We start from the raw sequence: 57671 nt of genomic DNA, 5'->3' as shown, positions 1-57671 counted from the left end.
ATCCTTCCTTAACTCAGAAACGTAATAAGCATTACTACCCAAACCATCTAAAAAATAACACTGTATCACCTGCTTCTCCTTTCCAAAATAAGAGAAAAGCCAAACCTAATTGGTCTGGCTTTAAGGTTTTAGGATTTCTTATTTTCTTCATCCATAGATAAAACACTTAAGAAAGCTTCTTGTGGTACTTCTACTGATCCAATGGATTTCATCCGTTTTTTACCAGCTTTTTGTTTTTCAAGCAATTTACGTTTACGTGAAACGTCTCCTCCATAACATTTAGCCAAAACGTTTTTACGAAGGGCCTTAATATCTGAACGAGCCACAATTTTTTGACCAATCGCAGCCTGAATCGGCACTTCAAATTGCTGACGAGGAATAATCTTCTTAAGCTTATCTACGATAATTTTACCACGTTCATAGGCAAATTCTTTATGGACGATAAAGCTTAGTGCATCAACCTTATCACCATTTAATAGGATATCCATTTTCACCAATTGAGACTTACGGTACTCTGAAATTTCGTAGTCGAAGCTAGCATAACCACGCGTAGAAGATTTCAACTTATCAAAGAAATCAAAAACAATTTCAGCTAGTGGAATCTGGTAAATCACATTAACACGATTATCATCAATGTAATCCATGGTGACAAAATCACCACGCTTACGCTGGGACAGTTCCATAACAGCTCCTACAAATTCTTGAGGGACCATAATTTGAGCTTTGACGTAAGGCTCCTCAATAGTATCCACTCTAGTAGGATCAGGGAACTCTGACGGATTTGATACTTCTATCATCTGACCATCTGTTGTATGGACGTGATAAACTACCGACGGTGCCGTCATAATCAAATCAATATTAAACTCACGCTCCAAACGCTCTTGGATAACATCCATATGGAGTAGGCCTAAAAAACCACAACGAAAACCAAAACCAAGGGCTTGAGAGGTCTCAGGTTCAAACTGAAGACTGGCATCATTCAACTGTAATTTCTCAAGTGCTTCACGCAAATCGTTATATTTATTTGACTCAATCGGATAAAGACCTGCAAAGACCATTGGGTTCATTTGCTTGTAACCGTCTAAAGCTTCTGTTGCAGGATTTGTGGCTAAAGTAATGGTATCACCAACACGTGTATCTGCGACGGTCTTGATAGAAGCCGCAATGTATCCAACATCTCCTGTTGCTAAAAAGTCACGGCCAACAGCTTTGGGAGTGAAAATCCCTACTTCTGTAACATCAAAGGTCTTGCCATTTGACATCATCTGAATCGTATCACCGGGTTTAACAATCCCATTGACCACACGAACTTGCAAAATAACACCACGGTAGGCATCGTAGACTGAGTCAAAAATCAAGGCTTGCAGAGGCTGATCAACATCTCCAGACGGTGCTGGTACTTTCTCAACAATTTGCTCAAGGATTTCTTCAATACCAATCCCTGCTTTGGCAGAAGCTAAAACAGCTTCAGAAGCATCTAATCCAATAACATCTTCTACTTCTTGACGCACACGCTCAGGATCCGCTGCTGGCAAATCAATTTTATTAATAACAGGTAAGATCTCCAAATCATTATCTAATGCCAAATAAACATTAGCTAGAGTTTGTGCTTCAATCCCTTGCGCGGCATCTACAACTAAAATCGCACCTTCACAGGCTGCTAAAGAGCGAGATACTTCATAAGTGAAATCCACGTGTCCTGGGGTATCAATCAAATGCAGAATATAAGTCTCACCATCTTTAGCCGTATAATTAAGCTCGATAGCATTTAACTTAATGGTAATACCACGCTCACGCTCTAGGTCCATGGAATCAAGCATTTGGGCTTGCATTTCACGACTAGAAACGGTCTCTGTTTTTTCCAAAATACGGTCTGCCAAGGTAGACTTACCGTGATCAATATGGGCAATAATAGAGAAATTACGAATTTTCTCTTGACGATTTCTTAATTCTTGACTGTTCATTACTTATTCCTATACATTTTAGTCTTTAAGCTTAATTATACCAAAAAAGACAGGACTTTGCCTATCTTTTCTTATCTTTCCAAAACTAATTTCTCTTGCTTTCATTAGTCATAGAAAGCCTTTATTGGCCAAACCATAGGGCAATTTCTCTTCTAGCTGAGTCCCTCGAATCTGAACCGTGAACAACATTTAAAATGCCTCCATCGTCTCCGGGAGCCTGAGCAAAATCACCTCGTATAGTACCTGGTAAAGCATCCTTGGGATTAGTCACTCCCATCATCCTACGCCAAGAAGAGACCACACAATTGCCAGAAAGAACTCCGATAAGCACTGGTCCACTAGTCATGTAACTTTCCAATTCTGGATAAAAAGGTTTATCCACTAGAGCCTCATAATGCTTTGCTAGTAGCTCCGGACTAGCCTGCCGTAATTCTAACTTATCAAAAACAAAACCACGACGCTCAATACGACGAAGAACCTCGCCTACCAAACCACGCTTAACCCCATCAGGTTTAATCATAAAAAAGGTCTGTTCCATAAGATACCTCACTGCTTTTCTTTTATTATAACACGAATAAAAGATTCATTAGCTGATCTTGATTAGAAAGATTTTTGTGGTCTTTTTATACCATTGGTAACAATAATCCCACACATGAAAACTTCGTAAATGATGAAAAAAGCAATGAAACAATACATAAAGAAGGTTTCTGGCAATATCCAAATAACAGGATCTCTTAAAGGATCAAAAGTCCAATTCGTCTTGCCTGCAAAAAGAATGTGATGAAAGAGAATAAAAAACTGGTCGAATCCAATAAAAAGAGCCATAAAAGCGATGAGTATTGGCAAAAGAGCTGCTTTCAAAAAAAAGCTTCTCAGGGTAAAAGAGTCTGCTTGTCCCCTTTGTCTCCTAAGAAAACGAACTGAAGGCACACTTAAACTTAAAAAGACCAATTGGCAAAAACGAAAGAGCCATTTGACATCTTTGAAGTGACTAAGTCCTTCAAATGACGATGAGAAGCTAGCCAAATGTAACTTTGAAACAGAAGGATTCGTTAAATAAACCATTAAGGTATTAAAATTAAACCATATTGATTTTGGTGTCATCAAAACCACTTGATCAATCTTAAGATGGTCTATCACTAAAGGATAGGCTAGCCAAGCTAAATAAATAGTTGCTAGAACAGCTCCCGATAGGAGCCATAACCAAGTCATGAAAAGAAGAACTTTTTCTTTCATCATAACGCCCACTCATCAAGGCTTGCTAAAACATGACCCGGCTGCATTGGTAAGTTGGGAACTTCTTCTGGACTGGTAAATCCAGTGGTTACCAAGATTGTAGCAATATCATTTTGAATGCCTGCCATAATATCTGTTAGGTAATTATCTCCTACCATAGCTGTTTGCGAACGCTCCACTCCTAAGACTTCCAAAGCTTTGTTCATAATAATAGCGTTTGGTTTCCCAATAAAGACCGGTTTGACACGAGTAGCTGCTTCTAGCAGGGCATTTAAAGAACCTGCCCCAGGCATTAAGCCACGTTCAGTAGGAATATTTAAATCGGGATTAGTGCCAATAAAAAGAGCTCCCTTTTGAATAGCTAGAGTGGCAATAGCTAGCATCTCATAGGTTACCTGACTATCTAAGCCAACTACCACGTAAGCTGGATTTTGCTTATCTTCTACATATCCTGCTTCTGCTATTGCTGTCTTTAGTCCCAATTCACCGATAACGTAGATGCTCTTGCCACGGTTCATGTCATTCATATAATCAACCGTTGCCATTGTAGCTGTATAAATACTTTCAAGAGAAGTCTGAACATTAAACTGGCTAGCAAGCATGTCTTGGATCATTTCAGGCGTTCTTGTGGTATTATTAGTCACCAACAAATAAGGGATATGTTGTTTCTGTAATCGTTCAATAAAGCGCTCACCGGCTGGGATACGGTTTTTCCCTTGGTAAATAGTTCCATCTAAATCAATTAAATAACCTTTATAGGGCAATGGTTAATCTCACTTTCTTTTTCTATTTTTTGCCATTTAATCATGGCTTGGGCATGGTATTGACCCTCAGACAATATGTCATGATATGAGGTCATGCCATCTAGGTGATAGGCTGAGCTAATTTGACCTCCAGCAGAGACTTCTTTGAGGTATTTCAAGGTTAGATGGATTGGTCTGTGGTTTTGAAGAAAGTCATCACCTAGAGCATCATACATCCAATCCAAATACTTACTATTATTGACATGTCCATTCATATCAATATCAAAATAACGTACCTTATAAAGCTGAATAACAGATTTTTCAAGCTTCTTCATTTTTGGAGAGCGAGGCATTTTTTTGATTAATGGTGCCTGATAAGGACTCACTAAGTCATCTGGTATTTGAGCAACTCTTCGAGTGATTGGATTCATGAGGGCAAAATATGCCAAAATATCCATCAAAACGTTTCCTGACTGATCATAGATATGAAATTTACGGTAACAAAATAATCGGTTGTAAGCAATAGCTTGCGTTTCAATACGAATGGTTTCATTAAAATGAGGCAAGCGATTAATACTGATGTCATAATCAGTCACTATCCAACTCAAGACCCAGTGCTTATGAAGATAATCATCGCTACGATTTAAACTAAGAGACTGTCTTCTTGAGACTGAAAGACAATAGGACAAGAAAAGTGGTAACTTGATATCCTCTTTAAGATCGCAAAAATCAAAGTCAACTTTGAAATCCTCACTATAAGTTAAGCCCATAATCATCTCCTATTTTAAAATAAATTTCTCCGCCACTGAGTCACCTAAGAAGAGTCCTCTTTTTGTCATTCTGATAAAGGCATCATCTTTAGCTAGCAATCCTTGATCTTGTAAATCCTTGACGATACTTCCGTATCGTTCTTGGAAAGAAATGTCGAAACGTTCTTGAAATTTTTGAACAGAAACACCCGTTTTTTTACGAAGTCCTAGAAATAGCTCTTCTTCCATCATCTCTTCTGTTGTCAGAAATTCTTCACTGAGTCTTGCATTTCCTTCTGAAACAGTTTTAAGATAATGTTGTATCGGAACTCGGTTACGATAGCGTACGCCATTTAAATAACCAGAAGCACCCGCCCCACATCCAAAATACTCGTCATTATTCCAGTACATGAGATTGTGGCGACTTTCAAACCCTTTTTTAGTGAAATTTGAAATTTCATAGTGTTCAAAGCCATGAGCTTCCATCTCAGCAATAATATAGTCAAACATCTCAGCTTCTAAGTCTTCGGTTGGCAGATTTAATTTACCGCGACGCATTTTATTCATGAAGACCGTGTGGTGCTCTAGAATCAAACTATAGAGACTAAGGTGAGGGATATCCAAGGCAATAGCTTTAGAGACATTTTCTTTGACCTCTTCTAAGGTTTGACCTGGCAAGGCATAAATCAAATCAATTGATATATTGTGGAATCCAGCAGCCTTGAGTTTATGAATAGTATCGTAAATCTGAGCTTCATTATGACTGCGCCCAATTTGCTTTAAGTGCTTGTCATTAAAGGTCTGAACACCCAAGGAAATGCGATTGACAGCTGACTTTTTTAACACCTCAATCTTATCATCACTTAAATCACCAGGATTAGCTTCAATAGTAAACTCTTCTAGCATGTCCAGATTAAGATTTTTTTGAAGGTTAGAAAGAAGGTAATCCAGTTGTTCAGCAGTTATAGAGGTTGGTGTTCCCCCACCAATATAGAGCGTTTTTAAATCCCTAATGTGATAGGAGTCGAATTCTTTAATCAAGGCCTCGAGATAGGCATCGACAGGTTGATTTTTGATAAAGACTTTTGAAAAATCACAGTAATAACAAATTTGAGTACAAAATGGAATATGCACATAGGCTGATGTAGGTTTCTTTGACATGACCTTATTATACCATTTTCCCTTTAAAATACCTTGTCCCTAATTTCAATTTTCTCAGTCCTATTTGGTAGTGATTTCTTTTGTCATTGTAACAATCTCACCGCTAGTTTTACTATCTTGTATCAGAGTAAATCCTAATGCTGTGAGGAGGTCTTTAAATGCTGCCTCTTTTTTCAAAAGCTGGATGACTACTTGTGTTTGGCTGCTTACTTCTTTAAGGAATCTTTCCAATACTTGTCTACATACGTTAGCTTCTTCATTATTAACATTAAAAGATGACAAGGCCAACTCACACTGTAAACTTGAATGATTTTCTTTGAAGTAAAAGAGCGCTATCCTAACACCATTACGTAACATCTGATAAGTGATATCAGAAGCAGTTTCTGAGTAATCAAAGCCATAGCTGTGTATAGGAAAATTTGCTCGTAAAGATGAGGTTTTTATTTCTTTTGCTAAAGGCATGATGTAGTAAGAAGGCTTCTTTTCTAATCTAAGGAAGCTTGAAAAGGCAACACTTTTCTGTACAACATTTATAAAGTGCTTTTTTCTTTAAGCAATTAATCTCCATGTCATGGGTGTCTGGTAGTTGAGACTGCCATGAATGCGATGGTAATTCCACCAGTGCACATAATCTTTCGTTTTAAGGATTAATTCTTCCAGTGACTGAAAGGTTTCTTGATGAATAAATTCAATTTTGAAAGCGCGATAGGTGCTCTCAGCTACCGCATTGTCATAGGGACAGCCTGCTTGGCTTAGAGAACGATTGATTCCAAAAGCTTCCAACATGTCATCAATCAGCTGATTATCAAACTCCTTCCCACGATCAGAATGGAAGATCTTGACCTTGGTCAGAGCGTAAGGGATGCTCTGAATCGCTTGTTTAACCAATTCGGCGGTCTTATGCCAACCAACTGACAAACCGATGATTTCACGATTGAAGAGATCAATAATCAAGCAAACATAAGCCCAGCTATTACCGACACGAACGTAGGTTAAGTCTGTTACTAAAGCATTTAGAGGCTTTTCTTGATGAAATTGTCTGGCTAAGTGATTAGGAATAGCTGCCACATTCTCCCTTTTGAATGTGGCTTGAAGGCTGCTTTCTGATAAACGGATACTAAGTTGAGTTTGTGCATGATGCGACGAATCCGACGACGAGACAGCTGGATGCCTTCATTTTCCAAACATTTCTTGATTTTCCTAGCCCCGTATCTGGCCTTACTTTCGAGAAAAATAGCTTTGATATTTTCTTCAAGTTCCGCTTCAGAGACTGGTTTAACAGCCTTGTAGTAATAGCTAGAACGAGGAATGTTCAACCAACGACACATGGCTGAAATGCTATATTTGTCTTTATTAGCAGTGATTACTTCTCTTTTCGTGCCATAATCACCGCCGCTTGCTTTAGGATATCTAACTGCATTTCGAGTTCTTTATTACGCTTTCGGAGTTCAATCAGTTCACGCTGCTCATCTGTAAGATTATCAATAGTTTTAAAGGAACCAGTTGTTTTAGCCTGACGTACCCACTTATCGAAGGTTGATGGGGTTAACTCATATTCTTTGATAAGCTCACTTCGTTTCATCCCTGCATTGTGAAGGTCAACGATTTGTTGCTTAAAGTCATCGGTGAAGTGGCGACGTATTTTTCTAGACATAATATTCTCCTATTTTCTTTAGTGTAGAACACTTTATAAATTCTGTCTAGTTTAGTGTAACCTATTCAGCTTTTGCCCAAGTGCTTAAGCCGTCTAGCTTGAGTTTCTATTTTATCAGTTTGAAAAACATAATCGGCATAGCCTTTTTGGAAGTCCTCAATCATGTTTTGATAAAAACGACCTGCCTCAGGACCCAACTCTTTTGCCACCTTTTGGATGCTATCTTTTTTGTCCATGATTTTTTCCCATTTCTTTTAAAGCCTTAAACGAGTTAAAAGTGCCGTTTGCACGACACTTTTTTAAATTAATCAATTCCTATTTCAGCACGAACGACATCAGCGATAGTATCGACATAATAATCGACTGCTTCATCCGTTGGTGCTTCAGCCATCACCCGTAACAATGGTTCTGTTCCGCTTGGACGAACTAAGATACGACCATTTCCGTCCATCTCTGCTTCCATTTTAGCAATAACTTCTGCAATAGCTGGGACTTCAGTTGCCTTGTCCTTCATACTATTTTCCACACGAATATTAACTAATTTTTGGGGATAAATGGTTACTTGAGCCGCTAGCTCTGACAGTTTTTTTCCAGTTTCTTTCATGACTTTTGTCAACTGAATAGCTGTTAGTTGTCCATCACCCGTTGTGTTATAATCCATGATAATAACATGGCCAGATTGCTCACCACCCAGATTATAACCTGAGCGACGCATTTCTTCGACTACGTAACGGTCACCAACTGCAGTAATCTCTTTATTGATGCCAGATGCATCTAGTGCTTTATGAAAACCTAAGTTTGACATAACAGTTGTAACAATGGTGTTTTTTACCAAGAGTCCCTTTTCAGAAAGGTACTTCCCAAGAATAAACATGATTCGATCACCATCAACAATGTCACCATTCTCATCAACCGCAATTAATCGGTCACTATCACCATCAAAGGCAAGTCCGATATCAGAACCAGACTCTTTAACCAATTCTTGCAATTGTTCTGGATGGGTTGATCCGACACCGTCATTGATATTTAAACCATTTGGCTTTTCTCCGATAACTGAGATATCAGCATTTAAATCCAAAAAGATGTCTCGAGCAGATACAGAAGCTGCTCCATTTGCTGTATCAAGAGCAACCTTCATTCCTTCTAAATCAATTCCAGTTGCGACTAAGAATTTTTCGTATTTACGAAGTCCTTCTGGGTAATCAACCAAAGTCCCTAAGCCTTCTGCACTAGGACGCGGCAGGTTATCTTCTTGAGCATCTAAGAGAGCTTCAATCTCCAGTTCTTGTTCATCTGCCAATTTAAAGCCGTCATTACCAAAGAATTTGATGCCATTATCTAAGGCTGGATTGTGACTAGCAGAAATCATTACTCCAGCGCTTGCTTTTTCAGTTCGTACCAAATATGAAACACCTGGAGTGGCAAGAACATCTAATTTATAAACTTCAATACCAACAGACAATAAACCAGCAATAAGAGCTGATTCTAATAACTCTCCTGAGATACGCGTATCACGCGCAACAAAAACCTTTGGTCTTTCTGTTTCATGTTGGCTCAAAACGTAGCCACCAAATCGGCCTAGTTTAAATGCCAACTCTGGCGTCAGCTCAACGTTTGCTTCACCCCGAACGCCGTCTGTTCCAAAATATTTTCCCATAATTTATATAAGCCCTTAGGCTTCCTCCATTCAATTTTCCTAGTTATTATCCATTATTTTTTTGTGGTTGTCAACTGAACAGTCACTACCGAAGGTTCTATTGATACCTGACTTGAGGAGAGACTAACTGTTTTACTAGTGTTCTTAGTGACATCCGAAATATTAACTTCTGCAACAATTTCATCTATACTATCAAGAACTTCCCGACTTCCTGAAATAATAGCCGTTTGCTTAGACAATTTATATTGGATATCTGATAGACTATCATCCATGACCCCAACAGCTTCGACACGTATTGGGAAGGATTTGGTAATTTTCTTGACCGTAACTGCCAAATTAGCCTTAGCAGGGTCAATTGCACTTGCCAAGATGGTACCATCTGCTGAAACAGCTTGCAAAGTCACCCGACTACTGTAATTGGCAGACAAAACTTCATCATCAGGCAATTTAGCAACAACATGATCTATTAACGCAATAGTGGACTCATCACTGGTTACTTCAGCTTTATCAATTCCCGTTTCAATTTTATTGATGTCATAACCATTTGCAATCTGCTTATTGTCAACTCTACCTCTCACCGGAAATTCTTTAGTCACTTTCTTACCAATAGTCACAGATACCTTGTCAGGGGAAATAGTGGCCGTTACTCCAGAAGGTAAATTTTCAACCTTTAGATTAACCATAGCTGTTCCAGGCTTGCTTTTGGTCAAATCAGCAACAATTTTAAAGCTACGCGTATCACTATTAACTTCAGAATCCAACTTAATTCGATTGGTTGAGGTTAAATAGACTCCTGCTCCATAGGAATAGCCACTAATAAAATACTTATGACTATCATATTTCATTTCAATTGGAACATCTTTTAAACTATGAGTATACGTTTCAATCGGACTATAAATTTGAGAGCCTGAATTTTTATGGTTACTTGAAGCTGCTGTCAAAAACAAAAGGATAGCAAAGAAAACAGAGACTAAGCCTAGCCATAGACGGCTATTTAAAAAACGTTTCATTTAGCTTTTCCTCCTAACAATTTTTGATACCAAGTTAATGAGCTATTGATATCAGTGACTAGATGTGTTCGTAAAACAGTCTCAAATTCTTCCATTGATAAATCATGTAAAAACTGACCTTTGCGAGCAACAGAAATAGCTCCTGTTTCTTCAGAAACAATTATGGTCAAAGCATCTGAGTGCTCTGAAAGTCCAATGGCAGCACGATGTCGTGTCCCGAATTCTTTTGAAATATTCATTGATTCTGATAGAGGTAAGTAAGCACTAGCAGCCACAATCTTCTTTTGAGATATAACGACGGCCCCATCATGCAATGGAGTGTTTGGGATAAAAATATTAATTAGTAATTGATTGGAAATCTCCGCATTTAAAGGAATTCCTGTCGCAATATATTCTTGAAGGGTTTGGGTCTGCTCTATGGCAATCAAAGCCCCAATTTTACGCGGACTCATATAGGCTACGGATTTAATTAAGGCTTCTACAAGTATTTCCTCACTGCTAAGTGTTTGTTTCTGAAGAAAGACCTGAGTAGAGCGTCCAAACTTTTCTAACCCGGCACGAATTTCTGGAGCAAAGATAACCACACCAGCAATGACTCCATAGGTAATGACCTGATTCATTAAATAGGTGATGGTCGTAAAGCCAATCCATTCAGCCACAAAACGAATAATAATAAAGAAAATAACTCCTTGAACCAAAGACATAATCTTAGTTCCAGCCAGAGCTCTGATAAAGCGATAGATTAAGTAAGCCACAATGAGAATGTCAAAGAGATGAACTGCTAGCAACCAGGGATCGTCAAAGAGGCTTAGTAAAAATTCTGCGTCTATATTTGATAAATTACTCATACAACTCTCATTTCTATGTAAAATAGATACCAATATCATTATATCATGTTTAGTGATGTTTTTCTCTATCTAAAATTTAGTAACTTGTGATAAAATAAAAACATGAAACTGAAGACACTATTAGGCGTAACCGCCGGAAAAACAGCTCAAGCTCTTCTTAATAAAATGGGACGAGGATCTACCTATCCGGGTCGACTTGCCCTCTCATTTGATCAAGACATTCTTGATAGCTTAGCTAAAGATTATGAAATTGTTGTTATTACTGGAACCAACGGTAAAACCCTAACTACTGCTCTAACGGTTGGTATCTTAAAAGAAGCCTATGGGCAAGTCTTAACAAATCCAAGTGGAGCCAATATGATTACTGGTATTGCCTCTACTTTTTTAACGGCTAAAAAAGCTCCTTCTGGTAAAAAAATTGCTGTTTTAGAGATTGATGAAGCTAGTTTGCCAAAAGTCACCAAATACCTGAAACCAAGTCTCTTTGTTTATACTAATATTTTCCGAGACCAAATGGATCGTTATGGTGAAATATATACCACTTATCAAATGATTGTTGACGGAGCAAGCCAAGTACCTGAGGCTACCATTTTAGCTAATGGAGATAGTCCTATTTTTTCTTCTAAAGAATTGGTCAATCCTATTAAATATTATGGCTTTGATACGTCTAAGCATGACCCAAAACTCGCTCACTACAATACAGAAGGCATTTTATGTCCAAAATGCGAGTATATCCTAAACTACCGATTGAACACCTATGCTAACTTAGGAGACTTCACCTGTCCAAATTGTGACTTTCAAAGACCTGACCTTGACTATCGATTAACGCAGTTAAGTCAAATCACTCATCAAAGCTCTTCCTTTGTTATTGATGGTCAAGAATACACCATTAATGTTGGTGGACTTTATAATATCTACAATGCCTTAGCAGCTGTTGCGGTGGCTGAGCATTTTGGTATTTCACCTGAAACCATCAAAGCAGGTTTTAATAAAAGTAAAGCTGTTTTTGGTCGTCAAGAAACCTTCAAAATAGGTCACAAAAGTTGTACTCTCGTTTTAATTAAGAATCCTGTTGGTGCTAGTCAGGCCTTAGAAATGATTCGTCTAGCTAACTTTCCATTCTCCCTCTCAGTATTGCTCAATGCCAATTATGCCGATGGCATTGATACTAGCTGGATTTGGGACGCTGACTTTGAACTCATTAATCAAATGCCTATTACAGAAATAAATGCTGGTGGGGTAAGACATTCTGAAATCGCTAGGCGACTGCGTGTCACAGGATTTGATGACAGTAAGATTGCTCAAGCAGAATCCCTAGAGACAATTTTCGAAAAAATTCAAGCGCAAGAGACTGAGCATGCTTATATTTTAGCAACTTACACTGCTATGCTTGCCTTTCGTGAGCTACTGGCTCAGCACCATTTAGTTGAAAAGGAGATGCATTAATGACTTATACTTCACTAGAATCTCCCAAATCTGAAAAATCACTTTTTCAGATTAACATTGCTCACTTCTATGGTAATTTAATGAACACCTATGGGGACAACGGGAATGTCCTCATGCTCAAATACGTGGCTGAAAAACTTGGGGCTGCTGTTAGGGTTGATATTGTTTCTATAGATGATCCCTTTGATCAACACGAATATGATATTGTCTTCTTTGGAGGTGGTCAAGACTATGAACAGACCATTGTGGCCAAGGATTTACCTTCTAAAAAAGAAGCTATTGCTGATTACATTCAAAAAAACAAAGTGATTTTAGCGATTTGTGGTGGATTTCAACTCTTAGGACAATATTATGTTCAAGCTAACGGTGTCAAAATTGATGGTATTGGTGTCATGGGGCACTATACCCTAAATCAAAATCAGAACCGTTTTATTGGAGATATCAAAATCTATAATCAAGAATTCGATGAAACTTATTTTGGTTTTGAAAACCACCAAGGTCGAACCTTCTTAGCAGAAGATGAAAAACCACTTGGTCAAGTTGTTTATGGAAATGGTAATAATAAAGAAGATGGAACTGAAGGCGTCCACTATAAAAATGTCTATGGTAGCTACTTCCACGGGCCAATTCTATCTCGTAATGTCAATTTAGCTTACCGTCTAGTAACCACTGCACTCAAAAATAAATATGGACAAGACATCATTCTTCCATCTTATCAGGACATTCTTGCTCAAGAAGTTGCAGAAGAATACGCTGATATCAAAAGCAAGGCAGAATTTGATCGTTAAAAGCAACCATCAAAAAAAGCTGAATCTTTAAAGATTCAGCTTTTTAGTTAGTCTTCTTTCAAAAGATAGTTAAGCATTCGCTCAGGATCTTCCATAAATTGTTTGGTTAATTGAAAATGTTCTGTTTGGTCATAAGAACTAAGCCTTATATGATCTTTTGTGAATAAAAAGATCTCGGAATTAGGTAAGGTCATGAGCATTGGTGAATGGGTCGCAATAATAAACTGAGCTCCTTGTTTCGCTAAATCATTTATCAAAACCATCAATGCTAGTAAGCGAGACGGTGACAAAGCCGCTTCAGGCTCATCCAAAAGATAGAAACCTTCTGACTGAAAACGGTACTTAACTAAATTAAGAAATGCTTCACCATGAGATTGTTTGTGAAGAGATTTACCGCCATAGTAAGAAAAAGAATTTGGACTGTTCACTGCTTCTAGATAGGTTGAGACATTATAAAAACTTTCTGCTCTTAAAAAGAAATAATCTTTGGGATAATCGACGCGAAGGGAGATCAAATAATCTCCAAAGCTTGAATGCGTTTCATGACTCTTAAATTGAAAATCTTTTGAACCACCTTCGACATTAATCCCTAACATCAGAGCAATCGCTTCTAAAAGACTGGATTTCCCTGTGCCATTTTCACCAACCAAAAAAGTAATCGGAGCATTCAATTCAAGCTGCCCCTTTTCTTGTAGGAATCTGACAAAGGCTAAGTCTTGAATATAAGTTTCACAGTCAAGCTTATCAGAAAGTCGAAAACCTTTTAAAAACATCACAATCCCCCGCTACTTACTCTTTTGAAATAAGTGCCTAAGCCACAATAGCTTTAGCGACTTCTTCAACAGTCATACGTAAAAAATATTGCGTCGTATCAATGGTTTTTAAGCGTTCAAGAACATGAGCATAATCATATTTAGCACCAACAAGTAAATTTTCAATATCTTGAACATCTTTGATTCCAAAGAAATCACCATAGATTTTAAGGTTTTTAATGATAGAATTGTCCACGTTAGCGAAGGTAGAAACTTTACCAGCCGCATAGCGCACGTTGCGTTCAATGGTATATTCTGGCGCTTTACCATATGTCCAATCCCAGTTACCAAATTGTTGGTCAGCAGATTCTTGAATTTTCGCCAATTCATCCTCAGACAAGACATACTCTGTCATTTCAGGATAAGTTTCTTTCATTTTAGCTAAAATCTTATCTGAAAACTCTTCAACTGTAATTTTTTCAGGGAGTTCATCAAGGATATTAGTCACACGTGCTCGAACAGATTTAACACCCTTAGACTCAATTTTGTCTTTACTTACTTTTAAGGCGTCGCCAAGAACAGTCATATCGACATCAAAAAGCAGGCAACCATGGTGCATCATTCGTCCTTTATAGTAGGCTTGAGCATTACCACAGATTTTCTTGCCATTGATCTCCAAATCATTTCGACCAGTAAAGTCAGCCTTCACCCCTAAATCAGCCAGGGTTTCAATCACTGGTTGTGAAAAGGTCTTAAAGTCAAAAGCCCCTTCTGTTGTTTTGTTTGAAATAATCGTATAGTTAAGGTTATTTAAATCATGGTAAACCGCACCACCACCTGAAAGACGACGTACCACGTGAATACCGTGTTGATCAATATATTCTTTATTGATTTCTTGAATAGTATTTTGATGCTTTCCAATAATAATGGCTGGTTCATTAATCCAAAGAATAAATAGTTCATCCTCGTCCACAAGTTCTCTAAAAGCATAAGCTTCTAAAGCAATATTAAAAGCTGGATGATGACTTTTGTTAACGATGTATTTCATTTCTATCTCCTTTAAGAAAATCATTTCACTTTATCATAACAAATTATGTCATTTCTGGCGATTATTTTATTTAATTTGAAACCTGCATGAGACAGTTAAACCTGTTAAAACACTAAAAAGTTGTCTTCTAAAAAGAAAGGCAACTTTTCAATAAGTCATTACTTATAAGTAATGCTACCGTATGGACTTAAAGTTGAACCACCAATCTCTACATTAATCTCTTTGGCTAATTTGACATCGCGTTCATCCAAAACTTTACGCCACCATTCCCAGGCTAATCCTGTACATTCCCTTGCCATGATACGAATATTTCGTGTATTGGCTCCCAGTGGGATAACCGTATTAAACGGAGAAGTTTTACTGTACCAGTTATCTCCCCAGTATCTTGGAGTAATAATTTCTTTTCCTTTATCATCATAGTTGACTTCATCCCATAGAATTTCGTATTGGGCAACGTAGCCACCACGGTGAGAGAGATTAATTTTCCCACTTGTATATTCAGTTGAGGTAGTTTCTACATATTCACTTCTATTATTGACACCAGCAATTTTATTATTTTTTAAGAAAACACTGGTGTAAGAAATTGGATAAGCAGGATTTTTTCTACCAAAAGCAGCATTGTCTTTAATGACATTTCGAATGACATCAAAGTCCTTAGTCACCACTTTATTATGTTCAGAAGCGTCTCCTCCTAAGAACAACAGCTGTGAATGAACTGTTATCTAAGATGTCAGAATATTTCCCCTTGCTCTTAACATCAGTTCCTTTTAATGCAGCACTGAATGCTGCTTCAACATCATCGCTTTTAGAATTAGTTTCTAACTTAACGAAAACGGTACGACCATAGGCGACATTACTTACAAACAATGGTGGGGCTTCGTTGCTAACCCCTTTTCGTTTCAATTCGTTAAAGGTAACTGATTTGTCAAAAACATCTGATGGATCATTAGGGAGATTAGCTGATACGGTATAAAAAATTTGTTTATATGCCGCAATCATCACTTTTTTCTCACCTTTTGAAATGGAATTAAAGTCAATTCCAAGAGTTCCGTCTAAGATTTTACTATTCACGTTCAAGGCAGCCTCAATTTGAGATTTTGAATAAACCATTGATTCTGTATACTGCGTTCTTGCAGGAAGGGTATTTCCTCCTGAAAAATTATCATGCCATTGGTTGACAAGCTCATCAATAGCAGATGAAACATTAGCATATGTGGGATTTTCTACCTCAATAGTTGCTTCTTCTCCCATACCCGGTAAATCAATATGAATTTTTTGAGGTTGACGCTTGGCCACAATAGTGTCCGGTTTATTTTCTGTAAAGTTTTTATTTGCCAATTGAAGAGCAGCTGGATAGGTTCTATCCGTTACAGAGTCAATAATTGAGATATCTACAGGTGTAGTATTGATATTCTTTTTCTTTCTTTCAATAACAATAAATTTATCTGCCTTTTTGACACCCTCTTTAGGAATAAAGTTTTCAATGGTCTCACCATTTTTAGCAAGAACTTCAATTTCATTATAGTTTAATCCGTAAATGCCCTCACTGAGCTCTTTTGAATGATCAACTTCACTTGATTTTTTCTGATCTTCTTGCTCAACTCCTTCTAAAGGTACTTCTTTTGGAGTAATCTTAATCATCTTATCAGAGTTAAGCATTTTCTCCATTTTGTCATCATCACCAGCTGTATTGATGGTAGTATCATTAATAGTGATGTCACCTGTATTTGTATTTTCAGTATTATTACTTGGGCTAGCTGGCTTGTTTGATTCAGCATTAGCAGTTGCTATACTACAAGCAATAAGAGCAGCTGACAAGAGAGCAGCAATGCGACTATATTTTTTAAATGTATTTTTAGACATATTTTTTATACCTTTTTATTATCCTAAAATGTATCCATGATTCTTTCAACCATATCCAGCATAGTATCTTTATAATGAGCAAATTCACCCGTCTTGTATGTTTTCATTTCTTGTCGAATATGATCATCAGCTAAAGCCTGTTTGACATGTGACAAAATCTGATCGCGATTCAAGTAAAATGGCAACTCCTCGTAATAATTCAGCAGCATGTTTTCGCCATTAATAAACTGAACCACTTGATAAATGTACAAGGCTTTACCACTTTTTGACATTTCTAACAAAGCTTCTTCAACCTTTTCTTTTAGTTGGGTTTTACCTTTTATGTAAAGAGGATAAATGCTGTATTCTAAAATCACTTCTGGATCTGAAATATCTCCCATGTAAGAATCACGCTTTGTGATCCGGTAATTCTTGTCTTTACCGATGAAAAAGGTGATAAACTCTTTAAGAGATCGCTCTTCTTGGAAGATTTTTTGGTAATCTTCTAAGCCTTTTGGTATTTTATACATCCTTGCCTACTTTCTATCTTGCATCTTCTTAATCTTGAAACGTCCTGTTACTTTCTTATGTTCACCACCAGGACCAACTAAGGTAGGATCAATAATTTCAAAATAGCCTTTAGCATCGATTTCTGCTAAAACAGCTTTTGATTTTAATCCTTTAACATCAACTGATGGGAAGATTAGCTCACTTTCAGAGTTTTCAATGTGTTCACCTGCCCAAGTTTGACAGCCTGGTATATTAAGTGAGCTGGCTCCAGGAGTATCACCACTTGCTGTTCTGATGTAACCTAATTTATCAATATTCTTAGTTAACTCAGAGTCAAATTCGTATTGATAGACACCATCATTATATTTGCCATCTTCAACACCTTTTGCTTCTGTAATTTTATCAACTGGTTTTAGTTGTCCTTTATCGTTGAAAAGTAAGGCCATATCTTCAGCAAAACTTGTAACAAAAAGGCCATTTTCCTGTCTTCCGATTGTGAATTTTCTTTGGGGATTATCAAAGGCTGCCATCAAATCTTTTTTACTGGTTATATGAGAAGCACCGCTTGCTTTGTAAATCTCTTTTAATTTTTCTAGAAAATCTTTACCATATGTGTACTTGCGACTGACGTACATTCTATAATATTCAGCTCTTGAGGCTACCGCATTCATCTGAATAGCTTTATCGGCATATTTGTCGGCAGTTTTGATGAACTCATCAGCTTTTTTAGGTGTGACCCAATTTTCACGGCGTTTTTTGAAGGCTTTTTCAAAAGTATCTCTTTCTAAATTACCAAAGGTCACTTCTGATACGGCTAAAATATCACTATTTTCACCTTGATGAACTTCTGTGATTTCAATATCAATGCGATCCACATCTAATTTTTTCTCAAGCTCGATGTGATGTGGTTTCTTTGTATAAGTATCCCCTAATTCGACTTTTTGGAAGAGAACCAGTTTATCACCATTGTAGTATTTGACGTCTGCTTTGGCAATGCGATTTTTCTTGTAAAAATTTTCCTTACTAGAAACATCCCCATTAGCAATTAAGACCCTACCAATATGCATCGGAGAATCAAATTTGTATGAGAGAACTTCTCCTACGCCACCACCCGGAGAGTTTTCTTCCCAACTTGTGTGCATCGCACTATCTAACGTATGCATGATATGATTATCTTCTTTGTTAGAAGTGGCATTGGCTTCCATTACCTTTGTGGACTCGTACTTGACAGCACTTTTTTTACCATCATTATCGCTGACTGTATAAGTCGTATGATCAATCAAGAAGCCACTGCCTATTGTTCCCGCTAAAGCAATAACAGTACTTGCTTTTAAGAGCTTATTCATTAATGATAATTTACTATCCCTCATATAAACCACCTTATATTATATTTTAATTAAAACATATATTAACGTTCACTCTTTGTCAACACCGATTTATTAATTTTTTATTAATTTTATCGTAGCAAATAAGAGTTGTATAAATAATATTTTTATTTTGTTATTTATATAACTCTTATTTTATTATATTATGCATTATAATTACAAATTATGCATTCATTTTTAGAAAAAATAACTTTAAAAAAATTGTTGATAATAAATCTCTCTTTGTAATAAAATGATAAGTTAAGATTAGAATTAGAGCGTCAAAAAAAGACCTTTCGGTCTTTTTTGATATTATTTACGTTTTGGTGGGTTATGGATAGCTTCACCAAGAACATCTGCAAAAGCTTCGTACATCACTTCTGAGAAAGTTGGATGACCGTGAATAGAAAGAAGTAATTCATCAACGGTTAATTCAGATTCCATAATAGTAGCTGCTTCATTAATCATTTCAGCAGCAGATGGACCAATGATGTGTACACCAAGGATTTCATGGTATTTCGCATCAGCAATAACTTTAACAAAACCATGTGCTTCATTTGAAGCGATAGCACGTCCATTGCCAGTAAAGCTATTTTTACCAATTAAAACATCACCATATTGTTCACGAGCTTGCTCTTCAGTCAAACCAACCATTGCCACTTCTGGATGAGTGTAAACTGCGGCTGGAGTGTATTTAAGGTTAGCTTTGCGAACATTACCATGCATAGCATTTTCAGCTGAAACTTCACCCATACGGTAAGCAGCGTGAGCAAGCATCTTAGTTCCGTTCACATCACCTGGAGCGTAGATTCCTGGAATTGATGTTTCTTGATAGTCATTAACTTTGATACGGTTACGTTCCATTTCAAGGTTAAGGTTTTCAAGTCCATTCATTTGTGGCACACGACCAATTGAAAGAAGAGCTTTTTCAGCAACGACTTCTTCACCATTGTTAAGTTTCAATGTTAATTGGTTGTTTGCTTCAACGATTTCAGAAACACCGACTGATGTTTTGATCTTCATACCTTTCTTAGAAAGGATTTTTTGAAGTTCAAGTGACACTTCTTTATCCATTGCTGGGATGATGCGGTCAGCCATTTCAATAACAGTTACGTCAACACCATATGATGCCCATACAAGACCAAGCTCGATACCAACAACACCACCACCCATAACAGCAAGTGATTTAGGCATTTCACGAAGATCAAGAATATCATCAGAAGTTAAGACAAGTTTTGAATCAATTCCTGGGATATTGATACGTGATACTTTAGAACCTGTAGCAAGAATGACATTACGTCCCTTGATGGTTTGTGAACCAATTGTAACAGTCTTATCTGGATTAACTTGACCAAGACCATTGAAAATGGTAACTTTGTTTGCTCTAAGAAGCCCTTGAACACCACCTGTCAATGTCTTCACAACAGTATTTTTGAAATCAACTGTTTTATCCATATCGATAGTGTAGTTAGTTGAAGCCAAGTTGATACCACGACCAGCAGCAATCTTGATGCCATCTAGGATTTCAGCATTTTTTAGGTAAGTTTTAGTTGGAATACATCCAACGTTCAAACAAGTACCACCAAATTCAGATTTTTCAACAATAGCGACTTTACCACCGAGTTGAGCGCCACGAATAGCAGCATAATAACCAGCAGGTCCACCACCAATGACAATGATATCATATTCATCATCAGCAAGAGCAGCTTTAGGTGCAACTACAGCTTCTTTAGAAGGTGCTTTAGGAACTTCAAGTCCTGCCGCTTCTAGGTCTTCTGTTGTACGTTTCACTTCAACATCAGATCCTGCTTTTGTACCTTCTTCAATGACTTCACCTTCTGCACCGATGTAACCAATAATTTCAGTTACAGGGACAGTTTCACCAGCTTGACGAGTGATTTTAAGAAGAACACCTGAATCTTCTGCTTCTAGTTCCATGTTTGTTTTATCAGACATGATTTCAAGAAGAATGTCTCCTTCATTGACAGTGTCACCTTCTTGTTTTTTCCACTCGATGATTTCACCTTCTTGCATGTCAACACCAAGTTTAGGCATAATAATTTCAACAGCCATATTTTAGATACCAAGGCCGATTACTCACAGTTATAGAGAAACTGTTTTGATCGGTTTTTATTCCTTTCTTTCTAGTCTGCCTATCAGGCATAATGTGTAGAGTTAACGATTTTTAAATGTCTTACAGGTCTATTATATCAGATAAGAAGCTCAAATGGATTTTCCATCAAGTTCTTAAGATCTACCATAAATTTAGCCCCATTCATACCATCAACCAAGCGGTGGTCAATAGTCAAGCACATTGCCATGATAGGACGGATTTTAATCTCACCATCAACAACAGTTGGCGTTTGGAAAGTAGCGCCAATTCCTAAGATTGCTGAGTTAGGTTGGTTAATGATTGGATTGAACGTTTTTGTTCCAAACATACCCAAGTTAGTGATTGAGAAGGTTGAACCTGACATCTCAGCCGCCTTCAATTTACCAGCTTGTGCTTTTTTGATAACGTCTTTTGAAGCCAAGACAAAATCAGAAAGACTCATCTTTTCTGCACCATGTACAACAGGTACAATCAAGCCATCATCAAGACCAACTGCAATACCAATGTTAACAAACTTATGAAGTTCAATATCATTGGCGTCGTTGATGAGTGAAGCATTCAAGTAGCGATGTTCTGGCTTCATTAATGTTTTAACAACAGCCATTCCGATCAAATCAGTAAAGCTAACTTTCAAGCCTGTTTTTGCCATGATTGGATCAATAAGCTTTTTACGAAGAGCCATCATCTCAGTCATATCAATTTCATAGTTAAGCGTAAAGGTAGGAGCTGTTAGGTAAGAATGTGTCATACCTTTTGAAATAGCTTTACGCATAGCAGACATCTTAATGATTTCAACACCTTCTGGTAATTCTGCTTTTGGTTCTTCTTTAGCAGCAACTGGTGCTTGGGCTTCAGCAGGTTGAGAAGCTTTAAGACTAGCCATGATATCTTCTTTCATGACTTTGCCACGGAATCCAGTTCCCTCGATAGTTGCTAAATCAATACCCTTGTCTTCAGCAATCTTACGAGCAAGTGGTGACGCTTTTGGTTGAAGACCCTTGAAGTTTTCAACATCATCTTTATGGAGACGACCTTTAGGACCAGATCCTGGAACCAATCCAAGTTCGATACCCATTTGTGAAGCAGCTTTACGAGCAGCTGGCGTAGCACGCACTTTGCCACCCTCACCTTGAGGAATAGCAGTTGCAGCCACTTTTGCGGCAGGAGCTGAATCATCTTCTTTTGGTGCCACAGCTGGTCCGGCATCAGCAGTCGCTGGAACAGAAATTTCTGTGGTTTTTTTACTTGAGGCAATTGTATCAACAGACTCACCTTCTGCACCAATATAGCCGATTACTTCCGTAACAGGAACAGTGTCACCAGCAGGGCGAAGAATCTTTAAAAGGACACCTGAATCTTCTGCTTCAAGTTCCATATTGGTTTTGTCTGACATAATTTCAAGGAGGATGTCACCTTCATTAACGGTGTCACCTTCTTGCTTTTTCCACTCGATGATCTCGCCTTCTTGCATGTCAACACCGAGCTTTGGCATAATAATTTCGACAGCCATAATTTTCCTTTCGTCTAATCTTGCATAACAGCCTTTCACTCTTAAAGGATGCTAATATTGAAAAAAAACAGTTAAGGGTAATAAACATGATGAAGGAAGCCTCAACAGGAGGCTTCATTCGTCACATTTTTAGTTACCGTTGTTTGCCATTTTAACAATAGCTGCTTTGATTTTTTCAACATCTGGTAAAATTGCTTGTTCCAACACACGAGCATATGGAACTGGTACATCTTCACTTGCAAGACGAACAATTGGATGGTCTAAGTAATCAAATGCTTCACTTTCAGTAACCATAGTTGCGATTTCACCAATGAAACCACCTGTCTTGTAGGCATCGTTGACAAGCATTAATTTACCAGTTTTCTTAACTGAGTCAATAATAATTTCTTTGTCAAGCGGAATCAATGTACGTGGGTCAACAACTTCAACGTTAATGCCATCAGCAGCAACTTCTTCAGCAGCTTGAAGGACACGTTCTAACATACGACCGTATGAAACAATTGTTAAGTCACTACCTTCACGTTTGATTTCACCTTTACCTAATGGAATGTAGAAATCAGGATCTTGAGTCACTTCTTCTTTTTTACCATATAAAGCTTTGGGTTCCATGAAAATAACAATGTTGTTGTCAAGAATTGAAGACTTCAATAATCCTTTAGCATCGTTAGCATTACCTGGAGCAACGACTTTGATTCCTGGAATATGTGTTAACCATGCTTCAAGTGACTGTGAGTGTTGTGCAGCAGATCCGATACCTGAACCTGAAGCAACACGGAAAGTAACAGGCGTTTTAAGTCCGCCACCAAACATGTAGTTGTTCTTAGCACCATTATTAACAATAGCATCAAGAGCAATCGTGATAAAGTCCATGAAAGTTAAGTCAACAATTGGACGTAGACCTGTAATAGCAGCACCTACAGCACTACCTGCAATAGCAGCTTCTGAGATAGGCGTGTCTTTAACACGTTTAGCACCAAATTCTGCAAGCATACCTACAGAAGTACCAAAGTCACCACCATAAATACCAACATCTTCACCCATAAGGAAGATGTTTTCATCTTTACGCATTTCCTCACTCATAGCAAGGTTTACGGCTTCACGTAATGCCATTAATTTTGTTTCAGTCATTATTTTTTATACCTCTACCTTTCTATCAGTCAACCCAGATATCTTCGAAAGCTACTGACAATTCTGGATCTGGACTGTTTTGTGCGAATTCATAAGCATCGTCAACTTCTTGTTTGACTTGTGCTTGAATAGCATCCAATTCATCATTTGTTGCAATGCCTTCTGATGTGAGGTACTCACGGTACTTAATCATTGGATCTTTTTTCTTCCACTCATCGACTTCGTCCTTAGTACGGTAAACACCAGCATCCGCTGTAGAGTGTCCAAACCAACGGTATGACTCAACTTCGACGATAGCTGGACCGTTGCCACCACGGACATGTTGCACAGCCTTATCCATTGTTTCATAAACAGCCATTAAGTCATTACCATCTTCACAGTAGTAACCTGGAATACCATAAGCTTCCGCACGAGTGTATAAGTGAGGAGTGTTTGTCGCATTATTAATGTTCATTGAAATACCATAACGGTTATTGATAATAAAGAAGATAACAGGAAGTTTCCAAGTAGCCACCATATTAACAGACTCATGGAATGATCCTTCGTTGGTTGCACCATCACCTGAGAAAGCAACAACGATGTTATTAGTTCCTTTGTATTGCTGAGTCAAAGCTGCACCTACTGCTAAGGCATAACCACCACCAACGATACCGTTTGTACCATAGTTACCTTTTTCGAAGTCAGCCAAGTGCATTGAGCCACCGCGTCCTTTAGAAACACCAGTTACTTTACCTGCAAGCTCAGCCATCATTTTATTAAGATCCATGTCTTTAGCAATAGATTGCCCATGTCCACGGTGATTTGAGAAGATGATATCATCATAAGTCAAGTGTGCAACTGCACCAACGTTAGCTGCTTCTTCACCAACTGAGAAGTGAGTCATCCCTTGTACAAATCCACGACGGACGAGTTTGTTAATACGTGAATCAAATTCACGAATACGTTCCATTTTAAGGAACATATCCAAATGTTGTTCTTTAGAAACTGTTACCATTTCGGCCTCCATAATTATCATATTACTTTTTAATGATAAAACTTTTATTCACAATTTGCAAGAAATTAAATCGCTTTCTGCCTTATATAACGCCTTTTGACAAAAAAGAAAAGTTTGTGATTTCACAAATTTTTCTGTACTAATACATTTTTTGAATAGTATATAACAGTTTTTTACCGCTTTTATTAAGCTAACTTAACTTTTTAAATCTCTAGTTGTTCAGCTAGAATTTCCCATTCTTCCATTAGCTCATTTTGTTGCTCATTGAGCAGATCTAAGTCCTTTTGCCATGCCATTAATTGACTGCTATCATTTGAAGTCTGCATCTGTGCCGCTATGTTTGCAAGCTCATTATCAATCTCTTCAAGTCTTGTCTCAATTTCCTCATAACGTCTTTTGAGTTTTCGCACTTCCTTTTGGTTAGCTTTTTGATCTTGATAATGGGTGTTGCCTTCACTCCTACTTTGGTCTTCCACAACTTCTTGTTGCTCTTTGATACGTGCTAATTCTTCTAGCTCAGCTTTTTTAGTGACATAGTAATCGTAATCACCTAAATAAAGCTTGGATCCTTCTTCACTGATTTCTAGAACTTTGCTAGCAATTCGGTTAATAAAGTAACGGTCGTGGCTGACAAATAAAATAGTACCATCAAAAGCTATCAAAGCATTTTCTAAGACTTCTTTGCTATCAATATCTAAATGGTTGGTTGGCTCATCAAGAACAAGAAAATTATTATTTTCCATCGATAGCTTAGCTAGTAGCAATCGAGCTTTTTCACCACCAGAAAGCATAGCTACTGATTTTTTGACGTCATCGCCTGAAAAGAGGAAAGCCCCTAATCGATTTCTGATATCAACTTCTGCGGTGGTTGGAAAGTCCTTCCAGATTTCTTCTAAAACAGAATTACTGGGACTTAAATGACTCTGTGTTTGGTCATAATAGCCTATCTCAACATTAGCACCATATTTTAGATGACCCTTTAGCAATGGAATTTCTTTGGTGATACTTTTGATGAGCGTTGATTTTCCAATACCGTTTGGCCCTACAACGGCAATGGCATCTAGCTTGTTGACTTCTAGGTCGATAGGTTCTGATAATATCTGATTGTGATAACCAATAGCAGCATCTTCTACTGTTAACACAATGTTACCTGATGTTTTTTCAGCTTGAAAGGTCATGTGAGCTAATTTTTTACTACTAGATGGCTTGTCTAGGCGATCCATTTTTTCTAATTGTTTTCGTCTGGCTTGAGCACATTTTGTCGTTGAGGCGCGAACAATATTTTTTTGCACAAAATCTTCTAACTTAGCAATTTCTTTTTGTTGTTTTTCAAAAAGTTTTTCTTCACTTGCTAGTTTTTCAGCCTTCAAATCCATAAAACGTGAATAATTACCTGCGTAACGATCAAGAGAAGAAGGATTCAAATCAAGGGTCACCGTTGCGACTTTATCCAAGAAATAGCGGTCATGACTGACAATAATGAGTGCTCCTTGGTAATTAGCTAAGTAATTTTCTAACCAAGCAATGGTTTCAATATCTAAATGATTGGTTGGCTCATCAAGAACTAACAGTTCTGGCTTTTCAAGCAGCATCTTAGCTAGGGCTAATCGGGTATTTTGGCCACCAGATAAGGCTGAGATTTTCATATCCCACATTCTGGCATCAAATTTGAAACCGTTTAAAATCGTTTTGATTTCAGATTCGTAGGTAAAGCCATGACCAGCTCTAAAAGATTCTGAAAGACGATCATAGTCCTGCATTAAGCGTTCCAAGTCTTGTCCCTTTTTTTCAGCCATTTCTGCTTCCATCTGACGGAGACGTCTTTCATCAGTCCTCACATCTTCAAAAACCTTTAACATTTCTTCATAGATGGTTTTATCTGATTCAAAACGACTATTTTGGGCTAAATAAGACAAGGTTAAGTCACGTTTTCGATTGACGTCACCTTTAGTTGGTTCCTCTTCACCAACTAAAATTTTAAGTAAGGTCGATTTACCGGCACCATTGGGTCCAACTAAAGCAATGCGATCACGTTCATCAACTTGTAGAGAGATATTTTGAAAGAGAACATCTCCTGAAAAAGAGCGCTCTATTTTATTTCCTTGTAAGATAATCATGTTTCTATTTTAGCAAAAAAAATGCCCCATTTGGGACATTTTGAATCGTTTAAGAGGAGAAAAAGCATTAAATATCTTGATGATTTCTCTCAAGCAAAGTTATAGGTACTGCTGTAGATTTATGCGTCACAGTATCCATGATTTGAACTACTGTATCACTAATATTAGAAATATGATTAGCTAGGGCTGAATCGCTATGGTTAGCATAATAAATTAGTCCAAAAATAATAATAGCTAATAAAATAATAGTTTGGATGAATCCAAGCACAAGACGCCAAATAAGACGACAGATTTGTTTAGGAATCCATAATAGAATATTGATGAAGGTTTTCATAATGTCTTTTTAAAGTTAAGCTTATGGCTTACTAAGTTAACCTTTCTTCAGCTTGATAATCAATAGGAAGCCATTCTAATAGCCTCTCTAATTGTTGGTTCCAGTAATACCACTCATGCTTACCATGACTCTTATGAAAAGCGATATTAAGTCCTAAGTCAGTCAATTCTGCTATTGCTTTTTCATTATGAGGGAAAAGGAAATCCTCATAACCACACTAAGCATAGAAATCTGTTTTTCCATCAAACTGTGAAAGCATTGATGTTAAAGAATGTTTTTCTAGGTTTCTTTCTAAGTTGCCGAAAATCCCTTCCCAGTATGCTCTATTTTCCAAAACTTCCTCTAGCAAATCGTCTACTGAAAAATCGAGTGCTCCTGAAAAGAAAGCTGCTTTTGAAAAGCGATTACTGGTTAAGGCCCATTTGAAAGCACCATAACCTCCCATCGACAATCCTGCTACAAAGCTTTTGTCACGTTTTGTTGTCATATTAGGAAAGAATGAAGAGAGCACTTGAGGCAGTTCCTCAAAAGTCGCTTGGGTATAATCCATTCCATAAGTGGTGTCTGTATACCAGCCTAAATCAGTGGAAGGCATGACAATAATCAGATTGGTATGACGTACTAAGCGTTCAATGTTAGTCCGTTTTTGCCATGAATTTTCATTGCCACCCATTCCGTGTAAAAGATAGAGTACAGGGATATCTGTATCTCCTTGAGATGACTCATCTAACTCAGATTGATCAGGATAAATAACCTTTACTTGTCTCTCCATTCCTAGAACTTGGGAATGGTATTCGATACTAATACTTGCCATCAGATCTCCTTTTTATTGCTTTTAATGAGTGAAAAGAGGCTTGTTTCCAAACCTCCATCCAATCTCATTAACGAACTTCCATGACAACTGGAAGAATTGCTGGACGACGTTTTGTTTGCTCAAATAAGAATTTTGACAATTCGTCTCTTACAGAACCCTTCAATTCTCCCCAATCGAAATTATCTTTTTGGAGGTAATTTTCTACCGTAACATTGACCAGCTCGGCACTTTCACGAAGAATGTCTCGACTTTTCTTAACGTAAACAAAGCCGCGTGTATTAACTTTTGCTTTAGAAATAATACGCTTTTCTTTCTTAGATACAGTAATAGCGACGATAAAAATACCATCTTCAGATAAGACTTTGCGGTCTCGCAACACAATATTGCCAACATCACCGATAGCATTTCCATCAATCATGACATCACTAGCAGGAACCGCTCCTTCATGCAAGAACCCATCCTCATTAAGAACCATGATATCACCACGTTTCATAATATGAATGTTTTCAGGTAAAATACCAACTTCTTCAGCGAGCTTAGCATGAGCTGCTAAATCACGATACTCCCCTTGAACCGGGAAAAGGTATTGAGGTCTTAATAAATTAATCAAGAGTTGTAAATCTCGACCGTTGGCATGTCCAGAAACACGTAGATTCTGGGTAATTAATTTAACACTGCCACCAGCTTTATAAATTAAGTTTTCTACTCGAGCTACCATGGCTTCTTTAGCAGTGCTTGGAGTAGTAACAATATAAACCAAGTCACCCTCTTTGATTTGTACATAGCGGTGACGACCTGCCGCCATTTTTTGAAGGCTGTTAATCAGCTCGCCCATTCGTCCAGCTTCCAAAATAATCAACTCATGGTCTTCAAATTTAGACATGTCTTTTGGTTTAATCAAAAGTCGCTCATCTGAAATCATGAGTTTGTTCAACCGTAACGCTGTGCGAACAATGTTCTCAGCATCAGTACCAGTCAAAACCACACGACGACCATAGGCTGTGGCTGAATCCAATACTTGTTGAATCCTTACCAAGTTAGAGGCTACCGCAGCTACAATCACACGTCCAGATGCATCTGCAATGACGCTATCCATCTCCTCGCCCACTTCTGACTCACTGGCAATTTGATCATTACTAGTCGCATTTGCAGAGTCAGATAAGAGGGCTAAGACACCTTCTTTACCAATTTCAGCAAAACGAAGTAAGTCTGTTTGATAACCTTCACGCGCTGCTTGGTCAAACTTAAAATCACCAGTATAGACAATATTTCCTTTGTCTGTTCCAATGACCAATCCTAAACTTTCTGGAATCGAATGGGTTGTTTTAAAGAAGGAAACTAATCCATCTCTAAATTCAATTTCAGTCTCACTATCCACCACGTGGAAGTTATTGAATTTTTTAGTGCTGTTATTGCCTTTAACGAATAATTTAGCTAATTCAATAGTCAATTCTGAGCCAAAGACTGGTACTGGTACTTCAGCCAACAAATAAGGCAATGCTCCAATTGCATCAGCGTGCCCATGACTTAGAAAAACGCCTTGAACTTTATCTTTATTTTCGATGACATAATCCAGATTTGGAATGACTAAGTCAACACCCAATTGTTCATTTTCTGGGTATTTTAGTCCAGCATCTAAAATAAAAATGGACTGGTTAATTTCCACTAAATAAAAATTTTTACCGTATTCACGAACGCCACCTAAGGCGATTATCTTAATATTACTCATGATACTCCTCATTGTTTATTTTTTTATTACAAACGGTCCTTACAATGTAAGTCGAATTACTATTTTGTAGCTTTGCTACAGTCCATTATAGTATATCACATTTTGTCTTCTTTTTCTTGAAAATGTCTTTAAAGACTTGATGAATGTCTGCTGTTAGTAGTTATCTTTAATGTTTTTAGAGTCATATTTCCCTTGAAAAAAATTGTAAAAAAGTCATGAAAACAAGTTCCATGACTTTCCCTTTTAATCAAATAATTGGTAATAATCTGCAATTTCTAAGTTAGCCTTTTCTTGCTGATTTAAATCTTGAATAATCTTACCATCTTTCATGACAATCAAACGATTGCCATACTTAAGTGCATCTTCCATATGGTGGGTAATCATAAGTGCAGTCAACTTGTCTTCCATGACAAAATGGTTAGTTAAGGACATGAGTGAGCGACTGGTTTTAGGATCAAGGGCTGCTGTGTGCTCATCAAGTAACAAGAGTTCTGGTTTTTTTAAAGTTGCCATTAAAAGGCTAAGGGCTTGACGTTGACCTCCTGATAAAAGGCCAGTTGGCGTGTCCAAGTGCTTGTCTAGCCCATTACCTGTTTTTGCAACTAAGCTTGTAAACTCCTCACGGTAATCCGCAATTCGTCGTGATGTAAAAGGACGTCTTTGACCCCTGTATTTAGCTATCAAAAGATTTTCAGCAATGGTCATTCTAGGAGCTGTTCCCATTTTAGGATCTTGGAAAACTCGAGACAAGTAAACAGCCCGTTTTTCAGCAGATAGTCTTGTCACATCCTGTCCCAACATTTTGACTTGGCCTTTTGTGAGCATTACCGTTCCTGCAATAACATTAAAAAGAGTTGACTTACCGGCACCGTTACCTCCAAGCAGGGTTAAAAAATCATGTTCATAAATTTTTAGATTAACATCATCCAAAATGGTTTTGACTTCATCAAAGCCATTATTAACTTGAACAGTAGCATGAATTAGTTCAATAATTGCTCTCATCGTGATAAACTCACCCCCTTAAACACTCTTTTCTTTACTTCTGGTACCATTAAACATATAGCTAAAACAATGGCACTAAATAATTTTAAATAATTGGTATTAAAACCAAGTCCAATAACTGTTGCAATCAAGAATTGATATAAAATGGACCCCACCACAATGGCAATTAAACGCTCAAGTAAGGTCAAACCAGTTGAGTAAAGAACCTCTCCAACGATAATGCTAGCCAGTCCAATAACAATAACACCAATTCCTTTAGAGACATCAGCATAGCCGTCTTGTTGACTAACCAGTGCTCCTGAAAGCCCTATTAAGGCATTGGAAACCACAAGACCCATTACCTCCATACTATCTGTATTGATGCCAAAACTTTTTACCATATCTCGGTTATCACCGGTTGCGATATAGGCTTGACCAAGTTGTGTATACAAGAAATAAATCAAAAGACTAATGACTAAAACAACTACAGCTAGTCCTGCTAAGAGATTATTAACATCAGAAGAAAAAGGCAGATAGTCTTGAAGTCGCTTAATGTCATGTAAGCCGAGATTAGCACGTTTCATGACCATCAACATAATGGAATTACAAGAAGTCATCACCAAAATACCTGCCAATATGGTTGGGATTTTGCCTTTGGTATATAAAAGTCCTGTTGTTAAACCAGCCATAGCTCCTGCTAACATGCCAAATAGAGTCGCTATAAAAGCATTGTAACCAAGATTCATCATGGTGACCGCTACCGCTCCTCCTAAAGGAAAGGAACCTTCTGTGGTCATATCAGGAAAATTCAAAATTCTAAAGGTTAGGTAAATACCTAATCCTAGGATCCCCCAAAAGAGACCCTGTGTCACAGCTGAAACAATCATTTTCTTATCCTTTCTTTATTTCGCTAAATCAGAACGCTTACGGAGCTCTTTAGAAATGGAAATTCCCAGTTCTTGAGCGACTTTAGGATTAATATAGGGTTTTCCATCGTCTACAATGGTCACAGGAACTTGTGACACTTTTTTTCCTTTCATCAGGCGCAATACCTGTTTAGCTGTTCCAACACCTAATTGATATTGACTTTGTGATACTGATGCCAGACTACCTTCATCTACCATATTATCAACGCTTGAATAGACCGGAATCTTGGCCGCTTTGGCTTTACTGATGACTGTTGAAAATGCACTTGCGATGGTATTATCTTGTGGTACAAAGATAGCATCTACTTTCGCTGCCATGACTGACATGGTTGTTGGGACTTCATTAGTTGAAGGAACCGCATACTTTGTCACTGAAAACCCTTTCTCTTGAGCTGATTGACTAAAATCATTCACTTGAGATAAAGAATTGTCTTCACTACTGGAATAAAGAACACCAACGGTTTTCACTTGAGGAGTCAATTCTGAAATCAAGGAAACTGTCTCTTTAACAGGAACTTTATTGGAAAGGCCAGTAACATTGGATTCTGGCGCTTTAAGATTCTTGATGAGCTTTGCCCCAACGGGATCAGATACAGCCGACATGACTACAGGAATATCTTTTGTAGCAGCTGCCAGTCCTTGAGCTGCAGGTGTCGCGATTCCAATCACAATATCATTTCCTGAGGCGGTCAATTGACGACTCATGGTCTGAATTTTACTCTGATCGCCTTCTGCATTCATCACTGTAATTTCAATACGTTTGCCATTCTTTTGATGTTTAAGCAACTCATCTTCAATACCTTTTTCAATTTGATCAAGCGCCTGATGGGTTACCAACTGCAGGATACCTACTTTAATGACCTTTTTATCTGCTAAACTTTCTTGATTAATGGTTTCCTTTAAAAATAGGGAACCAGTAACCATAAGAAATAATAAGATTAAAGTTGCTATCAAATAGTTATTTTTCATGTTTACTCCTTTTTTACAGCTTTTGTAATGATTTCTTTTAGAGTACAAGGCAAAAGAAAAAGCGCTCAGTATTTAGCTACTAGGCGCTTTTTGAAATCCAAGTTTAGCGCATAGATACCTTTTTAGAAGTACTCTAAAAGTCGTATCTATGTCCATCCATAAACACAACTTATCTATGCCAGCTTTGCCAATTGATGTTTACAAATTGTGTTGTCATCTAGGATTTCCTTTCTCGTTTTTTAATATTATATCGGAAACTAAAAATAATGCAAGCCCTTTTCTCTCATGTATGTGTCTAAATTTCTGGGAAAGTCCAACTAACCCTTATAACCTAAGAAAACTCTAGGCTCTTTTATTCCAAAAAAGACCGAAACAAAGGTTTTCTCTGCTTCAGTCTTGACGATATTGTTTACGACATGATACAATACTGTTTGACTGATTAAGCAAAGGTCCTTTTTGTCTTAATCGGTGGTGTAGAAGTTTGCGCTTCTGCACCTTTTTTCACTTTATCTTACTATTATTGTACCACAGACAACCCAGTAATGCAAGGGTTTCGGGGCATAAACACACCAAAAAAGCCTCTAAAATTTAATATTTTAGCGGTTGCTATAGGATAGATTTTTTTATAGTCATCGCCTGATCACCACTGCATCATGAGGATAATGGTTAACCAAATGGCCAGCACCTAAGCCCCTGCCTCGATACTTCTGGTACTGCTTTCGCCAGTCGCCAAAGAAGAGGTCACCTAGTTTATTTATTCGTTCCAATAAGATAATTTTAGCCATAGTACAAGCGCCTGTTACTGACCAATACATCCCACGATGTTTCATACGGTAAGTCACTTTGCGATGCTGGCTTTCCATGGCACCTATACCACGAGAGGTTAGCCCTCGTAATTGTGATGGCCTAGTATCCCTAAAATTTCTAAAGAGTTTCTGCCTAAAAGCATAATAGTTAACAGATTCTTCCTCAGTTTCTATCAGTGTTTCTACTGTATCTAAGACAGTTTCTAATAATGACTTTTTATGAGTTTGAATAGCTTTAAAAGCTAAATCCTGTAGGACATAAGGATAGGGCTTGAAAAAATCTTTCAACTGCTTATTAAGATGATAGCTGTCCCAAAAATGTTCATGATACTTAATGCCAAGGGCTTTCTTAACCTCTTGAAAGACACGTTTGGTATAGCCTTTACCGTTATCTGAATTCGTAATGAGGATGGTCTTATCCGTTATCTCAAAGTGATTGTAGAGATAGTCTAATAGCTCCTCTCTTGCTTTATCATAGTTAGCGTTAATAATTTCATGCTTATTTTGTAGAATATAGCGATTTTTACCAATCTTTCTTGATCCCGTATGGATTAAAAAATGAGCCAAATCTGTATTATGACGCTCATCTCCTCCAGAGGTTGTTTTGACCATGACACCATCCCCTTCCAAGTAGATTCTTTCTGCTTGGATTTTTTGTGGGTGTTCTACGTTCCGTAAGAAACGATAGTGTTCTTTCTCTGAAAAGAGTCGGTCTGCTAGTTTGACAGCTTTTAAGACGGCATCTTTTGTCACTAATAGGCCATAAGCTGTTTCAATTGTACGACAAACTTCCCGATAAGATAATTTAGAAGCGTGTTCCGCCATATGAAGCATGAGTTCAGGAGAATAACGCATATAAGGTTTTAATCCCAGCCATTCATCAACAGGATAGCGTGTGTTTTCCCCTTTTCGCCAACGACTTCTTGAGAAGGTCATTTCTCCAAAAGTGAAAAGGACTGTTCGTTCTGGGGCATCAATTCTACGATAACCATTGATACGCATCATTGATGCGACTTGCTTGTCATAAGCTGACACTTGATTTAAAAAGGCTAGTTCACATTGTCTATTGCGTTCTGCTACGAAGATGTTTTCATCAAATCTCATAAGTCTATTGTATCTAAAACTAACCTGTTTGAAAATCTAAACTTAAACAATAGAAACCTTAAGCCAATCTATGGTATACTACTAGTGTTGAGAGGTCAACTTTCTTATTAGGCATTAGTATTCAAATACATCTCCCTCTCAACATCATCGTCACACTAAGTGTGGCGATTTTTGCGTTCTCGCTATTAAAGAGAGCTTATGTTATAATGACGTGAGCTGTTAATTCTTTTTCTCATTGCTTTAACACTAACAGCTCAGCTGGTCACTCTCGTTTGGGGGTGACTTTTTGCTTAGTCTCTATCAATCACATCTTGAATTTTGGAGAAAGCCTTAATATCACCATTCATAACTATTAGGTCATAACTAGAAGGCATACTTGAGGTATTGAATTTCTGATAAACATCACGCATGGTTGAAAAGCGGCCTTCCCACAAACAGGACAGGTCTTCTTCGCATAATAAATTGTTAACAAACCGATATCTTTTTGTAGAAGAAAGCGGGCATAGTCCTCTTGCCAAAAGCTGTGGTGCTGTTCCTTTCTTAAAGTGATTTTTCTTCTGTCTCTTGCTTATGAATGTTTACCTCACGAGACTTAATCTGTTCTTTCATTTCTTGGTAGGTTGTATAAGTCTTCAAGGTATCGTCAAAAAATTCTTGAAGGGCATCTTTTTCTATTTCAAATTGTTGAATGGTTTGACGAATATCTGAAATGGCGATGTCTTTTGGAAGACCTAACTCATCTAATAACTGCATAGATGGCAAACTATTTTCTGGTGTTTGTGCAATGGCAAGTAGAGCCCCCTCAACTTTATGATAGTAAGCCAGGCGTTCATCTAAGGTTTGAAGTTCTTGATGAGTCTCTTCGATTTTGTTATTGAACCGTTCTTCTAAATTTTGGAATTGTTCACCGTCTGTGACATGATGTTCAACCAAAAAATTATATTCCTTAATGAGTTCTCGCATGGATGAGATGTGAGGATTTTTTGTGACAAGTACTTCTCCATTTTGCTTGGCTAGTTGTCGAGCGAGAGTTTTCCCCATCATGTAACGATTCTTCTCTGACTGATCAGGATTGAGAAAATAAAAGTAATCTCTTTCTTTGATGTAGATAATGTAGTTTCCATCTTCTTGTTTATCCACTTTATGTGACGGAATCAAAACCGTTCCGCTATTGAGGGCACCATAATCCATTTGAAGATAGATACCATGACTACTTTCTTGTTCTACTTGCCAACTAGCAACTTCTAATTTCAATTCAAAATCATTATCTGCTTGAGCTCTTTCTTCTTGATACCGTTCCTTGATTTCAGAGACATCATAAACCAATTGATTTTTCTTTACTCGTTCTTGAATTTGTTTTAAACCATAATGCCCCTTCTTAGATAAAAAACGGTCTCTCGTATTTTTTTCTTAGAACTTCCCATTTAAGGGAACCAGCAAGCGATACTTCACAAACTTCCCAGAAAAATTAACGTGAAGATCAAGCAATTTGGCCTTTTGTTTAAAATCCTCTATTGACGTTGACTGCTTCAAAAGAAAATCGAGGCGCTGTTTAATCTCGTAACTAAAATTATTTTGTCGTCGCCAAGCTGAATATTTAGTGTAAGAATTTTTCATGGTTGGTTCAATAATTTTAGCTCCGTATTTGGCCGCATGCTTATCTGAAATCGCTCGTAAATTTTTAAGAGTATTCTTCTGCCAACGCATCTTTTTTAACGTTGAAGTATTTGTCGTTGATAAAATGATGTGATTGTGGAGATGGTTTTTATCAGTATGAGTTGCGATAATAAACTCATAGTCCCCTCCAGTAAATTCCATCATGGTTTGTCTACCAATATTATGAACTTGTTCTGGCGTTAGGTTATCCTCTGGTGAAAAGGATTGAATAATATGATGAGCCAAAACTTGGTTCCCTGAGTTTAATTCTTTGAGGTCATCATCACCTTTTTTAAAAGCAGCTGCTAGTTTAGTCATTATCATTTCTTCATCAGCTATTGAATAATCTTCAATGCCATTTGAGGAAACCAAATGAATTTGTTTCTGATGATTTTTCCAAATCACAGGAAAGTCGATGTCTACCTCAGAGCCTTCTTGAGGGATGACTGACTTTGCCTTATTCAAAATATAGCGTACGGCAATTTTAAAATTAGCAGTCTCGTGAATTTGTTTTGGTTTTTTTATCGCTACCATTCGTCATAAGTCCTTATTTCTTTTGTTTTTCTTTCCTGTAAACTTTTCTTTTCAGCGCTAGATAATTTGACAGCAACCATCTCTTTGATATCAGAAAGAAGTTCTAAGATTTGACCTAGTTCTTCTTGATTAATAGTCTTATTTTCGTTGGCATGTTTAGCAATTTGGTTGATGTTTCCGCCAATGCGATTAACTGCCACCCGTAAATTTTTCAGCTCTGAAAAATCAATTTGAACGAGTCTTCCTTGGATAAGCTGATTCTTTGCATAGTATTGAAAAGTAGGTGCCCCCATCTGATCCATGGCATATTTCACCTGTTCATATTCTTTTGGAGTAAAACAAACTTTCTTAACAATATATCGCTTTCTATTTTTTAATTTCATTATTTTCTCCTTGTCTGCTTAAAAAAATTTTTTAGCTCTCAGCCTACCCCTTTCCTTGTGGCAAGCATAGCATGTGTGGCCACACATGCGAAATCAAAAAAGGTCAGAGAAGGTCAATCTTGCCTTTTTCATTGTTGGGGAAATCCCCAAGCCCCTAGTACCTTCCTTTTTTTGAAGGAAGACCTCATTATTTTTTTAATTCGTTAGCGAAGCTGCCTCAACATTTTTTTAAACAGTGACGGTTTTCGCTTTGCTTTTTCTTCAAGATGTGACTCTTTTTCTGAAGCTGTTTCCTCTTGTGACTTGAGGTGTTTAGATAGGAGTTCTAACTGATTTTCGTTGAGTGGTTGAAAGATCGAGTGACCGATTTGTAGCTCTGTCATCATTATTTTTTCATCAACCACTGCTTGAAACTCCTCATCACTGATGGCTTCCAAGAGCTGAATATTTTCTTCTTGCCAGCTCACTAGTGAGACATCTTCTTTATCAAATGCTTCCATATCTGCTTTAAGCCCTTCTAAAACTATTTGGCGCGTTAGGTCTTTTGCTTCAGGAGAAATGCCTTGGATGATATCACCATCCATGAGTGGGATAAAGTCAGATAAGATGATCAATAATTGGTTTTCTTCTTGTTCATTCATGTGTGTTGTCCTCCTTGTGGTGGGGTTGTTTTTAATTTGACCTTGGAGGATTTCTGAGTATCTCGTTCGGTCATTTCGAGAGCCCCTTTTCTTTTTTTGACTGGGCTTCCTGCTTCATTTCTTGTTTATGATCTTCTACTGCCTGCTTACTTTGGTCTTTAAATTTTTGAAGCTTTTGTTCAAACTGATACTTGGTTTGTTTTTCTTGAGTGAGGCGTAACTGTTCCAGCTGTTGGTCCATTCTCACCATTAAACTTTTAGCTTCTTGTTGGACAATATCAAGTTGTGCTTCTAGGTCAGCTAAAGTCTCCTTATCGTCGGACCAACTCGCTAAATAACCAAAGGAATAGTCTGAGGTATCTAAACCATAATAAGCTGATACCACATAAGCCACACTCTCTGCCTGGAGTTCTGCGGTACTTCTGGTCAGCTGTTCTTGTTGTGGGTTGTTGGCATGATGTAACTCCGAGTGAGCGGTCTCATGTAAGAAGGTTTTAATGAGTTGAGACTTGTTCATGTCGTTACTGCGTAAGACAATTTGATGTTCTGCTGGGTTATAATAGCCCTTGGCTTCACCTTGCATTTCTTCAAATCGGACAGAGACATTATTAGCTTTAGTAATGGTCATCATGGCACGGTAGAGATTGGCATAGTCTAAATCAGATACCTGTTCTTTGACTTCTGTAATGGCTTTAGGCATTTCCTTCCCTTCTGTTTGACTCACATCAAAAACGGGGACCAATCCAAAGAAAGTGACGGTTTCTGGTTTGCCATTCTTATCCAAGATGGGTTGATTGTTCTCATCTTTTTTGAGCTTGGTCATTGGCGCAAAAATCCGAAGGGACTTCTCCCCTTTCTTCACATGACGCTCGAAGGTTTCCTTCCATTGCTTAAACGAAGCAACTTTAGTAGCTTCTGGGTTTTGGGCAAGAATTAAGCGTAAATTGCGACTAGAGTAGTGATTAAGTTGACTCATTTTGATTAAGTAGTCTTTGTATTTATCTGAGTTTAGATACTCCTTGATACCATCCTTTAGGTGGCGATTGAGCCCTGCGATATCTTTATTTTTGATCGCAAGTTGTCAAGTCAAGTGCAACCAGTTCATAGATAACTAGAGTTCCAGATGTTAAGCTGTTCGGGATAGCTCAAACAGGAATTTTGAGGATTTCTTCAAATCTTTTGCCGCCATCTTTCACATATACTTCATTGATAGAAAGTTGGTCAAGCTTACCATCACGATGACGGTAAATACCAAGGATAATTTTTTCCTTACCTTGAAGACTTTCAGATAATTTTTCCTTCAGTCGCATAACTGAAGCAGGAATGCCTACACCATCAACATCCCTAATAGCCAGTAACAAATCTTCATCATCTGTCTTAATTGCTTGTGAAAGGTCAATCTTATGGAATTTTTCAACTTCAGATAAATCATCAAATACAAAAGATTGAGACGAAAGAATATCTGGCATTAGAGGTAGAACCATTGACTTATCTTTAATCGCATGAGAAACCTGAATATTTCCGTAAGAACCAATTCCTTGTGCAAAGTTATAGACAACTTGTTTCATGTCAATACCTTTGGGTGAGATTCCCGTCAAATGAGCAAAGTTTTCATCTGAAAACTGTACACTTAATTTTCCTAAACCGTCATGGTCTTGATACAAGTATGAAATAGTACTTCCTGATAACTCTTTTAAATACCATTGGGCTGTTGTTTGTAAACTTGGGGCAAATTTATTCAGTCTGTTTAATTCGCCACTGGTAATCACATGATACCCTGGTTTAATGGTTGACATTCTTTCCCCTTTAGTGTTAAAATTTAGTTGAGCAATGACAGGAAAATCAGGTTGTGGTTCGTCCACAACGGGCTTCGATGCTGCCCCTGGAGATAAGTCTCCTAAAGAATCGGGATTGCGATGTGAATCGCCCGCATTGCTAGATAGCTCTTGACCTCTGTCAGGAGCTTTTTCTTTTTGTTCTGGAGCTTTCATGTATTCTTTATCCTCTTCTTTTTGCATTTGTAGATATTGATTCCAATCCATTTTCCTGTCTCCCTCTCCTTTAGGAGGTCTGGCATCGATGATTGGAATCTTTTTTCTCTCAAAGTTTCAATAAAATCTGTACCTGCCTTATCATTATCCACCGCAAGCGTAATCAGATTATCCTGCTTATGGTCATGAAAGAGAGTTGAGTTTTGTGCCGCCTTAGCCAAAAATTGAGACGTTTTAGTCAAGTCCCTAGCTTTGGTGTAATCTCTACCATCTTCTACTAATACTCCCTGTTCCTGAAGAGCTTCCATGGCATAGCGAGAAACGATACCTTCTTTCAGCCCTTCCATGGCGACTAGCCTGACATCCTCTAATTGGTCCTTATGAAGCTCGTAGTAGCTCATCAGGTCAATGGGAGCCTCTGCTACAATCAACCGCTTAGGAGAGCCAATCGACACGTTTAAGCCTGCGATACCTTCTGATTGGTACATGATTTGTTTGAGGTAGCCCTTACCTTCATAGCGTTCTGGATAAGGAGATAATCCCTGAAGGCTAGCCCCAACAATAGTCTGACTTTTATCCAGGTATTTAAAGACCAGGACATCTTCTGTAAAGCCATCACGATCTCGTCGTCTCGCTTGTGCGAGCACCCCTTTTTCGAGGAAGAAATTGATGGTCTCATCCGATAAGCCTCTGACTTCTTTTAAGTAGTTTCTCGCTTCTCTAAAAGGCTGTTCATAGGGGCTTAAGCTATATCTGAAGGGCTGACGAACTTCTTCCATGGGTTTTGCTTCAGGGGACTGACCTGTCTCTAGGAAATTCATGGCATCCGCATAGCTAACCTGTCTGATTTCTTGTACTAGGTTAATCGTATCGCCATAAGTCCCTCTAGAATACCAGTGCCAAGTATTTTTATGAGTATCGATCTTGAAAGAGTCATGTTCTTTCCAATAATATTCTTTATGAGAGTTTCGTTTCATCTCCATACCTAGGCTTCTAGCAACCTCTAAGATGGAGAGGGATTTGGCTTGTGCTTTGGTTAATACCATCTATTTTTCCTCCTTCAGTAATGTTTTAAAGAGCTCATAGCCCTCAGGAGTACTTTCAAGGGCTTCTACAAGCAATGGCTCTTTTTGCTCTATTGTCACAAAGAGATGAGGGGCAAGTTGATAAAACGTTGCTTCATCTGCTTGTTTCAAAACCTGCCAAATAGCCTGGTATTCTAACATTAAGTTTTCTGCTTTCAAGGCAAGTGGTTGGCTAATGGTTTCTAAATAGCCGAGTCGTCTTTTTGTATCAGTCATCATATCGTCCTTTCTACTAGCTTAAGCTGCAAAGAGTTCTTCAAACTCTGGGGTTAAATCTGTCGCATGAAGCAACAGACCATCAATATCTGTTCCTAGACGCTTATAGTCATACCATTTTTCTTTATCTTCAGGGGAGTGGGCAATGTCGTGTTGTCTTGGATGGTCGTAAACACTAGCCTTCTTGTCCTTAAAAACATTTTGTTTTGAAATAAACACCAATCCCTCATCTACACCAATTCTAGCCACTTCATCAGGAGTTAGGAGAGGACGGCCTTGGATTTGTTTGTTTTCACCAGAAGAACCGTTACGATAGCTATGCGTTTTTGAGGTTGACCTTGTTCTAATCGTTTGTTTTCCTGAACGGGTTGAGTAGTATTCCATGGTATCTTTATCATTGGTTCCCCAAAAAAGATGGGTAGCGCAGTTATTAAAGATGGTTTTCCAATCACTCTTATAGAGAGATTCCAATTGGTTAACGGCTTGAATAATGATTTTAATGGACATCTCACGACTACGGATAGAGGATAGAATCTGGGTAAAGTTTGGAATGCGACCAATCTGCGCAAATTCATCTAAAATAAATTGGATATGTCTGAGATTTTGTCTGCTGTATCCAGAGACTTTTCCCTGGAGAATAGTATCTGCCTTGTGGGTTAAGACCTCAAAACCAACCGCAAAAAGGATAGAGGATAAAAAGTTAAAGGCATTGTTGGTTTCTGGGATGGCAATAAAAACAGCCATTTTCTTTGTATTCCAGCTATCCATCTCCATGGTGTCCTCACTGATGAGCTTTCTCACGTCGTCATGGTCAAAGATGGAATACCTAGAGGAAAGAATAGCCACAACACTATTTCTTGTTTCCCCCTTAAAGTTCTGGAAAAGTTTCCACTGTTTGTAAGCATAATTACCAGGTTGTAATTCTTCTAGCTCTTCAAACATCTGTTCGACAGAACTAGGAACCTCTGGGTCTTCACGATAGATACCACGTAAGAGATCAGCCACGTGACCAAGATTTGGCATATAAAGCTGTGCGCCTGTTTCAGGATCTCTAGAGTCAAAATAGAGCCAACCAATTAAAGCCCGCTGCAACATTAATTCTGCCTGCACCCAGAAATCTTCTCCCATGTGCTCACTCTTCTTGGTGCCTTCTGTAATAGCTTCAGAGATGCGGTCAATGTCTAATTCTGAAGTCATGTAGTGAAAGGGATTAAAGCAATCAGAATTCTTTAGACGAATGAGATCAAAGATTTTTACGGCATAGCCATGTTTCTCAAGCATCTTTCCAGTCTCATGTACCAGATTTCCTTTAGGGTCTGTCACGACAAAATTAGAATTCAGCTGCATCAGATTAGGGAGCACAAAGGTAAAGGTTTTTCCATCGCCTGGAAGACCAATGACGATGACATTCTTATTGAGTTGAACGTTGTAAGCTAGTCTGAAGTTAAAGAGGCCCATTTTCACCTGCTTAGTAAAGAGCATGTTCTTATCACTATCCTTGTCCTCAAAGCGTTTCATCTCTCTTAATGTCGCAAATCGAGCACTCCCTTGTTCCTCACCGTGTCGATAAGCACTTTTGTCTCCAGATACATAAACCAATAGAGGCAATCCAAAACCAATAACACCAGCCATCAAAGCGTCAGGTTCAAAGGAGAGTCTCAAGGAAAATAAGGACCAATTCTCCAGTAACCAATTCACCCGAAGCATCCCCATAAAAGGCACCGCTTGTGTCGCTAGTTGATAGTAAGCGTAGAAAGATTGGCATAAGATAAATGACAAAAGCCCCACCACTAGGTAGGGCCAAATTGGCTTTCTGGTCATCGTGCTTTCTCCTTTCCGATTTCTTTTGTGACGACCGGACTCATTCCTTTATAGACAACATTGGTTTTGTAATAGGCGAGTTTGTCTTCTGGGGTCATTTCATGGGGTTTTCTCAAGACCTTTTTAGAAAACTTCTCTAGTTTCTCAGGAGTCTTTGTGATATCAGCCAACATGTCTTTAATAGCTTTTTCCGCCAAAAGACGGTTTTTACTTTCAAAAATGAGATAGGTCATCTCCCCTTTTTGGTAGTAGGTAAACCCCACCTTAACTTCCTCTAAGTAACATTTAAGTTTTTCAAGATGGACTTCACTACTTAAGAGCTGTTCCACATCTTTTTGGGATTTGGTTGCCATAAAGTCATTGAAACGGGTTTCTCCTTCAAATGTTTGATGGTCCAGTTTGTATTGTTTATTATCATGATAAGCCTTGGAAAGGGTGTAAAGGGCTTGAATGGTTAATTCTAAAGTCACTTTGCCCTTTAAAGCTAGGGAATGACTGGTTCTTGCTTGATCCATATCTTTACCTTTCTATTTTGGATAATTGGTTTGTTTAGGGATTTTAATGATTTGGTAACCATAAGGAGTCATAGAAACTTCTTTAACAGTTAGTGTTAGTCGTGTCTGAGTTCTAGTCTCCCCATCTTTGATTGCTAGGACATAGGTTAGTTGATAAATTTGATCATCTGCTTGGTCCACTGATTCCAAAATGACCGATTGTAATTGGCCAGATGGGTGTTTGAGTTCCACTGTTGGTTCAGATAAGAAAGTTCTTTTTCCTGTTTAAGAGATAAGCTTGTCGTAAAGCCAGCTATCGTAAGGCTGACTCCCATTCCAACCAAAAGGAGGCCCTGCCAAAAGACTTTCAGAAAGGAAGAGAGGCTTTTTCCCTTAATAGACTGTGTTTCAATGTCTGAGACGGTCTTTCTAAGCTCTTGTTTCTCTTTTGGGCTGGATTTCTGGCTGTTCTTGTCTCTAGAACGTGTCCAAAACCACTTCTGGTTGGACTGAGATTCCTTTTGATGAGTAGTTGTTCCACTTTTTAGAAAAAGACTATCTGCGATCCCTTCAAAGGGAAGATAGATATCCTCTTGGTAAATCACGACTCCCTTCTTATCCAACTCTTCCACCAAAAGCAGCCCTTCTGCCTCCTGGTGTTTCACTTTGGCGTTTTCTCGCTCTAAGGCTTGGTAAACCAAGTCCTTGTTCTTATAAGTCGTTGCCGTGTCCAGCGTCAGATTGGTTAGACGGTACATGGTTTTGTTCTCCTTTCAATTTTCCTGCAGCAATTTGTTTTTCAATATCCGCCCAGGTCAACTGGTGCTTAGCTAAATAGTCTGAACGCTCTTCATGTTTGGCCAGAATGATTTGGGTATCCAATTCTTTTAGTTTTGTTTCCTCCTTTTTAGCTTTGGCCAGATAGTCCTCATAACGGGCTTGAACCTTTGTGCGTTGTGTTTGTAATGTTTCTGATTTGGTCATGGTGTCTCTTTCCTTTCTGTTGATTGGTTTGTATTGGGTTGGTTGAGGGTTGGAAGTGATGCTTCTTGACTAGCATTCAGGGTGTCGACAATCAAAATTGGCTCAATATGGCTGATCAAGTATTTCTTGTCTTGTTTAATATAGCTAATCCTAAGGGTACTGTTGGACAGCACATCTTTTTGAGCATTCGTGTAGTCCTTCTTTTTTTGAAGTTGGGTTTGGGTATAGCTGACTTTAGCTAATGCCACATGGTTTTCTTCATCAATGTAAATAGTCGCTGATTTGAGCTTTGTATCAACGACATAGCCCTTATAGGCCTGTGCAGCAGGCTCTTTTTCACTAGCCACTTCTTGTTGGTAAGCGGCTTCTGTCATAAAGGGGAGATAAAGATTGCAATTTTCTCCTAGGTCTTTCTTGGTAAAATAAGCAACTAGAAAGTCTTTAACATAAGCCGTTGTTATTTCCGTCCCTTCCACCTTCTTGACTTGCTTAGTCGTCGGTTCTTCCTTTTTATTTGTCTGATGGTTGTTTGTCGTTGCTAGACCCAACCAAAGGACCATACCTAAAACAAGAATAACCGCAAAACCAAGTCCCATTAACTTTAACAATTTGAGTTTTTCAGTATCAATCATTTTCATGTATTGTTCCTTCTTTCTATATTATTTTGGTGTGGCAAAGCTATAAAATGGAGCTGACTGACAGACTCGGTAATGAATGCTATCTTGAATGCCTGCATAATTTAGTTCAGATACCAAAAAACTACCATCTGGATTAACGACTTCTACGATGCCAACATGTCCCCATTGTGGATACGTTCCATCAAAACCGCCCGCCGTTGAAACGACAGCTCCCTTGATAGGCGTTGGGCTGTATCGCCACCCTTTAGCCACTAGATTTCGGACCCAATCTTGGCCATTACCTAAATAGCCATAAGCGCCTGATAAATCTTTGATAGAACCTAGCTCTACGAGGCGATTATAGGCATACCAGGTACATTGACCGACAGGATAACCACTACCTTGTTGGGTGGTCATTGCCGCTTGTGTTGGAGGATGCTCCACTTTTGAACGATAGGCTTCAGGGAAATTCCATGAAGAAGCTATTGTTCCACCGCCAACTATTTTTTGTGTCAGAAAGGCGTGGATTTGTTTGGCATTATTTTGACGCTCTAGCAGTTTATCGCCTGCATTTCCTTCCCAATTATTGAGAAAACGTTTCGTCAGTAGAGCAACGTCATCATAGCTAGTTAAAATACCAGTCACAATCGTCCTATAATAGGGATTATCTCCTTCTAACATAAAGTCTAGTTGCAGTTCTAAGTCATACCACTTTTTGTTCCTTCCTTTCGCATAATTTAGCAACAAGGTATGTCTGGTTGAGCCATCCGCCGTATCAGTCCATTGCCCTAGACCAAGACCTCGATGGAGAATATTGGCATAGCCTCCATTATAAATAGCGGGACCACCAAGGGCTAGCCAATCCTCATCATCCCAGGAAGAAGCTGAAGCCCCAACTGGTGGACTGAGGTAGTCACCTTCAGCTCGTTTCGGATTGATGTTGCTTTCTGTCGCAAAGTTTCCTAACATGGCAGCTAAGCCATTATCTGTTAGATTCGGCAACTTTTTCTTCAGATAATCTTTGATACTTCTGGCCTTTTGTCCCAAGTCACCGTCAAGTGTTGTCAGGACAGATGTTGTCTGGTTGTAAATGACAGACTGGAAATAGAAGCCTGGATTAACAGAAGTCCACTTGGCCTTTTGATCTTTAGTTGCTTTCTCTTCTAACTTCTGATATTGAATGGTTTGGTAACCATTGGTTGTCACCTTACCAATTTCATCGCCAGACGTGACTTCTACGCCATCTGTGACACGAAGGCTCCCTACCTTGTAAAAAGTAAAGATTGCTTCATCCGTCTGAATGGATAGCCTATCGTCTTTTATTGAGACTTTTCCTGACAGGGGAGCTCGTAGAGCTTGACCCGTTGTTGCTTTGAGCTGCGTCTTCTCGTAGATTTCTGTGGGTGATGTGTAACCGAAACGCTTCAGGACTGTCAAGGGATTGGCGTAAGAGGGGTCTTTTTCACTGTAAAAAGGACTATCTAATTCCTGGTAAGAGGGATAACGTCCCACCTCTTTTGTCAGTTCTATCAGTTCCTTGTATTCTTCTAACTCGTCTTTCGTAAGCTTAGCCCATTTGAGAGGTGAAGAAAAGCCATAAAGGTCTGCCATTGTTTTAAGATTGTTTGGGTCATCATTTAAGTGATTCCAGAGATCATTAAGGGCATCCGAATAGTGGTTAAAGCCAAGATTCCCAGCTAATTCTCCTCCTGTCCCTTCTTTCCAATTACTGTCTGGATTCCACTCACTACCATAACGGTAATTCATGAAAAAGAGGATATCATCAATGTTGGTCCAGTAATCCACCTTGTCATTTGATTTTTCTCGATCTCGCTTACTCACTTGAAGCCAAGAGCGATTGAGGTCAAATTCATTTTGTTGGACGGGACCACTCCCTCCTAAGATTCCCATAAAAAGAGCTAGGACCGCAAAGATTAGAAACATTAGGAAATAGGACTTAATAGCGAGAGGATTGGCTAAGATAGAGCGAAGGGGTTTTGAGACGATTTTAACTGCCTTACTTGTTCCTTTAGCTACTCTTCCTACCTTTGTCAGTGCTGCTCGTTGCCTTACCTGTCGTATCTTTTTAGTGAGTTTTCCCTCCCAAGAGAATTCTTTTGGGGTTCTGGTGAAGCCACGTCCACGGGTGAAGTTATAAGCTCGGTTGACCTGTCCATAGCTGTGTTTAATGGAGTATTTAGCCAACTTTCCTCCAGCTCTTGCGGCACGCTTTGACGCATTCTTTTGGTACTGAAACTGACGGATGTCTTGTCTAGCTTTGACCCAATCTCCTAGAATATCATTATCCCGCATGCTTCGTTCGACATCATACCTTGCCTTCATTTTAGTACCATTTTTTGCTCGTGTTTTCAGACGATTGGGAATGTAGCTCTCATCCGCTTTTTTGGCTCGTTTATAGATGGTCTTTGCGACTTGTTTATTGAGCTTTGCCTTAGCGGCTTTTTGCTTAAAGAAAAGGGCTCTAGCTGTTGGTTTGGGGCCTTGATGTAAGATATAGTCTTTTTGGGCCAGTTTATAATCCTTTTTAGCTCTTTTGTATGCCATTTTAGACTCTAAGCGAGCTTCTTTAGGGACTTTCGTTTTATTGGAAGTGATGCCTTCCTTGATCCGTTGTTTTCGTTCTTGTCTGGCTTGTTTGGGATCTGTCTCATACATAGACCATCACCTCACTTTCTTAACCATCTGTTGCAACCAATTGGTAAAGTTTAGTTTCTTTAGCGATTGGATTTTCAAAGGGCACAATGGTCGTTCCTGCTACAATTAAGCCTGTGCCTTTCGCCTTAGGTCTTAGGACAAAGCACTCTAGAGAAGGTGTGAGTGGGGTTACTTGCGACAGTGCTTCTAAATCGGTACGTTTGAGTTTTAAAAGCACCATAAATTCACAGTTGGCGACAAGTTTTCGCCCTTCTTCTGTTGAGAGGACCGTTTCAGGATTTTGTGTAATCCCTGTAGAGATAGCTCCGTACTTACGAATACGAGAATATAACTCGGTGAAGAAGGTAGCCTGGAGTTTATTTTTAAAGTAAAGTTGTAACTCATCAAAGTAAAGCCAAGTGGTTTTTTTCCCTTGGTGGTTGACCACCTGATTCCAGATGTAGTCTTGAATAACAAGAAGGGCAAAGGGTTTGAGTTTCCCACTTAATTGCTTAAGGTTAAAGATAATGAAGCGATTCTCCATATTGACATTGGTTGGATGCGCAAAAATATCATTAGATCCTCTCGTGTAGGGTTCTGCTTTTAAAGCCAGCAGTTGTGCGACGTCTTCTGACTGTTGTTCGAGAATGGTTTGCCAATCCTTAAAGGTAGGATGAGGATAGGCTTCATAGGTCTTTCTGGTCACTCGGTCAATCATGGCGAACTCATCGTCCGACACTTCAGAGAAAATATTTTCAAAAAGGGTTGAGAGGAGGTTGGACTTTTGGCCAATAGGGTCGTTATCTTCCGCCTGGAGTTTATCCTTATCAGGTAAATCAAGTAAATTAAAATGATGGGAAGATCCTGGGGCAATGGTAATGATTTCTGCCCCAAAGGCACGGCCAATTCCTGTATATTCGTCTTCGGCATCAATGATAATGATTTGATCTTCTGGATAGCGTAAAAGAGTCGGAATAATTTCTCCTGCTTTAGCTAGTACTGATTTCCCAGATCCAGGAATCCCAAAGATAACCCCTGAGCCTGTATTTAAGTCCCGTTTACGGTCAACCGTTACTGCATTTTTGGAAAGTTGATTTTGACCATAATAAACGGCACGTGGGCTAGAGGAGCGTAAATCCACGTTGGTAAAGGGGACTTGTGTGGCTAAATTGCTGGTCGTCATATCCCTCATAAAACGACGTTTCACATTGATAAAGGGAATACCAATTGGCAAAATGGTGTTGAGGGCTTCTTCCTGATAAAGGTAACATTTGTCTAGCTCAACGGTATTCTTACGGACAGATCGTTGGACTTGTTCGGTATGATTATTGAGCTCTTCAAGGCTATCTGCCAGTAGGTAGATGGCCATGACTCCTGAAAACATCTTCTGATCATTATCCTGAAGCTCTTCCGTCCACTTTTCAGTCTCTCTTGAGGTCTCCACTGCTTTACCTCCGACCACTAAGTCACTAGAAATCATGGCTTTTGCGGCAGCTTTTTGACTTTTAATCATTTCTCTACGGACACTAGATTGAACGGTTTTGATTTTCTTAATGGCTGCGCCTGTATCATAAGGTTTAGCATGTAGGCTAATAGCCAGCTCAATCCCCGTATCCAGAATATTCTTAATCAGCTTGTCATTCAAAAAAGTCGGGTATTGTCTAACATAGAGAACCCTCGCAAAAGAATCATCAATTTGCATATAATCTTTTTCAAATTTCAAATAGTTAGGGGCAATAAAGTCCCTAGTAGAAAGGCCTGACAAAGCAATATCTTCATAGTTGAAATCTAAAAAGGCTTCTTTTCGTAGAAGCTTTCTAAAAACAAGCAAGCGTTCTAAACCGTCCATCTCTCTAAATGAGATTCCCAAGCCGCTATACTGACTTTCAATAATGTTGGCTGTATCATCTAAGATACGACTGGCTTGTGGGGCTTGGTCTGATTGCGCCGTAATCGTTAAATATTTCTCCACTTTAAAGGTATTTTGGTCATGGGAGAAACGCTCCTTAATCATGGCATTATACTCACTACGGTAGTCATCATAGCCATCTTCTGCAAGGTCATAACGAATAGCAGTTAGACTAGGTTTTTCCACTCTACGGTTAATGATAAGCAGCTGTAAATCATTATCAATGTCTAAAGAATTGAAGATATCGGCATTGGTTTCAATCACATCAATCCGTTCATCATCTGTGGCGGTGATATAGCTAGTATCTCCTAGACGATAGGTTTTAGAGTAAGTATCGTTTGTGATGGTCATCAGACCATCAGGTGTTAGGCTTTGGTAGTTTAAGCTGTTTTGTGTGGATGCGACCAGGGTTCGTCTGAGACGTTTTGCCCGCTCTTTCTCAGCTTTAGTGCGTTTCGGGGTTTTCTTTCGGCCGAATAAAGTCATTTTTCGTCGTTTCCTTTCTGTCATAGTTGGTTTGATAAGTTCGTTCTTGCTTGGTTAAGAAAAAGCGAAGCTCATCTTTAATTTTTTCATCAATATGACACCCAAAAATAACAAAAGGCGCTAGTACTAAAAGACTAACGCCATAGAGGATAATATTGGGTGTTTTAAACCAAAAAAGAACTGAGGTTACAAGTACCGTCAGTCCTATCCCAAAGAGCAGTATCCACTGCCTCAAGGTCATGTAGCCTAAGAATGGCCGTTCATAGCTATCCAGGGCTTTTAAAAATTCACTGCCTAAGCGTGTCATAGGGCTCCTTTCTTTGTATGGTATAATAGGGCAAAAAAAACGAGGTTTAAATTTATGAGATTAATACAAACACTTTTTAAAAGATATCTTCCCTATGTTCTCAGCATAGCTATCATTCTGATTATGGCCATACTTCTATGGGCTATCTGTTATGCGTTTGTTTCGGTTTCAAAGTATAATACACTGGCACTTTTCAAGCAAATTGATTTTTCATATATCGCTAGAGCAGGCTATCTTATGATACTTATTACCGTAGCTGTTTACGGACTTATTTTTCTAGAAATTCAATTTAGGAAGTTCAAGTCATTTCACCCATTATATTCCCAATTTATGAATCAATGTCACCAAAAAATATTTGAATGGTATCCCATTTTTGCCATTATTCTTTTCTTACTACTTGTTTTTCCTGAAGATACGTTTAACTTATTAGCTACATTATTATCTACAATTGCTCTATTGGGTAGCTTCTTTAAAAAGCACAGCTTGGTCGTTTTTAAATCAATGGTTAAGCTCCCTTCTCTTTTTTCTCCCCACAGAGAAGACCACTCATCAGCAATACAACATGAAAAAGGAACACGCAGCAACCTAAAACATGATGATTCGTCATCAATAATACAATCGCTATTAACAAAGTCAAATAAGTAAATACCCCGACTTCAATACAAAAGACACCATATTTGAAGTGATAATGTCCTAGCGTATCTTGAAGTATTTCTTTTCCCGACATATTTTCCAAATCTATTTTTTCTTTTTTACTCATACCTATATTGTCCTTTCCATCAAAAAAACAGCCTCATAGCTGTTTGATTTTATTATTATGATTGTGAGCTCCCAAAAGCGAAGAGGGTTCCTATAGCACACAGGATTAAAGTCGCTATAATAATTGGACTAAGAAGCACTTTTGAAATGGAAATAATAATCATTATGTTAACGATAATCATCGCACAAATTATCATCATGATCCCTCCCTTAATCTCTTCTCTCTTATAACTTAACTTATTGAGCGAAGCAGATATCATGGGAATGGCAAAGCCAATGATAATAAGCAATACTCCCCATAATAAATAATTCCAAGAAGTATTATGATTAAATGACATCACATCAGTTGCGATCATCACATCTTTTTGAACTATCATCCTATCAACATCAAAGTTTTGATTTAGTAGCTTATTGATATAAGATAATTTGATATTAAAAACAATAGCAACAATTACATAAGTTGATTCTACAAAGATATAAGGAGTATATGGACTTTCCAATAATTCAAAAACTCGCTCTCGGTTCATACTCTGCTCCTGTCGTTAAATTTGGTGCTCTTCTAAATAACGCTTCAAAATAAGATAGCGTCTCAATAATAAAGAATAGCTAAAATTGTAAAACACAATAGCCATTAATAAAAAAATAATCAACAAGGCTACAAGGATACTTATCAAGACACTTACTTGTAAATCCTTTACGGAAACACCAGTTAGTGGGGCAAAAACAATGGCTAGAAAACGCTTAAGATCATCTGAGAAAATAACCGTTAATACTAGCCCCAGCAAAAGTTCCCATCTGCGGGAGCTCTTTTCTTTTCTAACCTCTAATTCTATCCATTCAGCCATCAAGGCTTCTTTAGTTAGCTGTTTATAATAGCCTTGTGCTTCCCTGTATCGACGCTCAAGCCGACCTGTCCACCACGTATATAGTTTTGTCATTATAGTTATCATAGGACTTCTAAACTCCTTTCGGTCATGATGCGTTCTCTTTCATTATATCATAAAGCTAATGCTCAAAAACGATGATTACAATAGTGAAACCCAATCCCGATTATCTTCCATATCTCCAATATACTCATCAAATAACGCTTTGTGGACTTCTTGGAGCTTCAGGAAATAGTTATCATAGTCTTTACTGTCTTTAAAGGCAGATAGACCACGAGCAAGGTAGTCCATCCATTGCTTGAGATAGTCACCATAGGCCTCTTGATCTAGCTTTCCTAACTGGACAAGTTCGGTCATGTCTGATTGAAGTAAATCAATAATAGCCATCCCATAGGTTTCATCATGTTTAGCCTCCGCATATCGCCAAGCGTAGGTATACGCATGGGAAAACATTCGGCTTTCTAGGGGGAGCTCTTCAATATTGACTTTCCCATAGAGTAACCAGTCATACAAGGGTTCTGCTAGGGACTCAAACATCCCTTTATAAGGCTCCAGATAGGCAACCATTTCTTCTAGAGCTTCAATTTCTCTTTTCAGGTCTGAAACATCTTCTTGTTCCATGAACTTATTAGAGGTAAGACAAGTTGAAGCTCCTTCTTTTTTAACCTTGGTAAATTCTTGTTCTATCAATAGTTTCAAATTGGTCATGTTTTTCTCCTTTAGTTGACTTGCATAATGTTCTTGGCCATACGTTGGCTACCAAACAATACAATGATATAAACAATCCCTTTGGCAATGGCTATAAAGGCATTAGTCAAAGCTCCTGTCTTAGCTACGGTTAGTAGGTCATTGGTCACAATAGCTGGATAAAGGATGATGACAATGACTAAAATCAATCCCTGAAGGACGGCCGCAATATAAAGCTTAAAAAAGCCAAAGCAAATGGGTCGAAGGCTCTCCATCATGTAACAGGCCACGACAATTTTTCCAATTCCTTTGTAGGTATAGAGGGTAAAGGAACGCAACAGAATCAATAACTTGGTTGAAATTTGACCGACAAAGTCAACTGCACCATAAATAAGTTGAAATATCCATTTCATTACGACGTTCAATCCTTTATAGGATGGTGCTTTAGAACTGAAAGGATCAATACCAATTTTTGCGACCATCTTTATAATGACATTAAAGAGCCAGGACAGGCTATCAAAAATCTCATCCACATAGAGAATGAGAAAGAGGGCAATCGCATATTTGAGGATTTCCTCAATCCAAAGTTGTAAGGTCAACTCGCCACCATTGCTTTTGAGTTGCTGGTTCCAGTTAAGCAGGTTGATCCCCATGAAGAGTAAGAGAAGCAAGATAGCAACTTTTTCCATAGAGCCTGAGACTGTCTCCATCAGGTTATAAGCCGTTGGGTTATAGTCTTTAAGGCTCATTGTTAGTTGGTCTAGTGTGGATTGGTTCATGACCACCACCTCCTTGTCTTACCCAATAGAGGATAGTCCTGCGGCAAGGGCTGAAAAGAGAGTTTTCAGAACGCCTCCAAGAAGAGCACCTAGGATAACACTTTGGATCCCTTTGTCCTTCTTATCGTCCAATTCCCGACGAATCCCGATAGCCAAGTCCCAAGCACCCCAGGCCGCCCAACCAAGACCGACCAAACCTCCGATTGTTCCGATTTGATTCACAAAATTGACAACTGTTTGCATATAGATGTTTCTCACTTTCTGTTTTTCTAAAAAATAAAAGACACTAAGAATGACTTAGTGTCTATGTGTATGGTAGATTTTATGAGGGTTAGACCTCATCTGAATAAAAGGTTAGAGTAAGAGCAGTTATGATAGCGAGGACAACGATAATAGTGGTTTCCCACCAATGATAAATCGGAACACCTTTTGGCATAATCCAGTCGAAAGTCCATTTTTCAACACTAACCGGAGGAGCTCCTTCTTTCGTCAGAAATGCCCAATAACAAATGACAGAAAAGCCAACAACCACTTTAAACACGAACCAGCCAATGGCGGTTACTAACAGGCTCTTTAGTAGATTAAAGATAAAGAGCAGAATCATGAGTGGGGTTGTCACCATGAGAACCGCTGCTTTCATGATAAGCCCTGGTAGGTTCTTCAGACTAGCTAGAAGAGCTTGTCCAAGCCACTTCAATCCTTTCTTCCATTTGTCCTCTTTAGGGACTTGTGGAGCCTGTGGAGCTATTTGACGTGGCGTGTAATAGGTATAACCACTTTTTGTTACATGCCTATCCAACTTTTTATCCTTTTCCATAACTGATTATCCCCTCTGATTTTTCTTTCATTATAGCATAAAATGATCAGAGCTTCTAGAGGCTCACCGCAGCCTTTTATCTGTTCTTAAATTAGACTAAGCCAAGATCTATCCATTAATAACTTACTGTTGACGCTTTTTAAGCCCTACAAGGCCTAAGAGTGAGAGTAAGGCGGCGCCAAGCACCGTTAGGACAGATACTCCTTGCTCTCCTGTGGATGGTAAAGCTGGAGCTTTTGGAGTTACAGGTTGTGGTGGTTCTGGCGTATGAGTGGTGACTTTATTAGATTTCACAGGATTACCGTTGACATACAAGGTGTACTCATTTGTCACATCGCCTGCTTTGATTCGTTTAACCACCACAAAAACATCTGCCCCAAAAGCACTACTACGTGGAACTTGTGCAAGGAAGTCTGCCTTAAAGGCCAACTCATAGTGACCTGTCTCCTTATTGTAGGTTGTCTCAGTGTACTGAGCTAAGTCAGTGCCTTTAGGGATAATAGTACCATCTGATAAAGTGATATCAACTGTCGCAAGGACCTTATCTTTCTGGTAGAGGTCATGCGTATTCTGGAGTTGATCCACAAATTTATATTCTGTTAGGTCATAGCCACGACCTGCTGGGATGACCCAACCTTCCAATTTATAAGTTACTTCATCACCGATTTTCACTGTGCCATTTTGGATAGACTTACCATCTTGGTCAAGCACTTCTTTATGAACAGCTAGTTCAGGGAGATGGTTAACCACGATATTGCCGTAATAGCCATTCCCCATATCTAATTGATAGGTTTGATTAGTAATGTCACCTTTCTTAAACTCCTGTTTAAGTTTAAAGGACAAGTTGTAGGTAATGTCTAACCCTTTTTGAACATAAGCTTTGTAAAAAGCCGCTGGATCTTTAGCTACCCACATGTAGAATTCACCGACTGGAGAAATGCCTGATGCCTTGATCAGTGCTTTTAGCTTATCGTCAAGCATATCTTGAGACAATACATGGCGCATCTCTAAGAGATTAGTCACATCATCTCCATTAGCGGCCTTAATTGAATTCACAACCAGTGAATGACCATCGATAGCTTCATCCTTGTAATCATCGACATAGATAAAGCCTTTCATGACACTTTCTTTGGCAGCTGTCATCCCTTTGTACTGATCAAAATCTTGCTTAGCCAGGTAAGTCAGGGTACTGTTTGGCAAGACAGACTTCCCATCAATGGACTGACCCTTGTCATCCACAATGGTTTTAGTTGGTTGAATCAGATTATCATGCGGTGTTGGATTATCTCCTCCTGGGTTACGAGGTGTTTTTGGATCGTTCCCTGGTGTATAGATCACTGGTGTGTTAGAGGTTACCGTATAGCTACCATTTGGAGTAGTGACCACCGTCTTAAAGGTATTGTGGTAAGTCCCCGCATCATTCAGTAAACGACCAACCAGTGATACCTTAGGGACTTCTACATCTTGGTCACGTTTAGCATTGAAGTGCTCCAAAAGGGATTGCGAAGCCTTAAGACTAACCTTGCCTGCTTCATCTGTTGTTATCACCCAATCAGGAGAAAGGGTTTGTGTGGTGGTAACATCTAACTCAAAACCATCTGGTAGTGGGTCGATTAGCTCATAGCTTGTGATATCCTGACGACCAGCTTTGAGAGCGGTATTAACAAGCTCCCACGTTACCGTTGATCCTTTTGGTACCAGTTGTCCATTAACATTAACCTGATCACTATTCGTCACAGATTTAACATTTGTTGGCGTTTGTTTCACTTGAACAGGATGAACCATAACCTCATAAACGACTTTTTCAGGAACGGTGACATAGGGTTTCACAACTGGTTTAATCGGGTCATAAACCTCTGGCGTAAAGCCTTTGAGATCTGGTTTAACCGCTTCAGGTTTAACTGGAGTTGGAGGAACCGGTTTTTCCTTCTCTATATTTGGAACATCATCAGTCGGTTTTTCTGGGGCTGGTGGCAATGGTTTTTCTGGTTCTAAAACAGGTTTAACTGACTCTGGTTTAACTGGAGTCGGTGGGACCGTTTTTTCCTTTTCTAAGTTTGGAACACCATCAGTCGGTTTTTCTGGGGTTGGCGGCAATGGCTTTTCTTGTTCTAAGACAGGTGTCACCAGTTGTGGTGGCTCGCCTGGAAGCTCTGGCTTAGGTCTATTAGTATTATTAAACGTTACAGATAGGTTAGAAGGCTCACCTGTCACCCAGACATCCTTGATATTGGCTAATAAGAAGGACTCTCCTTTTTGACCAGCAGCGAGGTCAAAGGTCTTGTTTACCGTATAAGTTTTATGAATATCAATCTTACCAGCTTGACGCACATCAAACTTAGTATGGAAAATCTCCTGATTCGCATTATCATAAATCCAAACGTTTTCCTCAAACACGACGGCTTCTGGTTCTGCAACATTAGTGTGATCAAGATGCGTTAGAGTAACAGACGTAAGGACGCTCTTCACGTTTCCTGTTGTTGGATCAACCGTCTTTGTGATGAGGAGTTTCCCATGGATATTGACCTTACCAACAAATTTTTTTCCAGTCATGGAGTTGTTTTGTCCACACAAAAGTATTGTCAGCACTGTTATAAGTAAACTCATCTTTAATGACATCGCCGTTTGGGGCTGTGGCTGGTTCGGCACTAAAGATAGGATCCAATGTGACATTGTCAGGAGCTTTTGCCAAGTAATCTTTTAAGGCTTGGGCTGCTTCCCCGTGTTGTTTTTCATAGTCAGCCAAAACCTGTTGGTTTTGACGTTCTGCTTCTTGTCGAGCCTTAGCATTACGATCATGAATAGCGGCATTTTCGGCTTTGATACGCTCAATTTCTGCTAGTTTTTCTTGATAAGCAGCTTGAGCTGCTTGATTGGTTTGATTCGTCGCTTGACCTGCTTGTTCATTACGTTTACGGATAGCTTCATTTTCTGATTCAATCTGCTTGATTTCTGCCAATTTTGCTTCATAAGCTGCTTGTAGCGCTTGGTTTTGACGCTCTGCTTCTTGTTGAGCCTTAGCGTTACGATTACGGATAGCAGCATTTTCGGCTTTGATGCGCTCAATATCTGCTAGCTTTTCTTGGTAGGCTGCTTGGGCTGCTTGATTAGCTTGATGAGTCGCTTGACTAGCTTCTTGGTTGCGCTGACGGATGGCTTCATTTTCAGCCTTGAGTCGCTCGATTTCAGTTAACTTGGCCTCATAGTCTGCTTTTAATTTGGCATTCATGGTATCAGCCGCTTCTTGCGCTTGTTTGTTTTGTGCATCTACTTGAGCTTGAGCTGCTTCATTTTTAGTTTTGGTCTCTGCTTCTCCTTTAGCGTTAAGAGCATCAACCCTTTCTTTTTCATCACGATTGGCTTGAGCAATAGCTTGTTTTCTGCCATTGCTTGATTAAAAGCTGCCTTATTGGCTTCTTGTTTAGTTGTCGCTTCTGTGACAGCTTGAGTTTGTTTCTCTAAATCGGCTTGAGCAGATGATAAGCTATCATGCGTGACCTTCTCAGACTGTTTTACAGTAACACCTGCTTCTTGAGCTGTTGTGACAGCGTTATCCCATTCAGTGTTGCTTACCTCTGATACCAACTCCCCTGATTGATGGCCAGCTTGATGAGCTAGCTGTGTTTGATCAGCTGTTGGAGGGGCTTGCAAGGTGGTTAAGTTGGTAGC

48 protein-coding genes and 8 pseudogenes (1 of these 56 running past the window's edge) are annotated in these 57671 nt (G+C 38.7%); 2 read left to right on the top strand and 54 right to left on the bottom strand.

Annotated elements, in window-relative coordinates:
• From STRIC_RS12130 to cdaA, 13 genes and pseudogenes are all read right to left on the bottom strand, one after another.
• Positions 1-69, bottom strand: partial view of a hypothetical protein gene (locus tag STRIC_RS12130; RefSeq protein ID WP_008089087.1) — the start only. It extends 120 nt beyond the left edge of the window; 69 of the gene's 189 nt are visible here — the first part of the coding sequence; its start codon is at positions 67-69; its stop codon lies beyond the left edge, outside the window.
• A gap of 59 nt (positions 70-128) precedes the next feature.
• Complete coding sequence (gene lepA / locus STRIC_RS05310) at positions 129-1964, bottom strand: translation elongation factor 4 (RefSeq protein ID WP_008088986.1); 1836 nt, start codon at positions 1962-1964, stop codon at positions 129-131.
• 121 nt (positions 1965-2085) lie between these two features.
• Positions 2086-2502 (bottom strand): nucleoside-diphosphate kinase, encoded by a 417-nt coding sequence (ndk, locus tag STRIC_RS05305; RefSeq protein WP_008089279.1) that lies wholly within the window; start codon positions 2500-2502, stop codon positions 2086-2088.
• Between the two features lie 62 nt (positions 2503-2564).
• Complete coding sequence (locus STRIC_RS05300; RefSeq protein WP_040832192.1) at positions 2565-3200, bottom strand: TIGR01906 family membrane protein; 636 nt, start codon at positions 3198-3200, stop codon at positions 2565-2567.
• A complete protein-coding gene (locus STRIC_RS05295; protein WP_008088668.1) occupies positions 3200-3964 on the bottom strand; it encodes a TIGR01457 family HAD-type hydrolase in 765 nt (254 codons plus the stop codon). The genes STRIC_RS05300 and STRIC_RS05295 overlap by 1 nt, the downstream gene beginning before the upstream one ends.
• Positions 3943-4713 (bottom strand): acyl-ACP thioesterase domain-containing protein, encoded by a 771-nt coding sequence (locus STRIC_RS05290; protein WP_008089475.1) that lies wholly within the window; start codon positions 4711-4713, stop codon positions 3943-3945. Before STRIC_RS05290 ends, STRIC_RS05295 begins: the two co-directional genes overlap by 22 nt.
• 9 nt (positions 4714-4722) lie before the next feature.
• Complete coding sequence (gene hemW / locus STRIC_RS05285) at positions 4723-5853, bottom strand: radical SAM family heme chaperone HemW (RefSeq protein ID WP_008089167.1); 1131 nt, start codon at positions 5851-5853, stop codon at positions 4723-4725.
• 60 nt (positions 5854-5913) lie between these two features.
• Positions 5914-6315 (bottom strand): hypothetical protein, encoded by a 402-nt coding sequence (locus STRIC_RS05280; protein ID WP_008089057.1) that lies wholly within the window; start codon positions 6313-6315, stop codon positions 5914-5916.
• A gap of 87 nt (positions 6316-6402) precedes the next feature.
• Positions 6403-7507 (bottom strand): annotated as a pseudogene (locus STRIC_RS05275) (IS3 family transposase).
• 65 nt (positions 7508-7572) lie between these two features.
• Complete coding sequence (locus tag STRIC_RS12125; protein ID WP_008088920.1) at positions 7573-7743, bottom strand: hypothetical protein; 171 nt, start codon at positions 7741-7743, stop codon at positions 7573-7575.
• Positions 7744-7811: 68 nt separating this feature from the next.
• Entirely contained in the window at positions 7812-9164 is a 1353-nt protein-coding gene (gene glmM / locus STRIC_RS05265; RefSeq protein ID WP_008089571.1) for a phosphoglucosamine mutase, read from the bottom strand.
• A gap of 53 nt (positions 9165-9217) precedes the next feature.
• The gene (locus tag STRIC_RS05260; protein ID WP_008088767.1) at positions 9218-10174 is read right to left on the bottom strand and encodes a CdaR family protein; all 957 of its coding nucleotides are present in this window, start codon (positions 10172-10174) and stop codon (positions 9218-9220) included.
• Positions 10171-11022: a diadenylate cyclase CdaA gene (cdaA, locus tag STRIC_RS05255; protein ID WP_008088989.1), complete on the bottom strand. Its 852-nt coding sequence runs from the start codon at positions 11020-11022 to the stop codon at positions 10171-10173. Before cdaA ends, STRIC_RS05260 begins: the two co-directional genes overlap by 4 nt.
• A gap of 102 nt (positions 11023-11124) precedes the next feature.
• Here cdaA and murT point away from each other — a divergent pair, with 102 nt between their 5' ends.
• Both murT and gatD read left to right on the top strand, forming a co-directional pair.
• The gene (murT, locus tag STRIC_RS05250) at positions 11125-12468 is read left to right on the top strand and encodes a lipid II isoglutaminyl synthase subunit MurT (RefSeq protein ID WP_008089382.1); all 1344 of its coding nucleotides are present in this window, start codon (positions 11125-11127) and stop codon (positions 12466-12468) included.
• Positions 12468-13256, top strand: a complete 789-nt coding sequence (gatD, locus tag STRIC_RS05245) for a lipid II isoglutaminyl synthase subunit GatD (protein WP_008089037.1) — start codon at positions 12468-12470, stop codon at positions 13254-13256. Before murT ends, gatD begins: the two co-directional genes overlap by 1 nt.
• A gap of 47 nt (positions 13257-13303) precedes the next feature.
• Here the strand turns inward: gatD and STRIC_RS05240 are convergent, their stop codons facing one another.
• The 41 genes and pseudogenes from STRIC_RS05240 to STRIC_RS13055 all read right to left on the bottom strand — a co-directional run.
• A complete protein-coding gene (locus STRIC_RS05240) occupies positions 13304-14029 on the bottom strand; it encodes an AAA family ATPase (protein ID WP_008089144.1) in 726 nt (241 codons plus the stop codon).
• A gap of 37 nt (positions 14030-14066) precedes the next feature.
• A complete protein-coding gene (locus STRIC_RS05235) occupies positions 14067-15056 on the bottom strand; it encodes a lipoate--protein ligase (RefSeq protein ID WP_008088769.1) in 990 nt (329 codons plus the stop codon).
• Positions 15057-15214: 158 nt separating this feature from the next.
• Positions 15215-16928: pseudogene (locus tag STRIC_RS05230) on the bottom strand (thiol-activated cytolysin family protein).
• A 14-nt stretch (positions 16929-16942) separates the two neighbouring features.
• On the bottom strand, positions 16943-17428 hold the full coding sequence (locus STRIC_RS05225; RefSeq protein WP_008088877.1) for an NAD glycohydrolase inhibitor: 486 nt from the start codon (positions 17426-17428) through the stop codon (positions 16943-16945).
• Between the two features lie 6 nt (positions 17429-17434).
• Positions 17435-18778 carry an NADase-type glycan-binding domain-containing protein gene (locus tag STRIC_RS05220; protein WP_008089183.1) on the bottom strand — a complete coding sequence of 448 codons (1344 nt, stop codon included), beginning with the start codon at positions 18776-18778 and terminating at the stop codon, positions 17435-17437.
• Positions 18779-19084: 306 nt separating this feature from the next.
• Positions 19085-20845: a dihydrolipoyl dehydrogenase gene (gene lpdA / locus STRIC_RS05215; protein ID WP_008089066.1), complete on the bottom strand. Its 1761-nt coding sequence runs from the start codon at positions 20843-20845 to the stop codon at positions 19085-19087.
• Between the two features lie 137 nt (positions 20846-20982).
• On the bottom strand, positions 20983-22395 hold the full coding sequence (locus tag STRIC_RS05210) for a dihydrolipoamide acetyltransferase (RefSeq protein ID WP_008089284.1): 1413 nt from the start codon (positions 22393-22395) through the stop codon (positions 20983-20985).
• A gap of 129 nt (positions 22396-22524) precedes the next feature.
• Positions 22525-23523, bottom strand: coding sequence for an alpha-ketoacid dehydrogenase subunit beta (locus tag STRIC_RS05205; RefSeq protein ID WP_008089336.1), 999 nt, complete (start codon positions 23521-23523; stop codon positions 22525-22527).
• A 25-nt stretch (positions 23524-23548) separates the two neighbouring features.
• On the bottom strand, positions 23549-24517 hold the full coding sequence (locus STRIC_RS05200) for a thiamine pyrophosphate-dependent dehydrogenase E1 component subunit alpha (protein WP_008089477.1): 969 nt from the start codon (positions 24515-24517) through the stop codon (positions 23549-23551).
• Between the two features lie 203 nt (positions 24518-24720).
• The gene (locus tag STRIC_RS05195; protein ID WP_008088880.1) at positions 24721-26634 is read right to left on the bottom strand and encodes an ABC-F family ATP-binding cassette domain-containing protein; all 1914 of its coding nucleotides are present in this window, start codon (positions 26632-26634) and stop codon (positions 24721-24723) included.
• 67 nt (positions 26635-26701) lie between these two features.
• A complete protein-coding gene (locus STRIC_RS05190) occupies positions 26702-26968 on the bottom strand; it encodes a hypothetical protein (protein ID WP_008088846.1) in 267 nt (88 codons plus the stop codon).
• A 31-nt stretch (positions 26969-26999) separates the two neighbouring features.
• Positions 27000-27782, bottom strand: a pseudogene (locus STRIC_RS05185) (alpha/beta hydrolase).
• Between the two features lie 67 nt (positions 27783-27849).
• Positions 27850-29511 carry a ribonuclease J gene (locus STRIC_RS05180; protein WP_008089004.1) on the bottom strand — a complete coding sequence of 554 codons (1662 nt, stop codon included), beginning with the start codon at positions 29509-29511 and terminating at the stop codon, positions 27850-27852.
• A 243-nt stretch (positions 29512-29754) separates the two neighbouring features.
• Complete coding sequence (locus STRIC_RS05175) at positions 29755-30513, bottom strand: ABC transporter ATP-binding protein (protein ID WP_008088953.1); 759 nt, start codon at positions 30511-30513, stop codon at positions 29755-29757.
• Positions 30510-31379, bottom strand: a complete 870-nt coding sequence (locus STRIC_RS05170; RefSeq protein ID WP_008088795.1) for an ABC transporter permease — start codon at positions 31377-31379, stop codon at positions 30510-30512. Before STRIC_RS05170 ends, STRIC_RS05175 begins: the two co-directional genes overlap by 4 nt.
• 15 nt (positions 31380-31394) lie before the next feature.
• On the bottom strand, positions 31395-32387 hold the full coding sequence (trpX, locus tag STRIC_RS05165) for a tryptophan ABC transporter substrate-binding protein (protein ID WP_008088688.1): 993 nt from the start codon (positions 32385-32387) through the stop codon (positions 31395-31397).
• Between the two features lie 629 nt (positions 32388-33016).
• A complete protein-coding gene (locus STRIC_RS05160) occupies positions 33017-34297 on the bottom strand; it encodes an ISLre2 family transposase (protein ID WP_008089482.1) in 1281 nt (426 codons plus the stop codon).
• Between the two features lie 338 nt (positions 34298-34635).
• Positions 34636-34832: pseudogene (locus STRIC_RS12950) on the bottom strand (hypothetical protein); the annotation flags it as partial.
• 5 nt (positions 34833-34837) lie between these two features.
• Positions 34838-36487: pseudogene (locus STRIC_RS05155) on the bottom strand (relaxase/mobilization nuclease domain-containing protein).
• Positions 36481-36870: a plasmid mobilization protein gene (locus tag STRIC_RS05150; protein WP_008088894.1), complete on the bottom strand. Its 390-nt coding sequence runs from the start codon at positions 36868-36870 to the stop codon at positions 36481-36483. Before STRIC_RS05150 ends, STRIC_RS05155 begins: the two are co-directional and overlap by 7 nt.
• Before the next feature lie 203 nt (positions 36871-37073).
• Positions 37074-37511: a hypothetical protein gene (locus STRIC_RS05145; protein ID WP_008089365.1), complete on the bottom strand. Its 438-nt coding sequence runs from the start codon at positions 37509-37511 to the stop codon at positions 37074-37076.
• A gap of 70 nt (positions 37512-37581) precedes the next feature.
• A pseudogene (locus STRIC_RS05140) lies at positions 37582-40548 on the bottom strand (PBECR4 domain-containing protein).
• Complete coding sequence (locus STRIC_RS05135) at positions 40549-40806, bottom strand: hypothetical protein (protein WP_200857376.1); 258 nt, start codon at positions 40804-40806, stop codon at positions 40549-40551. It lies immediately after the preceding pseudogene.
• Positions 40807-40824: 18 nt separating this feature from the next.
• Positions 40825-42624 (bottom strand): VirD4-like conjugal transfer protein, CD1115 family, encoded by a 1800-nt coding sequence (locus tag STRIC_RS05130; protein WP_040832064.1) that lies wholly within the window; start codon positions 42622-42624, stop codon positions 40825-40827.
• Complete coding sequence (locus STRIC_RS05125) at positions 42621-43139, bottom strand: hypothetical protein (protein ID WP_008088851.1); 519 nt, start codon at positions 43137-43139, stop codon at positions 42621-42623. The genes STRIC_RS05130 and STRIC_RS05125 overlap by 4 nt, the downstream gene beginning before the upstream one ends.
• 12 nt (positions 43140-43151) lie before the next feature.
• Positions 43152-43876 (bottom strand): annotated as a pseudogene (locus tag STRIC_RS05120) (hypothetical protein).
• The gene (locus STRIC_RS05115; RefSeq protein WP_008088758.1) at positions 43830-44102 is read right to left on the bottom strand and encodes a hypothetical protein; all 273 of its coding nucleotides are present in this window, start codon (positions 44100-44102) and stop codon (positions 43830-43832) included. The pseudogene STRIC_RS05120 and the gene STRIC_RS05115 overlap by 47 nt, the downstream one beginning before the upstream one ends.
• Entirely contained in the window at positions 44099-44740 is a 642-nt protein-coding gene (locus STRIC_RS05110; RefSeq protein WP_008089069.1) for a hypothetical protein, read from the bottom strand. The genes STRIC_RS05115 and STRIC_RS05110 overlap by 4 nt, the downstream gene beginning before the upstream one ends.
• A 21-nt stretch (positions 44741-44761) precedes the next feature.
• Positions 44762-47395 carry a phage tail tip lysozyme gene (locus STRIC_RS05105; RefSeq protein WP_008088971.1) on the bottom strand — a complete coding sequence of 878 codons (2634 nt, stop codon included), beginning with the start codon at positions 47393-47395 and terminating at the stop codon, positions 44762-44764.
• Positions 47396-47414: 19 nt separating this feature from the next.
• A complete protein-coding gene (locus tag STRIC_RS05100) occupies positions 47415-49769 on the bottom strand; it encodes a VirB4-like conjugal transfer ATPase, CD1110 family (protein ID WP_008089520.1) in 2355 nt (784 codons plus the stop codon).
• Positions 49729-50076 carry a PrgI family protein gene (locus STRIC_RS05095; RefSeq protein WP_008089400.1) on the bottom strand — a complete coding sequence of 116 codons (348 nt, stop codon included), beginning with the start codon at positions 50074-50076 and terminating at the stop codon, positions 49729-49731. The genes STRIC_RS05100 and STRIC_RS05095 overlap by 41 nt, the downstream gene beginning before the upstream one ends.
• A 505-nt stretch (positions 50077-50581) precedes the next feature.
• Positions 50582-50836, bottom strand: coding sequence for a hypothetical protein (locus STRIC_RS12645; protein WP_234944197.1), 255 nt, complete (start codon positions 50834-50836; stop codon positions 50582-50584).
• Between the two features lie 55 nt (positions 50837-50891).
• Positions 50892-51362, bottom strand: a complete 471-nt coding sequence (locus tag STRIC_RS05085; RefSeq protein ID WP_008088777.1) for a hypothetical protein — start codon at positions 51360-51362, stop codon at positions 50892-50894.
• A 15-nt stretch (positions 51363-51377) separates the two neighbouring features.
• On the bottom strand, positions 51378-51773 hold the full coding sequence (locus STRIC_RS05080; RefSeq protein ID WP_234944196.1) for a hypothetical protein: 396 nt from the start codon (positions 51771-51773) through the stop codon (positions 51378-51380).
• Between the two features lie 87 nt (positions 51774-51860).
• Positions 51861-52427, bottom strand: coding sequence for a hypothetical protein (locus tag STRIC_RS05075; protein WP_008088918.1), 567 nt, complete (start codon positions 52425-52427; stop codon positions 51861-51863).
• A gap of 11 nt (positions 52428-52438) precedes the next feature.
• Positions 52439-53185 carry a hypothetical protein gene (locus STRIC_RS05070; protein WP_008089281.1) on the bottom strand — a complete coding sequence of 249 codons (747 nt, stop codon included), beginning with the start codon at positions 53183-53185 and terminating at the stop codon, positions 52439-52441.
• Positions 53186-53203: 18 nt separating this feature from the next.
• Positions 53204-53428: a hypothetical protein gene (locus STRIC_RS05065; RefSeq protein ID WP_001195396.1), complete on the bottom strand. Its 225-nt coding sequence runs from the start codon at positions 53426-53428 to the stop codon at positions 53204-53206.
• Between the two features lie 88 nt (positions 53429-53516).
• A complete protein-coding gene (locus STRIC_RS05060; protein ID WP_008089040.1) occupies positions 53517-54002 on the bottom strand; it encodes a hypothetical protein in 486 nt (161 codons plus the stop codon).
• Between the two features lie 123 nt (positions 54003-54125).
• Complete coding sequence (locus tag STRIC_RS12285; RefSeq protein WP_008089048.1) at positions 54126-56555, bottom strand: SspB-related isopeptide-forming adhesin; 2430 nt, start codon at positions 56553-56555, stop codon at positions 54126-54128.
• The gene (locus STRIC_RS13060; protein WP_008089483.1) at positions 56530-57231 is read right to left on the bottom strand and encodes a hypothetical protein; all 702 of its coding nucleotides are present in this window, start codon (positions 57229-57231) and stop codon (positions 56530-56532) included. Before STRIC_RS13060 ends, STRIC_RS12285 begins: the two co-directional genes overlap by 26 nt.
• A gap of 38 nt (positions 57232-57269) precedes the next feature.
• A pseudogene (locus STRIC_RS13055) lies at positions 57270-57671 on the bottom strand (hypothetical protein); the annotation flags it as partial.

The organism is Streptococcus ictaluri 707-05, from assembly GCF_000188015.2.
Taxonomy (GTDB): Bacteria; Bacillota; Bacilli; order Lactobacillales; family Streptococcaceae; genus Streptococcus; species Streptococcus ictaluri.
Note: the sequence above shows the minus strand (reverse complement) of the source record. Positions and strands in the feature narration are given on the sequence as shown.

What these genes read in the sequence shown, in the direction of transcription:
- lepA (WP_008088986.1), bottom strand. Translation starts at nt 1,964, where the DNA reads ATGAACAGTCAAGAATTAAGAAATCGTCAAGAGAAAATTCGTAATTTC.
- ndk (WP_008089279.1), bottom strand. Translation starts at nt 2,502, where the DNA reads ATGGAACAGACCTTTTTTATGATTAAACCTGATGGGGTTAAGCGTGGT.
- STRIC_RS05300 (WP_040832192.1), bottom strand. Translation starts at nt 3,200, where the DNA reads ATGAAAGAAAAAGTTCTTCTTTTCATGACTTGGTTATGGCTCCTATCG.
- STRIC_RS05290 (WP_008089475.1), bottom strand. Translation starts at nt 4,713, where the DNA reads ATGGGCTTAACTTATAGTGAGGATTTCAAAGTTGACTTTGATTTTTGC.
- hemW (WP_008089167.1), bottom strand. Translation starts at nt 5,853, where the DNA reads ATGTCAAAGAAACCTACATCAGCCTATGTGCATATTCCATTTTGTACT.
- STRIC_RS05280 (WP_008089057.1), bottom strand. Translation starts at nt 6,315, where the DNA reads ATGCCTTTAGCAAAAGAAATAAAAACCTCATCTTTACGAGCAAATTTT.
- STRIC_RS12125 (WP_008088920.1), bottom strand. Translation starts at nt 7,743, where the DNA reads ATGGACAAAAAAGATAGCATCCAAAAGGTGGCAAAAGAGTTGGGTCCT.
- glmM (WP_008089571.1), bottom strand. Translation starts at nt 9,164, where the DNA reads ATGGGAAAATATTTTGGAACAGACGGCGTTCGGGGTGAAGCAAACGTT.
- STRIC_RS05260 (WP_008088767.1), bottom strand. Translation starts at nt 10,174, where the DNA reads ATGAAACGTTTTTTAAATAGCCGTCTATGGCTAGGCTTAGTCTCTGTT.
- cdaA (WP_008088989.1), bottom strand. Translation starts at nt 11,022, where the DNA reads ATGAGTAATTTATCAAATATAGACGCAGAATTTTTACTAAGCCTCTTT.
- murT (WP_008089382.1), top strand. Translation starts at nt 11,125, where the DNA reads ATGAAACTGAAGACACTATTAGGCGTAACCGCCGGAAAAACAGCTCAA.
- gatD (WP_008089037.1), top strand. Translation starts at nt 12,468, where the DNA reads ATGACTTATACTTCACTAGAATCTCCCAAATCTGAAAAATCACTTTTT.
- STRIC_RS05240 (WP_008089144.1), bottom strand. Translation starts at nt 14,029, where the DNA reads ATGTTTTTAAAAGGTTTTCGACTTTCTGATAAGCTTGACTGTGAAACT.
- STRIC_RS05235 (WP_008088769.1), bottom strand. Translation starts at nt 15,056, where the DNA reads ATGAAATACATCGTTAACAAAAGTCATCATCCAGCTTTTAATATTGCT.
- STRIC_RS05225 (WP_008088877.1), bottom strand. Translation starts at nt 17,428, where the DNA reads ATGTATAAAATACCAAAAGGCTTAGAAGATTACCAAAAAATCTTCCAA.
- STRIC_RS05220 (WP_008089183.1), bottom strand. Translation starts at nt 18,778, where the DNA reads ATGAGGGATAGTAAATTATCATTAATGAATAAGCTCTTAAAAGCAAGT.
- lpdA (WP_008089066.1), bottom strand. Translation starts at nt 20,845, where the DNA reads ATGGCTGTTGAAATTATTATGCCTAAACTTGGTGTTGACATGCAAGAA.
- STRIC_RS05210 (WP_008089284.1), bottom strand. Translation starts at nt 22,395, where the DNA reads ATGGCTGTCGAAATTATTATGCCAAAGCTCGGTGTTGACATGCAAGAA.
- STRIC_RS05205 (WP_008089336.1), bottom strand. Translation starts at nt 23,523, where the DNA reads ATGACTGAAACAAAATTAATGGCATTACGTGAAGCCGTAAACCTTGCT.
- STRIC_RS05200 (WP_008089477.1), bottom strand. Translation starts at nt 24,517, where the DNA reads ATGGTAACAGTTTCTAAAGAACAACATTTGGATATGTTCCTTAAAATG.
- STRIC_RS05195 (WP_008088880.1), bottom strand. Translation starts at nt 26,634, where the DNA reads ATGATTATCTTACAAGGAAATAAAATAGAGCGCTCTTTTTCAGGAGAT.
- STRIC_RS05190 (WP_008088846.1), bottom strand. Translation starts at nt 26,968, where the DNA reads ATGAAAACCTTCATCAATATTCTATTATGGATTCCTAAACAAATCTGT.
- STRIC_RS05180 (WP_008089004.1), bottom strand. Translation starts at nt 29,511, where the DNA reads ATGAGTAATATTAAGATAATCGCCTTAGGTGGCGTTCGTGAATACGGT.
- STRIC_RS05175 (WP_008088953.1), bottom strand. Translation starts at nt 30,513, where the DNA reads ATGAGAGCAATTATTGAACTAATTCATGCTACTGTTCAAGTTAATAAT.
- STRIC_RS05170 (WP_008088795.1), bottom strand. Translation starts at nt 31,379, where the DNA reads ATGATTGTTTCAGCTGTGACACAGGGTCTCTTTTGGGGGATCCTAGGA.
- trpX (WP_008088688.1), bottom strand. Translation starts at nt 32,387, where the DNA reads ATGAAAAATAACTATTTGATAGCAACTTTAATCTTATTATTTCTTATG.
- STRIC_RS05160 (WP_008089482.1), bottom strand. Translation starts at nt 34,297, where the DNA reads ATGAGATTTGATGAAAACATCTTCGTAGCAGAACGCAATAGACAATGT.
- STRIC_RS05150 (WP_008088894.1), bottom strand. Translation starts at nt 36,870, where the DNA reads ATGAAATTAAAAAATAGAAAGCGATATATTGTTAAGAAAGTTTGTTTT.
- STRIC_RS05145 (WP_008089365.1), bottom strand. Translation starts at nt 37,511, where the DNA reads ATGAATGAACAAGAAGAAAACCAATTATTGATCATCTTATCTGACTTT.
- STRIC_RS05135 (WP_200857376.1), bottom strand. Translation starts at nt 40,806, where the DNA reads ATGATGACTGATACAAAAAGACGACTCGGCTATTTAGAAACCATTAGC.
- STRIC_RS05130 (WP_040832064.1), bottom strand. Translation starts at nt 42,624, where the DNA reads ATGACCAGAAAGCCAATTTGGCCCTACCTAGTGGTGGGGCTTTTGTCA.
- STRIC_RS05125 (WP_008088851.1), bottom strand. Translation starts at nt 43,139, where the DNA reads ATGGATCAAGCAAGAACCAGTCATTCCCTAGCTTTAAAGGGCAAAGTG.
- STRIC_RS05115 (WP_008088758.1), bottom strand. Translation starts at nt 44,102, where the DNA reads ATGACCAAATCAGAAACATTACAAACACAACGCACAAAGGTTCAAGCC.
- STRIC_RS05110 (WP_008089069.1), bottom strand. Translation starts at nt 44,740, where the DNA reads ATGAAAATGATTGATACTGAAAAACTCAAATTGTTAAAGTTAATGGGA.
- STRIC_RS05105 (WP_008088971.1), bottom strand. Translation starts at nt 47,395, where the DNA reads ATGTATGAGACAGATCCCAAACAAGCCAGACAAGAACGAAAACAACGG.
- STRIC_RS05100 (WP_008089520.1), bottom strand. Translation starts at nt 49,769, where the DNA reads ATGACTTTATTCGGCCGAAAGAAAACCCCGAAACGCACTAAAGCTGAG.
- STRIC_RS05095 (WP_008089400.1), bottom strand. Translation starts at nt 50,076, where the DNA reads ATGACACGCTTAGGCAGTGAATTTTTAAAAGCCCTGGATAGCTATGAA.
- STRIC_RS12645 (WP_234944197.1), bottom strand. Translation starts at nt 50,836, where the DNA reads ATGAGTAAAAAAGAAAAAATAGATTTGGAAAATATGTCGGGAAAAGAA.
- STRIC_RS05085 (WP_008088777.1), bottom strand. Translation starts at nt 51,362, where the DNA reads ATGAACCGAGAGCGAGTTTTTGAATTATTGGAAAGTCCATATACTCCT.
- STRIC_RS05080 (WP_234944196.1), bottom strand. Translation starts at nt 51,773, where the DNA reads ATGACAAAACTATATACGTGGTGGACAGGTCGGCTTGAGCGTCGATAC.
- STRIC_RS05075 (WP_008088918.1), bottom strand. Translation starts at nt 52,427, where the DNA reads ATGACCAATTTGAAACTATTGATAGAACAAGAATTTACCAAGGTTAAA.
- STRIC_RS05070 (WP_008089281.1), bottom strand. Translation starts at nt 53,185, where the DNA reads ATGAACCAATCCACACTAGACCAACTAACAATGAGCCTTAAAGACTAT.
- STRIC_RS05065 (WP_001195396.1), bottom strand. Translation starts at nt 53,428, where the DNA reads ATGCAAACAGTTGTCAATTTTGTGAATCAAATCGGAACAATCGGAGGT.
- STRIC_RS05060 (WP_008089040.1), bottom strand. Translation starts at nt 54,002, where the DNA reads ATGGAAAAGGATAAAAAGTTGGATAGGCATGTAACAAAAAGTGGTTAT.
- STRIC_RS12285 (WP_008089048.1), bottom strand. Translation starts at nt 56,555, where the DNA reads ATGACTGGAAAAAAATTTGTTGGTAAGGTCAATATCCATGGGAAACTC.
- STRIC_RS13060 (WP_008089483.1), bottom strand. Translation starts at nt 57,231, where the DNA reads ATGAATGCCAAATTAAAAGCAGACTATGAGGCCAAGTTAACTGAAATC.